Here is a 57,671-nt window from a genome sequence, read left to right as displayed (position 1 = left end):
TAGATCCTGAAAGTGTCAACAGGGTATGTGATCCATCCTGGGATTACATACATTATTATGATCATATTCAGCGGATATTTATTCAGGGTAATGAAGTGACAGTTTCATCCATTTCAGAAATTCCAACTAATCTATCCTGTGGTGAAGAATTCACCATTGACATTACACTGCAAAACTCCTCTCCTGATTTTTCAACGAATGAGACTTTTTACCTTAAGCTAAAAGACACATTCGGGTTACTTGATAGTGTTGCTATTAACGGCATAAAAGCACCCACTACTATTGGAGAGTATGTGGAAAAAGTTGTTTCAGTACCGGTCCATGTATCCCCAGATATCGATAGTGAAGGTACTATTAAGTACCAACTAGAAATCATCTTAGACATGGAAAATACAGGTGCTGATAAGAAAATCCAGGAATATCAGCTAAGAGAAACAATTCATGTGGACTTTGAGCCTGGGACTTTATCAATGGTTTCCATAGATTCGGCCACAAACCAAAAAATATCCTGGAGTGAAGTAGAAGGAGCCTCAGGGTATAAATATCGGTTAACACATAAATCAACCAGTGATATCTTAAAACAGGGCACCACACAAGTCACGTCAATTTCGCCTAATTTGAAATACCAGGGTAATATCCCGGTAGAAGTAGCCATCGTGGCCTATAATCAATCCTGTGGACTTAGTAATGTCACGAAAGAAACTTTCAATTTTGATCAACCTCTATTGACCAATGAGGACATTCCAGATGTTCCTCCAAACGAGGCTGAACCAGAATCCGGGCCGGACCCGAACGCACTTGTACCCCCAAAACTCTTAAAACCTACAAATGGAGCTTCGAATCTATGCATAGCATTCCCCAACCTTACTGTGGAGCCGCATCATGAGGACTTTCAGATAGCCTATATCTTTTATATGGGCACGAGTCCTGAAAACCTGCTTCGGGTCAATAAATTTCCAGAGAAAGACGCTACACTGTCTATCAGTTCGCAAAAAACTGATGAATTCGTAAATCAATATTTGCCTTTACAAGAAAACACAACCTATTTCTGGACCGTAGCTGCTACACATGACGGCACCTTTGAATACAATTCAGCAATAGATACCTGGGAGTGGAAGGATGGCCCTATCGTGGAAAATAAGGAAGTATTTTCGTTTAAGACAGGCACTATTGAGGGCACCACCAATCAGCCATTACCAACGCCTATGATTGTATACCCAGAAAATGGAGCCACTGATATCCCGATTTGTAAGTGGCCCAAATGGGAGGCTTCTGATTATTGTGAAGCTTATAAAGTGAGACATTTCTATGGTACTGACCCTGACAATCTCACTGAGTTGGATAATGTAGACTTTAATCGGACGATAGTGTCGAATGAATACAACACAACATATTACTATAAAATAGAACTGTACAATGGTTCTGAAACATCAAGTAGCGAAACAATCTCATTTACAACCAATGGAGGGTCTGTAAATAAACCCCAGATAATGTATCCATACGATAGCTCCCTTGTGGATGTAAACACCAGCCTTGTTATAGACCACAATGGGAATCTGGATCGCGATCGTTGTGGGCCGGTTTACTATACAGTTTTACTCAATGGGGATCCCGTTTGGCACAGTGAGTATGCAGTTGGTCATGAGGTAAAATTGCCCCGGCTTTTATATAATAAATCATACGAATTGGTAGTAAAAGCCTACGACGAAAACAATAATCAGGTATTTAGTGATGTCGTTACTTTCAGGACCAAAACTGCACCACCTCCACCTCCTGGAGACACTGGTGGAGGAGACGCTGGTGGAGGATCAAATGATGGAGACAGTGACAACTCACTTCCTGATTCAGGTTATTGCTGGTGGGAAGCAGTAGTACTAGAGCAGAAATACGACGTATCGACAAAAAAGCAATGGGTGAAATTTACAAACCCTAATAATTTCCGGGTTCATTACAAATATTACTTCCCTAAAGCCGACGGTACCTTCGATGTGGGCACCTGGGATTTGGACCCGGGAGAAACCAGCACCGAACATGGATTCGGGGTTGAAAATTGTTATCTCGTATTATATATGAAATATGATGACAGGGCTAGTTGTGCTTTCCCTGATGAAAAAGCTGTAGACTGGCGTGCTTGCGGTTTATAGTAGTTTGCTGTATTTGAATTTTAATAAACCCAACCTAAATCCAAAAAAAATGCATTCAACCGATCGACCATCTGTTCACGTCCTGTTAGCTGAGTCCATTAAGTCAACTCTCAAATATTCAACCTGAAAACATGGTTACCTTATATTAATCACCTCCCACAAATATCTTTATAGGTACAGTACCCGCATTTCTTAGTGTCTTCGGTTTGATCGAAAGGCACTTCAGGAGCATACATTTCGATAAGTAGTTCTACTAACACTGTTTCGAAATCTGGCTGATACCTGCGAAACTCCCCTACATTAGTCTTGTGTGACTTGTCGTAAAGCTTCCACTCAAAATCATCACTGAACAGATCCCTCGAATTGAAAAGCCCGGGCTCAATCGTTTCATAAGGCTCTTTAGAAAAATTCTTTTCAAACAAGTGACTGTAAAAGAATACCTGAAAGGCCGCCTTAGCGCGTCTTTTATCATTTCGGTCTACAAGCGACTCCACCGACTTAAAGTTCTTTTCGTCGCGACCCGTCTTGTAATCAATGACTCGCACCTTTCCCTGCTTGAGATCTATACGATCGATGATACCACGAATCCTTACCGCAACTTCTCGTCCTCCAGGACTGATTGGTACTGAAAGACTGTATCCGTCCCTGCTGGTGGCTTCCAGTCCTAAAATTTTGAAAGGAGCATAGGCACGGTCGTAATCCAGTATTTTGTAAATAAACTTTTTCAGCACATCTGCCGCTATGAGCGATCGACCTTCCAGTTTAAACTTCTTTTCTTTCTTTTTCGAAATCCCATAGTGCTTCACAAAGGCCTGATTCATGGCACCATCCACCCCTTCTTTGATCCAAAACATGTCCTGTGGCTGCACGATATCCGTCTTATTGCGTTCTTTAAACTGCTTGTATAGCAGCTCCATGGTATCATGCAGGATATTCCCAAAAACCATAGGGTCCATTTCTTCCTGGACCGCATCAGGCTCATAAAGCCGAGCTACATACTTAAAGTAAAATTTCAACCGACAATCCAGATAGGTATTGATGGCAGAAGGTGTAAAAGATGACGGGGATGCCCCTTTCCTACCCTGATACCCCTCCAGATACCGCTCCAACCCATCCAGCACCGCAGGCGTCTTCTCAATTGTAATAGCCTTTGGTGGCACGGTCTTAATTGGGCTGGCTAGTATGCGCTTCTCCAGAGTGTAATCGGACTCCACTTCCAACTGCTGAACCAACCGACTGATCTCACCATTTACATTAAACTCAGAAACTGTATTGTAGTAAAAGTGCACCCGTTTTGCTCGCTGCAGCAACCGGTAAAACAGATAAGCATAAATCGCATCGTGATGATCATGCACCGGCAAGTCAAACGCTTTTCGAATGTTGTAAGGAATGAATGATCCACTGCGCGGTGCTGCCGGCCAGCTGTCCTCATTCATGTTCAGAACGAAGACGTTTTCAAAATCCAGGTTACGGGTTTCAAGAATCCCCATGATTTGCAACCCCCCAAGTGGCTCTCCGGTAAATGGTATTTTGAGGGTACGCGCCAGCCTGCGAAACAACTTGATCAGGAAATCATAACTAAGCTCTTCTGCACGGTCACCCATCATTTTCTTTAGCTGGGCTATGTGCTCATAAAAACGACTAATAAACTCCTGTTCGAGATCATGCTCCTGATCTTTCCAATAATCGTACAGTTGCTTAAGCAAGCCCAGGAGATACTCAAAGGCATCATCCGGTTTGTGAAAAATATGCTTGAATATGGGGTGTTCCAGGTTTAAATCATCCGCGTAAAGCGTAATCAAATTCCGCTTTTTGATTTCAGCTATGAGGCTTTGAATGGCCTTTTCTTCCATCGCAAATACCAGCGGATGCTCTAGTAGCTCCACCAATGGCTTGTAGTAAAAAGAAACGCCATTGACGATGCTTTCCCTGCGCATGTGCTGAAGCATAAGCACGCTTTCCAGCAAACTAAAAACTGGCGTATCCTTCAGCGGATAACCCATCGTAATGTTGATCCGATCTATACTATCGGGAATTGCATGCAGCGTCGGAAAAAGCATGTGCTCCATCGGCAATACGATCACAGTCTTCTCAGGCTCAAAGCCTGGCTCATGCGCCAGTTTTTCCAGCTCTTCAGCCAGCGCCTTGGTCTGCCCTACTTCCAGTGAGACTCCTGTTGCCTTAAATTCCTTCGGTGATTTCAACCGATAGGGAAGCTCTTCGGGGAATGTACGTTGCAGCGTTTGTTCCTTAGCATATTCGCGCAAAAAGAAGCCTGCTTCTTGTTTTTCATTATCAAAATAATAGCGATCCACATCCCAGATCACTTTGGCATTTGTTTCAAATACGAAGTGCTTGATGATTTTCTCCTCGGCAAAGGTCAACGCGTTGAACCCTGCGAAATACAGTGGCTTTTTGGATACTTCAAGACTTGGGAGCTCCCGTGCCACCTCTCTGTATATGAGCCCACCGTAGGCCTCTCCACGAGCAATGAGCGCAGCCTGGAAGTCATCATATATCGGTTTGAGCAACTTCCAGGTCTCCAAAAATGCTTCCTGGCTTTTTGTGGTCTTAGGTAAGAATGTAGCCCAAAATTTCTGAATGATGGCTTTGTCTTCCTCATCCAAAAAGTAAAACTCTTCGTCCAGCTCTTTCTGTGTTTTGATGCTGGTAAACAGCTGCTCTGTGTTTACCAGATATTGATCGATCTCTTCGAAATCCCTCAGGATCATTTCTCCCCAAAAGAAAAACTGATCAAAGGACTCTTCCCGTTTTTGATGGATTTTATAGACTTCAAAAAGGGCAAATATTGCTTCCAGCTTCTCGATTTTCTGAAGAGGACTGAGCCGTGTTACAAAATCCTCCATACTGATCACCTCTGGCATCCAAAGTGGTTTAGTGATCTGCTGTGCAAGTGCCTTTCGGAAAAAGAGCCCCGCGCGACGGTTGGGAAAAACCACCGTCACATCCTGCAGCCGACCATCATGCTCCGAGAGGATTTGATCTGCCAGCTCAGCAATAAATGAATCAACAGTGTTTTCTGACCTGTCCATTAGCTTACCTTCATTACACTTACATCATTCAAATAGACGAGATAGCCACTCACCGATGGGAAGTTCATCTCCTGCAGCAGGCGCACGTACTCACGAACCTGATGCTCGTCCTTCTTGCGTTTAGTTCCCGTTTTAAAATCTATCACCACTGTTTCGCTTGCATTGCTATTGATCCGATCTATCCGTTTAAAATCACCTCCCGGTAGCAGTATGGGCACTTCTGTAGCCACCTCCCAAGTCTCATCAAACCAGGAAGCCACTTCTGGATCTTCTAATACTCGAGTCAGCTCCACACGCTCAGGCACATCGGCAAACTGCTCCAAATCGCTTTTGTATTTGATGCGGCTCAGCATGTCATGAATACGTGTGCCATGCTGGGTGGCTTCCACAAAAACGGTTTCACTGAGCTCAGCAGAACCTTTGATCTGCACACTTACTTTGCTACGCCATGAAGAGGCCTGATAGTGCTGCAGCCCATATTCCACGGTGCCGACATTACTCTGTTTTGCCTGTGGGATTTCGGCATTTTGGTAAATACCCTCGGATTCATCAAAGCCAGGCAGTCCCTTCAATTGGTTGTACACCAGGTCATAAGCATATTTGAGTTCCTGAGGCTTTTTTGGCTGATTGCCAAATCCTATAAGCACATCAACTGGACGCGTAAATGCGACATATAGCAAGTTTAGGTTATCCAAATAAGCCTTCAATCGCTCCTGATAATAGTCTGCAGCCCAATAGGTGTTCGCTAGATTTGACACATATTTCAGGGGAATAACCGGCAGTTCATTGAAGGGCTTAGCGGTACCGGCGCCTTTGCACCAGAGGATATTATCCTTCACACTGTCGTGATCAAAACTCCAGCTTAAAAACGGTAAAATCACCACTGGAAACTCTAATCCCTTCGCCTTGTGTATGGTGAGGATTTTAATGGCATTGTTATCATCGGATATCTGAATGGCTCTATCCTTTCGAACTTCTTCCCACCATTCCAAAAAAGACGGAATATCGCCTCTTTCATTTTTAGCATAATCCAAAACCGCATCCTGAAAGCCTTGCAAGTAGGTAAACTCCTCAGGGAGTTTGTTCAAGTCAAATAAACGAATCAGGTGCTCAACTAGCTCGTACAGTGGCAAAGATTTTAAAAACTCACGCTGCTTTTCAAACTCTTTTGGCACCTGTGATTCCCAGTTTTCCACTGATGTAAAGAGATCACTCTCGGGCTGCTCTGACTTCTTAATGTAGCGATGGTACTCATACAGCCATTCCGTGAGCACAATGGTGTTATTTTCATCATTGAGCCATTTGATCAATGAAACCAAAAAACGCACCAGGTGGCTAGAAGTCAGGTAAAGCGCCTCGCTACTCACTACCTCGTATCGTAGATCAGGGTCTGCCTTCGGACTGTTGCGATAGGCAATAAAAGCATCAGCAATCCGCTTTCCTTCACCGGTATATCGAGTGAGAATCGCTATGTCGCGAAGCTCATAACCTTTTCGCTGTAAGTTTTCCACTTGAGCAATTGTACGGGCCACCGCTTCTTCCGTCCAGCTGTCTGCCTCCACATCATCCGCGATAAATTCCACTCTGATAGCACCATGTCCTTCTGCTTTATGTTCGGGAATTTTCTGAGCTACATCATCAAAGGTGGCAAACACATTCTGAACAAGAGATGAGACCTCAGAGCGGATTCCCTCATCAGCAATTTCATCACTCTGACTGATGAAGTATTCCGCAGCGTTCTTACTCGCGCTTTCAAAAAAAGCATTATTGAAATGAATGATATTAGGATCGCTGCGCCAGTTGACATCCAGGGTAGTAGCAAAAACATGATGCTCACCAATATCTTGAGGGATGCGGTTTTGCAGCAGCTCCCAATCGCCACCCCGAAAACGATAAATGGACTGCTTTACATCTCCCACTACCATACTAAAATCACCCGCATCAGCGGTATTCTTTACCAGAGGCATAAAGTTCTCCCACTGGAAGGCCGAAGTATCCTGAAACTCATCGATCAGGTAATGACTATACGTAGAGCCTACTTTTTCATAGATGTATGGTGTATCGCTATCGTTTATGATCTGATGCAGGAAATCAGGCAGGTCTGCGATCAACATCACATCATTTTCATCCCGATATTTCTGCACATACTTATTAACCTGTGCGAGTATCCCGAACGTAAAAAAGTACCGCTGCACTTCGATCACCGAATTGTAATGAAGGCTTTTCCGGTCTATAAAATCAATCAGTGCATCATATTTAGGTAATATGAATGACTCCAGGGCCTCTACCAGTCGAGCATCTTTTTGATTGGCCTTCGTTAGCCATTTGCTGATATCATTTCGAGCCGCACGTCTGGCGTCTGATATGTCAAAATCGAGCTTTTCGAGCTTAAAAAACAGTCCCAGAGGACCACCGGCACCTCTGGAAAAATCACCAACCGATAAGCCCGTGTTGTCCAGGTAGTTGAGCACTTCTCTGCACATCCGCACCACCATCTTTTCGAAAGTGTAGCGCTCAGTATTTAGCTCCTTGCGCATTCGAGTGAAAAACTGCTTATCACCGCTAAGCTTGAGCACTTCATCAGCATGCTCCTTGAAGTCATCTTTCAGGATTTCCTTCGACAGGCTTTTTACATCCTCTCTAAAATCCCAGGATTTGCCCTCTTCCACTTTTTGCTCTGCAAAGTCGGTAAGCCATTTTCTCAATAGTTTTTGTTCCGGCTCCCCAATCTCCAACATCATTTGATCGATCACCAGATCAAGGGCCTTATTGATGTCCAGATCTATGGTAAAAGTGCCCTGCAACCCCATTTCGCGAGCAAACGAACGGATAACCTTATGAAAAAAACTGTCTATGGTAACGATACTAAACCGACCATACTGATGCAGAACATCACTTAGTGTGTCTTTAGCGCGGTGCTTCAATAGCGGCCGAGTGATCCCCAGGTTCTCCATCAGATAATCTTCCATGGGGTGCTGCTCGTCACTCGCTATCACTTTCAAAATGGAGACGATACGGCTTTTCATTTCTTCGGTGGCCTTATTCGTAAAGGTCACGCCAAGGATATTACGAAAGGCATTTGGCCTACTCAGCGCAAGCAGCAAAAAAGACCTTGCCAGGGTATAAGTTTTACCGGAACCGGCCCCCGAACGGTAGATGTGAAATGATTCTGACATGCGGTGGCTAAGTTAGCAAATGGGTAGTGATATCCATTTGAAATCAGAGCGCAGAAAATAATCTGAAAAAGTCCAAAAGTTTTAATGTTACGCTTTTGTTAATAAATTAACATTTAGTTAATATTGTCATATCAATACGATAATCCAGAAATAAACATTAATAAATATGCGTAGATATATCACTTTACTCGGCCTGGTTTTTACTGCTACACTTGCATTTGCTAGTTCAGACCCTAACTACGTAGTAATGCCCAAGGCACTTAATATGGAAGCAGTAGCTCGCACGATTTCGTATCCTGCTAGCTCCAACACTGCCGGCATTGAGGGAAAAGTGTTATTATATGTAGAAATTGACGCTAAAGGTGAGGTTACCAAAACGACTACTCTGAGTGCTCCATGCTCTAAACTGAAAACAGAGGCTGAAAATGCTGCGAAGAAATTGAAGTTTGAACCAGCACGAAATAGTGCAGGTGAGGCTGTAGCAAGTGGAGTACGCATCCCATTCGAATTTGAACTCACTATAGAGTAAGGTATCACCATCGCAATAAAATAGAAAGGGAGCCATTTGGCTCCCTTTTTTTATTTACGCTTAATAATTAACTCTAGCGAATCAAGGCGTCAAAACATTGTCTGACTTCTTCAAAGTTGAACTTTGCCAGCTCTCGCTCAATCTTTTCGCCTATTTGCTCATTGGCCAGGTTTCCTAAACTGCCCAAATGAGCGTGCTTTACCTCCCTGTTTGGCTCATAAGTACCTTCTTCTACCCGCTTACCTACCTCACGATAGGCATCCCTAAATGGCATCCCTTGCAACACGAGTTCATTTACGAGTTCCACGGTAAACAAGTAATCGTACCGAGGATCATTGATGATATTCGGGTTGACTTTCAGCTTACCGATGGCAAAATCTGCGATATCCAGGCATTGCTTAAGGGTTTGGATGCCCGGAAACAAATGCTCTTTAAGCTGCTGCAAATCGCGGTGATAGCCACTAGGCAGATTACTCAACAGTAGGTGTAGTTCGTTGGGGAGGCTCATCAGCTGATTGCATCGCCCACGAACCAATTCAAAAACATCCGGGTTCTTTTTATGAGGCATTATGCTGGATCCTGTGGTGAGTTCATCGGGGAAGGATATAAACCCAAAGTTTTGTCCTGCATACATGCACACATCCATGGAAAACTTGGCCAGCGTAGTAGCAATAGAAGCCAATGCGTTTGCAAGCGCAACCTCACTCTTACCACGAGTCATTTGAGCGTAAACCACATTGTAGTTTGGCTCATCAAAGCCTAGCAAACGGGTGGTGCGCTCACGATCCAGCGGAAACGAAGAACCATACCCTGCTGCACTACCGAGCGGGTTTTTATTGATCATCTCATAGGCTGCTCGCAAGGCAATCAGATCATCAGACAAGCTCTCTGCGTAGGCACCAAGCCACAAGCCTATAGAAGACGGCATTGCCACCTGCATATGCGTATATCCAGGTATCAACACATCTTTATACATTTCACTTTGGCGTAGCAACGTACTGGTGAAGGACTCAATCATTCCTGCGATTTCCTCTATCTCGCTTCTGAAGTACATTTTTAGGTCTACCAGCACCTGATCATTCCGAGAACGACCGCTGTGTATTTTCTTACCTACTTCGCCGAGTTTTTGAGTAAGCAAAAACTCTACCTGAGAGTGGATATCTTCCATACCCTCATCGATGGTAAGCTCCCCTTTCAGCGCCAGCAAGTAAAGGCTTTTTAGTTCCTCACTCAATTCTTTGAGTTCACTCTTCTCCAGCAAGCCTATTTCCTGTAGCATTTGGATATGAGCTAGGGAGCCCAAAATATCATAAGGAGCCAGTAGTAAATCCAGTTCCTGGTCATTACCTATCGTAAAGGCCTCAATTTTCTTATTTACGTCCGTAGACTTCTGCCAAAGTTTCATTTGGATGATTTAATGGTTGGGTTCAATTCGATTTGAACAATTTATTGAGCAGCATAAGGTACCCCATGATCCCTTCGCGTATTTCTTCCACAAAGATATACTCGTCTGGAGTATGGGAGCGATCAGATAGTCCAGGCCCAATTTTTACGGTAGGAAATGGCATCAATGCCTGATCTGACATGGTAGGTGATCCAAAAAGCTTGATGTCTAAAGCATTGGCTGCCTTGACAATTTCATGATCATCAGGCATCCTGGATGGTTGCAATCGGGTGGAACGCTCCTTCACTTCACTTTTAACATGTGATCGAATGATTTCAAGGGTCTCTTCATTGCTGTAGACATCCGTAGTACGAACATCCACTACGAAATGACAGCTATCGGGTACCACATTGTGCTGTGTACCTCCTTCGATCACCGTAACTGACATTTTGATAGGACCGAGCGTTGTGGACTCTTTTGGAAACTTGAAAGACCGGAACCACTCAATATCCGAGATGGCGTTATAAATAGCGTTTTCACCCTCATTTCGTGCTGCATGCCCAGCCTGTCCCGGTGCATAGCAGTCCAGCACCATCAGTCCCTTTTCATGCACAGCCATGTCCATTTCTGTAGGCTCACCCACTATACCAAAGCTCACCTCACCTATCTCTCGAAGGATGCTTCGCACTCCCCCGGCACCTGATATCTCCTCTTCTGCCGTTGCTGCCAGTAGCAAATTATATTTCAAATCTTTCTGATTGTGAAAATACAAAAAGGTCATGATCAAGGACACCAATGCCCCTCCTGCATCATTGCTTCCCAGGCCATACAGCTTGCCGTCTTTTTGAATTGGCTCAAAAGGATCGTTGGTATACCCTGCGTTGGGTTTTACCGAATCATGATGCGAATTCAATAAAATTGTTGGTTTACTCGCATCGTAGGCAAGATTCCTCGCCCAGATGTTATTTCCTTTTCTGTGAGTAACTACCTCATGTGATTTCAGGTACGACTCGATGATTTCAGCCGTATCGTCTTCCTCTCGGCTAATGCTCGGAGTAGCTATTAGCTGTGAAAGCAATTCTATGGCCTGCTGATGCAGTTGATCTGTGTTATACTTGAAGGAAGCTGCCATTGGTTGTATGGATTTGGTCATATTTACAAATACGCACACTCCCCGCGCCTCCTTTCAATGCCTTGAATGCGTTTTCTAATTTAGGAATCATTCCGCTATGAATCGCTCCTGAAGCTTTCAATTCCTCAAAAAATGAATATTTAAAAGGTGTAATTAATGAAGTAGGATCATTCACATCTCGCATTACACCATCCAATTCAAAAGTAAGCACTAAATGCACATCGAAGCGATCAGCCAATGCGGCAGCCAAAGTACCGGCCATTGTATCGGCATTGGTATTAAGTATATGTCCTGCACCATCATGCGTAAGCGGAGCAATCACGGGAGTGACTTTAGAAGCCATCATATCGGTAATAAACTCCACGTTGACTTCCTGCGGGTCTCCTACCCATCCGTAATCCACACCGTTTTTCACAGGCCTTTTCGTAGACCTAATGATGTTACCATCTGCTCCGGTAAGACCTATGGCATTCACTCCCAGGTGTTGCAACTGAGCGATCATCTGTTTATTAACCAACCCACCATAGACCATCGTAACCAGATCTACCGTAGCATCATCCGTCACACGTCGGCCTTCAACCATATTGGCTTTGAGCCCGAGTTTTTCACCTATTTCGGTGGCTACTCTACCCCCGCCGTGTACTAATATCTTTAGCCCCTCCAAAGCCACAAAGCCATCCAAAAAGGCTTGTTTCATTTCGGGGTTCTCTATAACAGCCCCTCCTATTTTTATGATATGAAGTGGTTGTTTACTCATAAATTTCCCAAAATTTCTTTTAATACAATTTGCGCACTGTAAACGCGGTTTCCAGCCTGAGGGATTACAATGGAGCTTTCACTATCTAAAACATCATCGGCGATCACTACATTTCTTCTTACCGGCAGGCAGTGCATCACCTTGGCCTGATTGGTAACAGCAAGTTTCTCTTGATTCACTACCCAGTCGCGAGCTTCTCCTACTGCACCATAGTTTTTGTATGACGACCAGTTTTTAACATAAATAAAGTCAGCCCCCTCAAATGCTTCCTTCTGATCGTACAATACCGGCGCAGATCCTGTAAACGCCTCTGATAACTCAAATCCTTTTGGCTGTACGATGGAAAAATCCACATCTGCATGCTGAATCCACTCTGAAAAAGAATTGGAAACCGCCTGAGGAAGGGCTTTTACATGTGGAGCCCAGGTCAATACTACTTTTGGACGTGCGGTCTGCTGATACTCCGCAATCGTGATCAGGTCTGCAAGCGACTGAAGCGGATGCAAGGTGGCAGACTCCAGACTCACCACTGGCACTCCAGAATGTTTGATAAACGCATTGAGGATGACCTCCTGATAATCTGCTTCTCGATCTTCGAGCCCTGGAAATGACCGAACCCCCAGGATGTCACAGTACTGCCCCATAACAGCTGCAGCTTCACGGATGTGCTCCGCTTTGCCTCCATCCATCAATACGCCATCTTCCATCTCTATCTGCCAGGAATCCTGGGTGACATTCATCACCATCACGTTCATTCCAAGGTTGGCCGCTGCCTTCTGAGAACTCATTCGTGTCCGCAGGCTGCTATTAAAAAAAAGTAGCCCAAGTGTTCGGTTTAAACCCAATTGCTTATGCGCATATGGGTTTTTCTTTAGCTCAAGTGCTTTTTGAACCAACTCTTTTGGGTTGGCTACATCTTTTACCGAGGTGAATTGCTTCATCTACTTTATGTTTTTGATTTTTTCGTAAGACACCATTAGTCCTTTGATCAGCGCAGAACTCAGCCCTTGATGTTCCATTTCATTCAAGCCGGCGATGGTACATCCCTCTGGTGTGGTTACTTTGTCTATTTCTACCTCCGGATGTTGCTGGTTTTCCAGAATAAGCGATGCTGCCCCCTTGGCGGTCTGGACCGCTATTAGTTGTGCTTCCTCAGAGTGAAACCCCATTTGCACACCACCCTGAGTAGCCGCACGCAAATACCGCATAAAAAAGGCAATCCCACTGGCTCCAAGCACTGTGGCAGCTTGCATCATTTTCTCTTCTATCAGTAGGGTTTGACCCAATGCGTTAAAAATTTGCTGTACGGCAATTCCATGCTCCGCATGATCCGGGGCGCAAATGCACGTCATAGACTCGCCAATGGCAATGGCCGTGTTTGGCATGGCACGAACCACTGCACAGTCTATTTTTAGAAGCTCTTTTATCTCTGCGATAGAAACACCGGTGATCACTGAAACCAACAAATGGTCGGCCGTCAACACCGGATTGATCTCATCGATCAGCGCTGGCAGCTGCTTGGGCTGCACACATACCATTACAATTTTAGAAGCTTTCACCGCTTCCAAATTGTCACTGGTCAGCACAAATCCATCTTTGGCCAGATGGGCGATCTGCTCAGTATGCCTTCTGGTAAGAAAAATATTCTTAGCTTCTGTAAGATTTTCTTCTACTATACCCTGAGCTATGGCAATACCCAAATTTCCGGCCCCAAGTACAGCTATTTTCTTTCCTTTCAAATCCATAGTCTAAAAATTACTCGCTTTTAAGTGCAATCCTGTAGTCTCATCCAGGCCAAACATCAGGTTCATGTTTTGTACCGCCTGTCCTGATGCGCCCTTCAGCAAATTGTCAATAATGGAGATTGCTAGCAGCTTTTTGCCTTCTTTCTTCAAATACACCACTGCTTTGTTAGTATTGACTACCATTTTCAGGTCCGGATTTTTTCTAGTCACATGCGTAAATGGAGCCTTTGCATAGTACTTCTCATAGATCTCAAATGCTTCCGCTTCGCTTACTTCCGTATCGAAATAAGATGTCGTGATGATCCCTCGCGTAAAATCGCCTCGAAAAGGCATAAAGTTTACTGTAGGTTTATTTCCACCCAGTTGCTCAAGACTCTCGCCTATCTCTCCTAAATGCTGGTGCGTGAAGGCTTTGTAAACACTCATGTTGTTGTTTCTCCACGAAAAATGAGAAGTAGGCGAAAGCGACTGCCCCGCACCGGTAGACCCGGTAATTCCGGTCGTGTGAATTTCAGACTGGAAAAGTCCCGCATCGGCCGCAGGTAGCAAGCCAAACTGGATGCAGGTAGCAAAGCAGCCCGGATTAGCCACTTTTTGGGCTCCTTTCACCAGTTTACCGTTCATTTCTGGCAAACCATAAACGAATTCATTACCAGGTGCCTTGAGTCGAAAATCATGACTCAGGTCAATGATTTTAAGGTTGGGTGGAAAAGTAGTTTGCTCTACATACGTTTTGGATTCACCGTGCCCTTTGCACAAAAACAAAACATCCAGCACCTCCAAATCCAGCTCAGCATCAAATGCCAACTCTGTATCTCCAAAAAGATCGGTATGTGTTTCATATACTTTTTTACCCGACTGGCTACCACTCTGAGCGCATACCAGCTCAGTATTGGGATGGTGCAGCAAAATGCGTATCAGCTCTCCTGCAGTATACCCTGCTGCTCCGTATATACCTACTTTAAGTTTATCCATCGGTTTGGTGTACTTTATGGTAAATCATATTTTGGTTGCCAAATATCTTGGAGAAGCCTTTCACATCCTCTCCACTCCAGGAGTTATTCATTTCCCCATATTTGCCAAAAGTAGACTGCATGAGGTCATGAGCAGATTCTACACCTATGATGTAAAAACGATACGGTGCCAACTGGATTTTCACAGTACCTGATACATACTCCTGCGTGGACTCATAAAACTGTTCGATATCTCGCATTATCGGATCGAGGTAATGACCTTCATGCAGTAGGTTGCCGTAGGTTATGGAAAGCTGATCCTTGATGGTAAGCTGATTTTTAGTGAGCACATGCTTCTCAAGCGTGTGATGTGCCTTGATGAGTATCACTGGAGCCGCAGCTTCAAACCCAACACGTCCCTTGATACCAATGATCGTATCTCCCACGTGTATGTCTCTTCCGATTGCATAAGCCGATGCGACTGCATTTAAAGCTTCTATACAAGCTACAGGAGCCATTTTTTCTCCATTAAATGCTACTGGCTCGCCTTTTTCAAAAGTAACCGATACTTCTTTCGGCTGCTCTTGCTTTAGCTGACTTGGAAAAGCTTCTTCTGCCAGGTATTCGTTAGAGGTGAGGGTTTCTTTTCCTCCCACGGAGGTGCCCCACAGCCCCTGATTTACTGAATAGAGTGCTTTTTCCCAGTTGCCACTCACTCCATGATCGATCAGGTATTGTATCTCCTCTTCACGAGACAGCTTGTTGTCTCGTATCGGAGTGATGATGCCTTTTTCCGGGCACAGAATATTGAAAATCATATCGAAACGTACCTGATCATTGCCTGCCCCTGTACTTCCGTGAGCGATCGCATCCGCTCCGATTTTGATGGCGTGGTTAGCAATAGCCGTAGCCTGAAATACACGCTCAGCACTCACAGACAGAGGGTAAGTGTTATTCTTCAGCACATTACCAGCTATTAGGTACTTGATGGATTTTTGATAAAACTCCTCCGTAGCGTCAATATTGAGGTGACTTACACCACCCAGCGCTTTGGATTTTTCTTCCAGTTCTTTCAATTCATCTGCATCAAACCCTCCGGTATTTACTGAGACAGTATGAACCTCATAGCCCAGTTCTTTCAGATAAATCGTACAGTAGGTAGTATCCAGCCCACCGCTAAAAGCTAAGACAACCTTTTGCTGTTTACTCATTTGATTTTTACTTTTTGCTTCCAAACCATTAATTTCTCTTGCACTTTTTTGCTCTTGTTTTTCCATTGGCGCTTTTTCTCCTCAGGATCATAGAGCATGCCTGTACAGAGGCACATTTGGTGATTTTTTCGGGTCAAAATGTCGTAGTTTACACAGCTGCTACAGCCTTTCCAAAAAGACTCATCATCGGTAAGTTCTGAAAACGCCACGGGACGATAGCCCAGGTCAGAGTTGATTTTCATTACAGCCATACTGGTAGTCAAACCAAACAGCTTGGCGTTGGGGTATTTTTCTCTCGACAGTTTAAATGCTCGTTTTTTGATAGCCTGAGCCAGACCATTGTTGCGATAGTCGGGATGTACGATAAGTCCGGAGTTGGCCACATAGCGATCATGCCCCCAGGTTTCTATATAACAAAACCCTGCGAGGTTCCCAGTTTTGGTAAGAGCGATCACAGCCTTTCCATCCGTCATTTTGGCTTTGACATATTCGGGGGATCTGAGCGCTATACCTGTACCGCGCTTTTCAGCACTGTCGGCAATTAGCTCGCAGACTTCTTCTGCAAGATGCATATGTGATGCACCAGCAACTGATACAATGAATTTGTCCATTTTGGTTTTGGGAAAATAATGAGAAAGAATAACTGTAAAACAAGTCGAAAGGAGGTCACCACGTAGGTGTCCTATAATAACATATCAGGCTTACCGCCTGGGGAACCTAGGCCTGAAGCTGAAGGATGGAGATATGTTATGAAAAGTGTTCAACTCTTTGATTATTCGTTACTGCAAAACTAAAAACTATTTTTTCCCCAACACAAAGTAGAAAGGAATAATTTAAAATTAATTCACCAAATTATTTACTGCTTGACTTTAATCCTACCTGAAATACCTCCAGAAACTACATATTTCATTATGTCTGTATTGTTTCCGCTGAGCGTAATTAGTTTGGATTTATCTACGATAAACACATTACCGGAGAAGTTGTACGAGTGAGGTAGGTAAACAGTTACCATTCCGGGCAGTCCTATTTCGGCCAGGTCCTTTTGGGTAATAAAACCAGGCTTGTAAATCACCCCATTTTCATCAAACGGCACTAATACAGGGGTATCAAATTTTTTCTTGTCTCCTACGAAGGCTGTTACCAGGTCGTTGATGCTTGTGTATATAAAATTCACCAGTGGGATCTTCTTTAGCAGGTCACTAAAGAGATCAAAGAAAGGCTTGGCAAAAATCGTATTGGCCAGGTAACCAACTAGTGCGGTCACAAAAAACACGGTAAGTATCCCTAGCCCTGGAATCTGAATAGGCAGCAAACTATCCGTCCACTGTACCATCTCGATGATAATGTAGATGGTTAGCCCTACAGGTACTACCAGCAATAAGCCACGAAGAAAATATGAAAACAAGGATTGGAAATTCATAGCAATAGTCTTTCCAACAAAACTAACTGATCTCTGTCAGGTTTTGTGTGCTTTTCTAGAGGGGTGTAGAGATACAAAAAAAGCTTCGCCGTTTCCGACGAAGCTTTTTTATTCACATATCTATTGAGATTTAAAGCGCAATACCGATAAAAGATTTGAAGGCCAAGCCCATCAAACCAGTGATCAGCATGGTAATCCCCAGACCTTTCAGTCCGTCAGGTACGCTTGAGTATTTCAGTTTTTCGCGAATAGCCGCCAAAGCAATGATGGCTAAAAACCAACCAAATCCAGAGCCAAAACCATAAGCTGTAGCCTGTGCGATGGTGTAGTCTCGCTGAACCATGAAAAGAGACGCTCCCAGAATAGCGCAGTTTACAGCGATCAATGGCAAGAAAATACCTAGAGAGCCATAAAGTGCGGGAGAGAATTTTTCGATAATCATCTCTACCAACTGTACCATAGAGGCAATAACAGCAATAAACATGATAAACTGAAGGAAAGTAAGGTCTATGGTGGCAAAATCAGCTCCTAACCATGCCAATGCTCCTTCTTTCAAAACGTACTCCTGCAATAACCAGTTTACGGGTACAGTAATCGTCAGTACGAAGATTACGGCCATCCCCAAACCGAATGCTGTAGACACTTTCTTAGAAACCGCAAGGAATGAACACATGCCCAGGAAGTAGGCAAAGATCATGTTGTCGATGAAAGTGGCTTTTAATGCTATATTAAAAATATCCATGTCGTTTCTTCTTAAATCGTTAGTGTTCTACGTAACCTGTTTTGGAGCGCTGTACCCAGATAAGGATTCCAAGCACCATAAACGCACCAATAGAATCCACCATCAAACCATTTGTAGGAAAGTTTTCCCATCCCAGAGCTGCAAACACCTTGAAATCGAATATGGATCCAGATCCAAACAACTCACGGAAAAAAGCGACTACCAAAATGATCCATGCATAGCCAAATCCACTACCCAGACCATCGAGGATCGAATCGTAAGGTTTGTTGCCCATGGCAAACGCCTCGAGTCTACCCATCACGATACAGTTGGTTATGATTAGTCCTACGAACGCTCCCAGTACTTTGTACATATCAAAGTAGTATGCCTTCAGAATCTCACTCACAAGCGTTACAAGAGTTGCAATCACCGCCAATTGCACGATGATTCGAACACGTCCCGGAATGAGGTTTCTTAAGAGCGAGATGATGAGGTTAGCAAATACAATTACAGCTATTACCGCAATTGACATCACCAACGTAGGCTCCATTTTGATCGTGATAGCAAGTGCCGAACAGATACCCAAAACCTGAACGGTGATCGGGTTATCCTCATTCAGAGGGTCCGACATGATTTTTCTACGTCTTTTCGACAGAAGTGGCTCCGCCGGAGCTTTCTGTACTTCTGTTGCTTCTGCTGCTTCAGTACTCATTATATCTTTATTTGAGTGCGAGTTTGTTATCAGATTTTACTTTGTTGATGTAAGCAAGGTAAGCACCAAGATAGTTTTCAAACATCTCGTTTACACCTTTGCCTGTAAGGGTAGCTCCTGACATACCGTCTACCTGATGCTCCGTGAGGCCAGGATTGCCCTCTCCTTTCACCATTGAGACAGACACCAACTCATTTTGATCATTGAAAATTTCTTTCCCTACATAGCGACCCTGAATCACATCTGTAGTAATTCTAGCTCCCAAACCAGGAGTTTCCTGCTTGTGGTCAAAAGCAACACCACGAATGGTATTTAGGTCTTTGTCCAGTGCCAGGTAACCAGAAATCCAATCCCAAAGACCAGCTCCGAACATTGGGAAGATGTAAGCATCCACTTTTCCACCTTCGCCCTTGAATTTGTATACGGGATAAACCCTCTCCTCTGGGTCAAAACGATAGTTCTTCTGAATATTCACTTTTTCAGCCACGATCGGATTGCCTTTCTCATCTGTCTCTACCAGGTTTCCTTCAATGTCTACCACGATAGACTCTACTTTTTCATCATAGAGCGCAAGTAGCGCATTGGGATCTTCATAGGAAGAGATGTCCATCACCGCACCTAGAATTTTCTTCTTGGTGTCCAGTTCGATCTGCTTTTGCTGAGCTGGCTTTAGTCCTACTGAAGCCAGTGACAGTAAACCACCCAACACTACGGTCAGGGCGATTGAAAATAGGATGATATAAGTATTAGACCGTTGCACGTTTCAATCTTCGTTTTTTGTTAGCATCTACTACATAGTAATCAATCAATGGAGCGAATACGTTCATAAACAGTACCGCTAGCATGATTCCTTCAGGATAAGCAGGGTTTACTACACGTATCAGTACAGTAAGTACACCAATCAGAAATCCGTAGATCCACTTGCCTACCTCTGTTTGTGCTGCTGAAACTGGATCTGTAGCCATGTATACAGCTCCGAATGCCAGACCTCCAGCTACCAGGTGGTAGTGTGCAGGGAAATCCATGTAAGAATTGCCTCCCACAGCATTGAAAAGAAGTCCCATTGCATAAGCACCTCCGAATACACTGAAAATGATTTTCCAGCTACCAACACCCGTACCAATCAGGATGGCTGCACCTATCAAACACATGAGTGTAGACGTCTCTCCTATAGAACCAGGGATGATTCCGATAAACATGTTCCAAAAGCTGAACATCTCTGCTGACCAGTGTCCGGCCAAATCGGCCATCATATTAGTGCCATTGGATGCTGCAGTAGCACCGTAAGCCAACACAGTGGCTCCACTGTAACCATCTACGGGCATTTTATCACCAAAATAAGTCCAAACTTCTCCAGAAATATCTGATGGATAAGCAAAGTATAAGAATGCACGTGCAGTTAAAGCTACGTTGAGAATATTCATCCCCGTACCACCAAAGGCTTCTTTGCCGATTACTACCGCAAAAATAGTGGCTAAGGCTACCTGCCAAAGCGGAATGGTAGGAGGAACAATCAATGCGATCAGCATACCTGTAACCAGGTAACCTTCACTGATAGGGTGATTTCGAATGACACAGAAGATAAATTCTGTAAGGAGCCCTACTGCATACGAAACAATTAGAATCGGCACCACTGCGTAAGCACCTATCCACAGTTTGTCTAGCAATGTTGCTTCTTCTCCAATAGAAATAAAATGCTGGTGGCCTACGTTCCACACGCCAAAAAGCAAGGCAGGGATCATCGCAATCACCACGGTAATCATGATACGCTTCAAATCAACCGCATCTTTGATTTGCGCTCCTTTGTTTCCTGTAATCAGATCGGGCGCGAATACGATTGTGCGGTGTCCTTCGTATAGGGTGTAGAATTTCTCCCACTTACCACCCTTCTCGAAATTAGGCTTTAGGTTATCAAATAATTTTTGTAATGCCTTCATGGTATGCTTTAGCTATTTTTAATCAAGTCTAATCCTTCTCTCAAAATCTTCTGCAACTCGTGCTTCGATGGATCGATAAATTCACAAAGTGCTACGTCTTCTTCTACTAGTTCGAAGATTCCAAGCCCTTCCATATCATCGTAATCCTCAGCCAAAATCGCTTTAAACAAATAGGTAGGCAAAATGTCCATTGGCAAAACTTTCTCGAATGCCCCAGACACTACAAACGAACGCTCTTCACCGTGCGTATTGGTATCTACTTTAAACTCTTTCTTACCATTTAGGAAAGACAGTAAACCTATGGCTTTGTGAAAGCTCAACTTGCTCGTGGTTGGTTTCAACCAGCCCAAAAACTCTTCCTCATCACCTTCAGGAATTACGGTTACTTGATTGTGATAAAACCCGAGATACCCAGCTTTCCCTACATTTTCTCCTGTCAGTACGTTTCCAGAAATAAATCGAAGGTTACCCGTTGGCACATTATCGAACAACTTTTCGAGCTGCGCTCCAGCATAAGTCTTCACATAAGCCGGCTCACTCACTTCACTACCCGTGATCGCCACTAATTTGGAGGCATCATATTTTCCTTCTAGGAATAGTTGGCCTATCTGAGCAACTCCGTAAGGTGCTACTGTCCAAACTACATCTCCTTTGTTTATAGGATCTATATGATGGATTTGAACCCCTACGTTTCCAGCTGGGTGAGGTCCTGAAATCTTGTTAAGCTCTACTCCCTGAGCCTGAGCAAATACCTGAGCTACTTCAGCATTAGCATCTATGTTGAGATGTACTTTACCAGAAGTAAACTTCTTCAACACATCGATACCAGCCTGAAAAAATTGCTCTTTGTCTCCGAGTTGATAGGCTACATCCGGTGCTAGCGGATGTGTATCAAAAGCCGAAATAAAAATAGCCTTAGGTGTCACCTCAGGATCTGCTACCACGCCAAATGGTCTTTGTATGACGTTAGGCCATACGCCACCTTTTTGCATATGATCAGCAGCTTCTTCTTTTGAGAGCCCTGCTAGATCTGAGCTTGAGTAAGACTTATACGCTTCATATGCTACTTCTTTGTCTGCGAGTAGCTTTATCTCGAGCAGCTTGCGCTTCTCTCCCCTCTTGATTTCTACTACCTCGCCACTTACAGGTGCACAGTAGCGGATGTTTTCCGTCATCTTGTCATACAAGATAGGAGTACCAGCTTTTACGGTGTCCCCTTCTTTGACCAAAAGTTTAGGTCGGGACATGTCTGCGAAATCTGTAGGCTTTAGCGCGTAGGTTTCAGAGTGGAAAGTTCCTGAGATTTTCTTCTCCGGTTTCCCGGCAAGGTTGATATCAAAACCTTTCTTTAACTTTATCGTTTTCGACATTTTGTATAGTTGCGATCTACTTGAAAATCGAAGCAAAAATACAAAAAAAATGTTCAAATGAAATGTTTGCTGAGATCATTCAAAAAGAGATCTTCAAGCACCTGAAAGTGATCAGATTTCAGCTAGATTTTCCTCCTGAGCCATCAAAAAATTGGCAACGTTTTCCATCAGCCACCTGGGTGTAGAAGTTGCACCACAAATTCCCACTGAATCTTCAGGCTTAAACCAGTCCAGGTTGATCTCGTCTTCGTTTTCCACAAAGTAGCTACGAGGATTATTACTCAGGCACACATTATATAATGCCCGGCCATTGGAGCTTTTTTTACCAGCTACAAACAAGATAACATCATGTGTACTGGAAAACTGGATCATTTTAGGCTCGCGGTTCGACACCTGACGGCAGATGCTGTCGTTTGCCTGGAAATCTTCTACCGAAAGTGACCCCTTATTGGCTTTGATACGCTCTTCGATAAGCTCCTTCATCTTGTAAAAGCCCTTGGTACTTTTGGTGGTCTGGCTATATAGCGTCACAGGCCGCGAAAAGTCAATTTGCTCCAAATCTTCCTCGGTAGTGATTATAATGGCTTCATCATTGGTCTGGCCCGTAAGACCGATAACCTCCGCATGACCTGGTTTTCCATAAATCACTATTTGACCGTCTACGGATTGTGCCTTATCATAGGCGTGCTTGATGCGGTTTTGTAGCTTGAGCACTACAGGACAAGAAGCATCAATCAGCTCAATATTATTTTTCAAGGCTGTTTCATAAGTTTCTGGCGGCTCTCCATGTGCACGGATGAGCACCTTACAGTCTCGAAGCTGCTCTAGCTGCTCTCTATCAATGGTACGCAGCCCTTTCTGATAAAGCCTATCTACCTCCATGGCATTATGAACGATATCTCCCAGACAATACAATTCCTGTCCATCGCTCATTTCGTCCTCAGCCATTTGGATGGCAAACTCCACACCAAAACAATACCCTGAATGCTGATCTATATCAACTTGCATAGATTTTTTTCTTCGCTAATTCTACAATTTTACCCACCTGTTCATCAAAGGACAAATCTGAGGTATCAATTTCCACAGCACCTAATGCTTTTGTAAGGGGTGACTCCTCTCTGGTGGAATCTATCTGATCTCTTTGCTTTAAATTCTCCTCGATTACGTTTAGTTCCTCCCGGATGCCTTTTTGCTCAAGCTCTCTTTGCCTGCGCAACGCTCTCACACGGGAATTGGCCGTCATAAATACTTTGAGCTCTGCATCCGGAAAAACGACTGTACCAATGTCTCGTCCATCCATGACAATGCCCCGGTCTTGCCCGATGGCTTGCTGCTGCTCCACCAGTGCCTCACGCACAGATTTTACCGCACTCACCTGACTCACCTGATCGTTTACTGCCATCGTTCGGAGCTCATCACGCACCACTTTCTCATTCAGGATAAGGTCCTGCCCTTCAAAGGAAATGTCTAATGCGGCTAATGCTTTGGCTACCTCCTGCGGTTTTTCCAAATCGACCCCTTGCTGTAAAAAATAAAGTGTGGCCGCACGGTACATGGCGCCACTATCTATGTAGGTGTACCCCAGGTTACGAGCCACTGCTTTGGCGGTAGAGCTTTTTCCGGTACCTGAATACCCGTCTATAGCTATGATGATTTTTTGCATCAGCAATCTTTAATAGGACAAGGGATGGGTTTACCTTTTTTGATTTGCCGCTTTTTGTCGATAGAACTCGATGGCCCTTTGCGACAAGCGCTAAACGTCACAGCCAGCGACAGCAAAACGAGCAAACCTATCCCTCTCCACTTATGCATTATAGGCTGGTTGTTTCTACACCACCATCTATTTTTTTCACGAGCCCCTGAAGCACCTTACCAGGACCACACTCTACAAATGTGCGTGCCCCATCCATGATCATGGATTGTACACTCTGCGTCCATCTTACTGGTGCGGTAAGCTGAGACACCAGATTGGTTTTGATGTCAGAAATCACTGTATGTCCTTTTGCATCCACATTCTGATACACCGGACATTTAGGCTCATTGAAATTTGTTTCCTGAATGGCCGCAGCTAATTCTTCTCTTGCAGGCTCCATTAGTGGCGAGTGAAATGCCCCACCTACTGGCAACACCAATGCTCTTTTGGCACCAGCTGCTTTGAGCTTTTCGCAGGCTACTTCTACACCTTTTACACTGCCTGAAATTACAAGCTGACCAGGGCAGTTGTAATTGGCCGCTACTACTACTTCATCTATTTCACGGCATATTTCTTCTACTGTCTCATCGGGCAGGGCCAGCACTGCAGCCATAGTAGACTCTTGCAGTTCACAAGCTTTTTGCATCGCCATAGCTCGCTTAAACACGAGTGACAATCCATCTTCGAAGCTTAGCGTGCCATTAGCTACAAGCGCAGAAAACTCCCCCAAGGAGTGACCAGCGACCATGTCAGGTTTAAAATCATCTGACACCAAAGCAGTAACCACGCTATGTAAAAAGATAGCTGGCTGGGTCACTTTGGTTTGTTTTAGCTCTTCGGCAGATCCTTCAAACATGATTTTTGAAAGGTCAAAGCCTAGGATATCATTTGCCTGCTCGAAATAGTTCTTAGCTGTTGCGTTGTTATCGTATAGATCTTTTCCCATACCTGGAAACTGGGCTCCCTGTCCGGGGAAAACAAATGCCTTCATACGGTTTGGTTTGTGTTGAATGGTTGAATTTTGGAGTGCAAATCTACGAAATCAGGGAGAATCCAGAAACCTTTCTTTTTCTGACTCATCTGGGAGTCTACAGGTATCTCGTTTACCAAACCAACGGTATCGCTTTTTTGCTATGTAGCGGTAAACAGCGTCACGCAAGGCTCTTGGTATAAGCTTAAAAACATATAGTAAAGGCCATAGCCCTGAGAGGTTACGGGCAATTTCGAGGGCCGCATCGCTACGATTATACACCCTATCTTCTTTTACCAGCACTACACTTTCCAACTCGGTAGGCTGAGGTGATCCTGCCTCTTTGAGCAACTGCTCTGCTTCAGGAGATTGGAGTGAGGCAAATTGAAAGCGCTTTTGCTTGTCTCGGCGAATCACAAAATCCACCGAGCTATTGCAAAGATTGCAAACTCCATCGAAGAGTATTACCGCACTCATTTGAGGATTTTCACCCATCCGTTCAGTATCCATTGCGAATCTTTGGGATCAAGAACATCCACTTCTACCTCTGCAGAATAGAAATAAGTCCCCGCTGGCAGCTTTTCGCCAAACTTGTTGGTCCCGTCCCAATTGATGTAAATTCCATTCGGGTTTTCAAAGGAGTCGTATACATACAATTCCTTACCACTACGATCGAAAACCTTGAACTTTACAGCGCGAATAAACCTGGGGCAGTTGGAGTTGTCGAATGGAGAAATATTTAATCCATCATTATTGAGTGGGGCGAACACATCATTCTTACCGTCACCATTAGGGGTAAATGCATTCGGGAATTTGTAAACCGGACAGTTGTCATTACAAACCGAAGCAGTACGCGAACTTTCATTTCCTGATCGGTCTACTGAAGCTATCTGATAGCAACCTTTGAGACTTGTAAGGTCTTCATGGTTAAACGAAGTTGTAACGGGCTCACCCACCAGTACATAGTCTTCTTCCAATCCAGTTTCGGAGTAATACACCCGGTAGAAAACAATATCGTCATCACAATCGGGAGCCATATCTTCATCCCAACTCAGTTTTTGCGTAAAGATATTAGACTCACAAGGTCTGCTGGCTACCAATGCCTCACAGTCCAGGTCGTTACTAAACACTACTTCAGGTGGTGCACACGGCGGAATCGTATCATTTGGCTGGCCACAGCTGATCTGAGATCTATTCTCTAGTGGTTCGGGCAATAGTCTTGAACCATAGGTACCTTGTGTTTTAACGAAATAACAATATTCAATCTCTTCATCAAGTTCTACTCCATTAAACGCACCATTATCCAGGTATACATATCCTTTCTGAGTAACATCTACAGAATCGATCAATACCAATTCATCCATGTCACCCTCCAACACCTGGTCTCTATAGATATAATGGTATGGGTACCGCTGAGCAGTGTTGGACCAGGGTACTTCGGCAGACCACTTGAGTTCTATGGATCTCAATAATGGTGACAGATCCAGCCGTACATTACTCGCCGTAGCAGACGAATCGGCCAATACCCCATTTGCATCCCGGTAACTCACATAGTAATTATAGCTCTGAGCGAATGTATTGAGTCCCGTATCTGTAAAGTCGGTATCGCTAATGCCTTCGGCAACTTTCACGTAAGACGCTGAATTTTGAGCGCCCTCTCCCCTATAAACATCATAAGTATAAGCAGGCGGATGGATGGATTGATCGGCCTGATATGGTGGCGTCCATTGCACCAAAATCGTACCATTCACCTCCCCAGTAACTTCTACATCCACATTGGTGATCACAGGGGCATCGATAAGAATGCTATCGCACACCTCTGTAGACACGTAACTTTCTCCCCCACCCGGACTCGGAAATACTGCCACAAGTCGATAACAATACTTGGCTCCGGGAGCCAATCCTCTTCCTTTGTTATTATCCAGGTATTCAGTAATCACCTCGTTATTTCCTCCAGATGCCTGCTGAACCATGTCTATCTCTTCAATTAGTCGATAACCAGCGTTTGGCGGCATGCCCACTACACAGTCATCAACTTCTATATCAAAGTCTCCTACTCGCCTCCATATTTGCATACGCGTAGCATTGGGACATGCGTATTCATTCCAGTTGAGCTGGATACCCCTACCGGGTTGCACCGTGGAGCTCAGACCATCTGGCGCAGGCCCTACTACTGTTATTTCAAATGTTTCAAAGTTCACCAACCGAGGACCTATTTCCGGATTATCCGTCACTTTGAATTGCACTTCATAAGGTCGGGCGCGCACATGCCCGCAAGTAGTTTCCCACTCAAACAACAGAGAGCCGGGTGTCTCCTGAAACTCCGCCGGGTCTGGCGAGTAATAGGCCGGAGAACTTTCAAACTCAAACGGCCCACCGAAACCTTCTAACATCACGGGGTGTCCATCAGGGTCGGAGCCCAAAATAGTAGCCTCTACTTTTTCACCAGCCTCTACACAGACATCTTCGGGCACTTCCAGTTCTGGCCGTTCATTGTCTGTTTCTTCTACAATGATTTGCATATCACGCGTAACATATCCCAGGCGGATCCATTCTCCTGTGATCGGCACAAACCGCCATTCTTCCACTACGAAGGCTACGTTGTATTCCGCAAAGTCGTCTTGATTGAGTACGTCTCCAGGCGAGTCCCATATCAGATCGCCAGATACCGGATCTATGGTAAGAGTGGGTTGCCCATTCTGTGCCTGGTTTCCCGTACTATAGCTGGTATAAAACGCCGGATCATTCATGTCGCGGTAGTTGTTCACCACCATGTTATTGCCCTGCTTTGGTATTGTAAAGCGGTAAGAAAGGCTGTCTCCATCCGAATCAAAAGCACCTGGATTGTGAATAAACTGTGCTCCAACAGCAGCAAAGTCTATGGGTGGCACGGTAAGTTCGGGGGTGTTGTTGAGGCCAAAAAATGGATCAATCACAATCATGGACTCCACATAGAAGGTGGTGTTTACTGAATTGTCCATATTGATGATTCCTTCATTACGAAACTCTTCTTCGTAACTCACTATATACGTGTTTGGGGCCTGATAGGTATGCACCAGCTTGAAGGTTACCTTTTCCAGGTCATTACCAACAGGGGTTTTCTCAATCTGGAAGTCTCGTTCTACAGAAGTGCCATCACCAAATCGAAAAATTCCACCTCCAAACTCTATGATGGAGCCTGAGTCTCTATAGCCGGTGAAGGTAAATTCAAAAGTACGGGTGACATTGTTGATCCTGCGCGCGGTGATTTCCCCTGCCCTGATGTGGGTAGCATGTACCACGGTGATACTGAGCAACGCAGCTACAACATAGCTAACAACGATATATCGGACTCGCATATATTTTTAAACTTACTAAAATCGGTTTACAACTCTCCAACGATTAACGCCTTTCTACCTACACTGGTTATTTTAAATCATCACATAATAAAACGTGTAGCTATCAAGAGTATTTCCATTACTAATTGAATCAATCCATAAAGCATAACAAGGTTACCAGCTTAATCACTTATTTCCAATAGCCCGGCTAGCTTCTAGCTAATGTTTGAGATGACTCACCATCCACACAAATAAAACGCACAAAAGTTCAAACATCTAAGAAAAACACCCTGTTTGAGCTGTAAAATTACCTAAGGGACTAAAGCGAAAAGAATCATTCCAAAAGACCTTATTTAGACCCATTCAAAATAAAGGATCGAATTGTGTGATACAAGTTCGGGAACTACCTTTGGACCCGCACAAAAAAATGAAATTAGCAAAAATATGAGTTGGTTTTCTACAACAATTGCCAGAAAGTTTGCCATGGCACTTTCGGCGCTCTTTCTCATCTTCTTCTTGCTTCAACACCTCACGATAAACATGCTATCCGTGTTTAGCGAAGAAGCATTCAATGAAGCTTCGCATTTCATGGGCACCAACCCAATCGTACAGTTCTTACTCCAACCAGTGCTAATCTTTGCAGTGGTTTTTCACTTTGTGATGGGGTTTGTACTTGAGGCGAAAAACCGGGCAGCACGTCCGATCAAGTATGCAAAGAAAGATGGAAGCAATGCCTCCTGGATGTCACAAAACATGCTGATCAGTGGCCTGGTAATCCTGGCATTTCTGGCACTACACTTTATCGACTTCTGGATTCCGGAAATGAGCTACAAGTATGTACAGTTTCTACCCGAAGATGCAGATAGATATTATGGTGAACTTGTTCACAAGTTTGAGAATCCTCTAAGAGTAGGTGCTTACGTCATCGCATTCGTTCTGTTGGCGCTTCACCTACTACACGGCTTTCAGTCGGCCTTCCAATCTGTTGGATTCAACAACAAATTCACCCCAGCAATTAAGAAGTTTTGTACGGCCTATGCGGTGATCGTGCCTGCTGGCTTTATCTTAATCGCTATTTACCATTTCATCAATCATTAATTTAAGTCATGAAGATAGGTTCTAATTTTCCAGCACAAACTCCTGATGGCCCATTAGCCGAAAAATGGACCAACCATAAGAACAGTATCAATCTGGTAAACCCTGCTAACAAACGACTTATTGATGTGATTGTAGTCGGGACAGGTCTTGCCGGTGGATCCGCAGCAGCTACTCTGGCTGAGCTGGGATACAACGTAAAAGCTTTTTGTTTTCAGGATTCTCCAAGAAGAGCGCACTCTATTGCCGCTCAGGGAGGTATCAATGCTGCCAAAAACTACCAGGGTGATGGTGACTCTACTTACCGACTGTTTTACGACACGGTAAAGGGTGGAGACTACCGCTCCAGAGAGGCAAACGTTTATCGCCTGGCAGAAGTATCGGCCAATATCATTGATCAGTGTGTGGCACAGGGCGTTCCCTTTGCCAGAGATTATGGTGGACTGCTAGACAACCGTTCATTTGGTGGAGTACTCGTATCGCGTACCTTCTACGCCAAGGGCCAAACGGGTCAGCAGCTATTGCTCGGCGCATATTCTGCGATGAATCGCCAAATCGGTCGTGGTAAAATCAAAATGTACAATCGCCATGAAATGATGGATCTGGTACTGGTAGATGGCAAAGCCCGAGGTATCATTGCCAGAAACCTGGTGACCGGCGAAATAGAACGTCACTCGGCTCATGCTGTAGTGATCGCTTCTGGTGGATATGGCAACGTATTCTTCCTATCTACCAACGCTATGGGTAGCAACGTGTCAGCATCCTGGAAAATCCATAAAAAAGGTGCCTGGTTTGCCAACCCTTGCTATACGCAGATCCACCCTACCTGTATTCCGGTATCAGGCGACCATCAGTCGAAGCTTACGCTAATGTCTGAGTCGCTCAGGAATGACGGGCGTATCTGGGTGCCGAAAAAGAAAGAGGACGTAGAAGCCATCCGTGCCGGCAAACTCCGCCCTACAGAAATAGCTGAAGAAGATAGAGATTACTATCTGGAGCGTAGGTATCCAGCTTTTGGAAACCTCGTACCACGTGATGTAGCCTCCCGCGCCGCAAAAGAGAGATGTGATGCAGGCTATGGCGTAAACGCCACAGGTGAAGCGGTATATCTGGATTTTGCCTCTGCCATAGAGCGATATGGCAAAGAGCAAGCACACGTGAGAGGCCTGGACGAAAACGATAAGCAACTCGTAAACAAGCTGGGTAAAGAGGTAGTAAAATCTAAATATGGAAACCTCTTCCAGATGTACGAAAAGATTGTAGACGAAAACCCATATGAAACCCCGATGATGATCTACCCTGCGGTACACTATACCATGGGTGGTGTGTGGGTAGACTATGACCTGATGTCTACCATTCCTGGGTGTTTCGTGACTGGTGAGGCAAACTTCTCCGATCACGGAGCTAACCGCCTGGGAGCATCTGCACTGATGCAGGGACTCGCAGATGGCTATTTCGTATTGCCATACACCATAGGCAATTACCTGTCTAACGACATCCGAACTGGCAAGATCCCTACGGATACTCCAGAGTTTGATGAAGCTGAAAAAGCTGTGAGAGATCAGATAGACAGGCTAATGAATAACAAAGGCTCTAAGCCAGTAGACTACTTCCACAAGCGACTTGGCAAGGTAATGTGGGACAAAGTAGGCATGGCCCGAAATGAAAAAGGCCTAAAAGAAGCAATCGAAGAGATCAAAGAAATTCGTGAGGATTTCTGGAAAAACGTCTCGATCCCCGGATCAGCTGATGAGTTTAACGAAGAGTTGGCCAAAGCTGGTAGAGTTGCTGATTTTCTGGAATTGGGAGAGCTATTTGCCAAAGATGCGCTACACCGCGAAGAATCGTGCGGTGGACACTTCCGTGAAGAATACCAAACAGAGGAAGGTGAAGCACTTCGTAGACCTGAGTTTCAATATGTAGCCGCCTGGGAATACAAAGGTGAGCCTGCTGAAGCGGAGCTTCACAAAGAAGAACTCAACTACGAAAACATTGAAGTAAAAGAAAGAAGTTATAAGTAAGAGCCGGAAGGTTCGTCAATAAATTACCCTAATATGGATCTAAAACTAAAAATTTGGCGTCAGCAAAATGCTAATGATAAAGGGAAGTTGGTGGATTACGACATCAAAAACGTATCTCCTGACATGTCATTCCTTGAAATGCTGGATGTACTAAATAATGAATTGATCGAAAAAGGCGAAACTCCCGTGTCTTTTGACCATGACTGCCGCGAAGGTATCTGCGGAAGCTGCTCGTTGCAAATCAATGGTAAGCCTCACGGGCCTGATGGAGCCATCACCACCTGCCAACTTCACATGCGCAGGTTCAAAGATGGAGACACCATCCACATTGAGCCATTTCGAGCCAAAGCTTTCCCTGTGATCAAAGACCTGATCGTAGATCGCAGCTCGTTTGATCGTATACAGCACGCTGGTGGATACATCTCTGTAAATACCTCAGGTAATACACAAGATGCCAACGCCATCCCTGTAAACAAAGACGATGCGGACAAGGCGTTTGATGCTGCTACCTGTATTGGGTGTGGGGCATGTGTAGCGGCATGTAAAAATGCATCAGCCATGTTGTTTGTTTCTGCCAAGGTGTCTCAGTATGCCCTCCTACCTCAAGGACGTGTGGAAGCCACCCGACGCGCACAAAACATGGTAGCTCAAATGGATGATGAAGGGTTTGGAGCATGTACCAACACTGGAGCCTGCTCAGCAGAATGCCCTAAGGAAATAAGTCTGACAAACATTGCGAGACTAAACAGAGAATACCTCTCTAGCAGTCTCAAATAAGTACGATGATCAACCATCACTCAAAGCCGATCCTTTCCGATCGGCTTTTTTTGTTTTAAAAGACTGCCCAAGCCTTAAAAATCATACTCCAACAACAATGAAAGGCTTTATTCAGTCGTTTTTCAATTCGGCTTGCTTATTGTTATCTTGCGCTTAAAATCAGCGACCTGTTGAAAAAATTCCTAATCGTTTTAGCCTTCCTATTGCTCGCAGGTGCGGGTTATTTCACCTATGACAAATGGATGAAAGACGCAGATCTTTCGCTGTGGTCTTTTATGCCGGCCAATACCGCCCTGGTCTACGAATCTTCAGCACCTTTACAAGCCTTTGCTGAAATACAGGAAACTGATATCTGGAAAAATCTGGAGTTCATTTCTGATTTCAAACGCCTCCAAACGCAGCTAGATCTGTTAGACTCATTGGCAGGCAAAGGAAATTTTACCTCCTTTTTCAATCAAAATCAGGCACTGATTGGTCTCAACGTCACCTCTAGTCAAAGCTTCGACTTCCTGTACGTAGTAGAAATCCAAAACCTGTCCCAGCAAACCTATATCAGCAAAGCCCAGGCCTATTTTGGAGATAAAGGATACAAACGCAAAACCCGGGAGTACGAAGGATTTACCATCACAGAGCTCATCGGCCCTTTAGGAGGCGAGGTATTCACTTATATCTTTTATAAAAATTACTTCATTGGCAGTTTTTCAGCATTTTTGGTAGAAGATGCGATCCGAACAGTAGCGGGAGATCCCTCTCAAAATTTTTATGCACGCACTGCCGAACTACATCCTTTAACCAAACTCGAAAAAGATCAGGGGAACCTCTATCTAAACCTCGAAAGAATCGAAAGCATCGTCGGTATGTTTTTGAAGCAGCCACTTAAGCTCAACCCCGGTAAGTCTGCATTTTTGGACTTAAAAGTCTCTAACGACTATCTCAACCTCAATGGGTTTAGCTTCACGTCAAGCTCCACTCACTTCCTCAAAAACTTTAGCAATAGTGCTGGGGCTCGTTTTGATATGGCTGAAATCATTCCCAACGAAACCTCCTGGCTTCAGCACTTTGGGAGCAGAAATACCGAACAGCTAGGACAGTCACTAAATGCTTACCTCTCAGCCAATGAACCTGATGCTATGAAGCTAAAGCAACAAATCAAATCAGCAAATGATTTTGATGTCGACTACACTTACCAGCTAGTAGATGAAGAAATCTGCCTGGTGCATTTAGAATCTGGCGCTACGGGCGCCACGCACAAATTGCTCCTCCTGGAAATCAGCGATATGGGAGAAGCGCTGAGCTTTTTCAACTCAGCTGGTGAACGTGATATGCTAAAAACCGGCGATACGCTGTATAGTGAACCCTACGGAGCCTATGAGATTCGGAAGCTCCCTTTTAGCGACTACCCAAAAGCATTGCTGGGTACTATGGGTGAAGGCTTTGAGCATTGCTATTACCTTCAGTATCGCAACTACCTCGTATTTTGCAACAACCTGCAGCAGCTCAAAAACTTTACCATCAGCATAGCCAATGAAGCTACCTGGACCAAGTCCATCCGAATCAATCGCTTTTTGGAACAAACCAACCGCGAAGCTAACTACAGCCTCATGGTAAATATCCCCAGGGCCTGGTCTGCCCTTACGGCTCAAATGAAACCTTCCTGGAAAGCTTTTTTCGAAGAACATCAACTATCCTTCAAAAACCTGGAATTTGCCGCGGTGCAGTTTAGTGCTGTTGACAATAAGTTTTACACCAACACCACCATCTACCAACCCGAACTACCCAAGCGCACCATACCTGAGCGCATCACCACCAAAGAGTCGATCGTACTGCCAGACTACATCATCACCAAACCCTGGCTGGTCACCAACCATGACACCAGGCAGCGTGAAACCTTGCTGCAAGACACGTCCGGCACTGTTTACCTGATCGATGCGGAATTCAATGTACTCTGGGACAAAAAAATAAATGGCTCTATCACCTCCGACATTCGGCAAATAGATTATTACAACAACGGGAAGCTGCAATACCTCTTTACCACTCAAAACCAAGTACACATTATCGACAGGACAGGAACCTATATTCCGGAATTCCCAAGGGGCTTACCCAAAAATCAAGGACTATCGGACTTGCAGCTCATTGATTATGACAAGAGCAAAAAATACCGATTTGGCATAGCCAATAAGGATGGTAAAATCTACCTGACAGACAAAAACGTAAAACCTCTCAAAGGATGGGACCCACTCGATATTGGTGGCAATGCGTTGGTTTCGGCTCCAATTCACAGACGTATTGGGCGAAAAGACATCCTAATCACGGCTACTCGTAGTGGGCAGGTCACACTCCTCAACAGACGTGGTGATGACTACAAAGGCTTTCCGGTAAAACTTGAAAGCACGCTAACCAAACCATTCTTTATCAAAACGGGTAATAGCTTTGAAGAGTCGAGCCTGGTGCTGCTTACCACCAATGGTGAACTCGTGGAAATATCCTTTACTGGCCAGCTCCTGCGAAGAGAACAGCTCTACAAGCCCGTAGCACGTACAATGTTCCGAATCGTGCCGGATGTAACGGGCGACACTTACCTGATTCTGAGACGTACCGAGAGCAGCTACGAGATGCTAGACACGGAGGGCAATGTGCTCTTTAAGAAAGACTATTTCACAGACCGGCCACTGTACACGCAGTACTATCAATTAGGTGCTGGCAAGGAGTTTATCGTCTTTACCGACCCGGGAGGCACGTATCTGTACCTATATGATCGCAATGGAAACCTGCTAACTGGAAGACCACTCACTTCCAGCCAGCCTATCTCCATCATGCAATACGAAAACGAGCTGCATATCTACAAAGTGGTAGATCGCAATTTGGAGCTCGTCACCGTGGCTTTTTAAACGGCCACCGTCTTCCACTTGCCTCTGCGAAACAAGAATATGCTTACCACCGCCTGTAGCGAATGGCTAAAGGCAATGGTAAAAAACACTCCATTGGCTTGCCAGTCGAGCGTTACAGCCAGCCAATAAGCCAGTGGGATTTGGATGATCCAAAACACAAAGAAGTTGATAATCAAAGGTGTTTTGGTATCTCCAGCACCATTGAAAGCCTGACTGATCACCATTCCATACGCGAAGAAGACATAGCCGACGCAAATGATTTTGAGTGCTGAAGCTCCAATATCCTGGACCAGATCTCCCTGACTAAACAAACCAATGATAGGGTCTGCCGCAATAAAGAAAATCACCGAAACCACACCCAAAAAGAGCATATTGTAAAATGCTGTACGCCATACAGACGTCTCCGCACGATCGGGCGCCTTAGCACCCAGGTTTTGACCTACCAGTGTAGCGGCTGCATTGGACATGCCCCACGATGGTAAAATGGTAAACACGATCACCCTGAAAGCAATGGTATAGCCAGCCAAAGCCTCACTACCAAAATAGGACATCACCCGTACCAGAAATATCCAGCTGGCCGACTCAATCAAAAATTGCCCCATACCACCCATAGAGATTTTCAAAAGCTCCACCAGTGTCTTAAGACGAATCACCACATTGGACCACCCAATGCGAATAATACCACGGCCCTTTATAAGGAAGTAAAACTGGTACAGCACGCCTATCGAACGCCCGGTAGTAGTGGCGATAGCCGCCCCTTCGATGCCCATTGCTGGTATAGGACCATACCCAAAAATCAACAACGGGTCCAAAATCAGGTTGAGACCATTGGCCAGCCAAAGCGAGCGCATGGCAATGGAGGCATCACCCGCTCCGCGAAAAATCGCGTTGTTGAGGAATAACAGAAAGATGCTAAGATTACCGGCAAACATGATTTGCGTAAACCCCTTTCCCTCTGCAATGAGGTCTGGCTCCCCGCCCATTAGCCGTAGGATATCTTCTGCAAATACAAACCCTACTACTCCGAGCAGAGCCCCTACGATGACCGCCAAAAAGATGCTTTGAAAACCAGCATCACCTGCGCGGTGGTATTTCTTCTCACCCACACGCCGGGCGATGATGGCCGTAGTAGCCATGCTCAGCCCCACTGCCACAGAGTAGATGATCATTAGTATAGACTCGGTGAGCCCTACCGTAGCCACGGCATTTACACTGACTTTAGAAACAAAATACACGTCTGCCACAGCAAACAATGACTCCATGATCATTTCCCCAATCATGGGAATGGATAGAAGAAAAATAGCCCGGTTGATGCTACCGGTAGTAAACTCCTTCTCAGAACCCTTCAGCGCGACCACAAATAGATTGGCCAGGCGCTGTATATAGCGAATAAGGCTTTTCATACAATAAAAAATTTTACTAAGTAGATTGAAACTAGATACAATAAGGTGGACTGCCGTGGATGGTTAGCAGTTCACAAATACGGAAGGAGTAGTTGTCAGCTTCATAATAGTACAAATAAACCCATTTTAGGAGATAAAAAGCAAATCGCTCCGTTAGAAATTCTCCATCCAATTCTCTTTTCTCTAAGGTTAACATTTTCTAAACCTTAGCTTGAACCTACTCATACCTTTACTATCAATCAGGTGAAATCTTTCATTTTTCGAGCAAAAAGGGGCTTTTCATTCTGAAAAATAGCGCTGAGACTCGCCAGTTTATTAACTTTAAATTCATATTTTCACTTCGAATACTTATTTTGCTAATCATCACGGCCTTACTCTATGAATAAAGACTATAGTGTTTTGTTAGAAAATCTGCTTGGTAGAAGATATGACGAAGCACTACGAGAATCTATCGTATCGGATGCCTTCCATGAATCTGAATATTCGGAGGTATTGAAATATGCACTGGAAGCCATGGAGGAGATTGACCCTTCCTACGCTTACAAGACCTATCATATCGCCAAGCGGATTCAAGAACGATTAGAAAAATCCTTTGATGCCACAGGTGTGGGCGTAGATTTTCGCTATCAAGGTCCTATTCAGACCGAAACCCACATTGTACTTTATGGAGGCGTAGAGCTCATCATACTGGCCCGCACGCTAGACAAAAAGCCATGGATAAAAGTAGAAAACATCGCCACCCATGTGATGCAGACGCTGAGTGGCGCAGGTGTATTCACCAAGGTAGATTACAGCACCAAAGAACGCATCATCCTGCAGTCGTCCAAGCCTAGCTGTGAAGTAAAAATCCTTCCTGCGATCTGGCTGGACAATCCGGATTTCATCAGTACCAAGCGTGAAATAGATCGGGGTATATGCGAATATAACCTTGATAAAAAGACCCGAAGAAAATACCTTCCTTTTCTCAACATAGCACGGGTAAATGCTAAGGACCAGCGATGCAACGGTGGTTTGAAAAAGATGATTCGCCTGCTCAGCACCCTTCAGCGTGATGCGAATGATCCTATCAACCTTTCGAATTACGAAATTAGCTCTGTGCTGTATGCCATTCCTGACAAACAGCTCAAATTCAACCCGGAATATTCGCTAAGTCTACTGGGTGTGGTAGGTGCGCAGCTCAATCGTGTGTTGGCTGATCGTTCTTATAGGGAAACCCTAATCTCTCCTAGTGAAAAAGAACGGGTATTTGGAACCCGGCCTCATGCTCCTCTGGAATTAGAAAAGCTCAAGGCCGAGTTTGATGCACTTGTTTCAGACCTCAACGAAGAGCTCAAACAAGAAAAAAAGACTGTCTACAGCGACATCACCTATTAGTCTTTCAGCCCGGCTCGCCGGAGAAGTGCGTCTGGCTTGGGCTCTTGCCCTCTAAACGCTTTGTACAAATCCATCGGATGCTGTGTACCTCCCTGGCTCAAAACAGTAGCTTTGAAACGCTGGGCTGTTTCTTTGTCAAATACGCCCTTTTCCTGAAAAACCGAAAAAGCGTCTGCATCCAGTACCTCAGCCCATTTGTAGCTATAGTACCCTGAGGCATAGCCTCCACCGAAGATGTGTCCAAACTGGACGCTCATATTGGTGCCAGGCACAGCCGGAAAGAGGTCTGTGGGAGCAAATGCTTCCTGCTCTACCTTACTCACATCATCTATAGTACCTGCCCGCTCGGGAGTAATGTGGTGCCAGTTGAGGTCTAGCAGCCCAAAGCTCAGCTGACGCACTGTGGCATATGCTTCATGATAAATAGCACTTTTCTTCAATCGCTCCACGTATTCGGCAGGAATCAACTCTCCTGTTTCATAGTGTTTTGCAAACAAATCGAGGCATTCTTTCTCATAGCACCAGTTTTCGAGGATCTGCGAAGGGAGCTCTACAAAATCCCAATACACATGCGTACCCGACAGGCTCGCATAATGGGTGTCAGCCAACATACCGTGAAGGGCATGTCCAAATTCATGAAAAAGCGTTTTCACTTCGTCAAATTTTAGAAGTGAAGGAGTATCTGCCGAAGAAGGTGTGAAATTACAAACGATGCTTACATGAGGAATTACCTTTACTCCTCCGAACCTGCGCTGGTCCCGGTAGGAAGTCATCCAGGCACCTCCACGTTTCCCATCTCTAGGGAAAAAGTCTGCGAAGAATATGGCTGTGGTCTGACCATCCGCATCCAATACTTCGTAGGCCTGTACATCTTCATGGTAGACCGGAATCTCATCATTCTTTCGAAAGCTGATATCAAACAGTTTTTCTGCAGTCTGAAAAACTCCGTCGATACAGTTTTCCAACTTAAAGTAGGGCTTGGTGAGCTCATCATCCAGGTCATACTTCTTCTTTCTAAGCTTTTCTGAGTAGTAGGCCCAGTCCCAGCGCTGCAAGTCATGGTCTGCACCTAATTCTTGCATAAATGCTTTGATCTCCTCTACTTCCTCCTTGGCCTTAGGCATAGCTCGCTCAAGTAGATCTTGTAAAAAATCCTGCACTTTATCTGGAGTTTCGGCCATCCGCTCTTCCAAAACATACTCGGCGTAGGTGCTGTACCCTAACAACGCTGCTTTTTCGGCTCTCAGCGCAGCAAGCTTTTTCACAATCTCCTGGTTGTCCCGGTCATTGCCTTTAAAAGCCTTACGCATGTATGCTTTAAACAGCTCCTCTCTCAGCTCGCGCTTGTCGGCGTATTCCATAAACGGTATATAGCTGGGCGCTTGCAACGTAAATGCCCATTTCCCTTCATGGCCCTTTTGCTTTGCGGTCTCCGCAGCTCGACTCACCACATCTTTTGGCAGGCCTGCCAGGTCTTTTTCTTCATCGATTACCAGCAGGTAATCATTGGTCTCAGCCAGCAGGTTTTCACCAAACTGCAGCGACAATTTAGAGAGCTCAATAGCAACTTCCTTGTATCGCTCTTTTCGTTTGCCATCCAGATCCGCACCACTTCTCACAAAGCCCTTGTAGGTCTTTTCCAGTAGCATTTTTTGTTCGTCAGTGAGGTCAAACTCCTCTTTTCGGCTGTAGACATCTTTGATCCGCTGCCAGAGTTTTTCATTTTGCTTGATCTCATTGTCAAATTCTGAAAGCAGCGGTGAGGCATCACGCGCCACAGCCTGTAGTTCATCGTTGGTCTCCGCAGAGTTGAGGTTAAACAACACACTGGTGACACGCTCCAGCAGGTCTCCACCTGCCTCCATAGCTTCTATAGTGTTTTTAAAAGTAGGTGCTTCGTCACTGTCGGCAATTGCCTGTATTTCCGCTCGAGCTTTGGAGATACCCTCCTTCAGCGCTGGCATGTAATGTTCGTTTTTTATGCGATCAAAAGGAGGCACCTCGAAAGGCGTATTGTAGGGTTCCAAAAACGGATTATTCATAACTATTTTACTCTTTTTTAGGGTTCCAAAGTTAAAGGGAATAACGCTTACCTTTGCCGGATAAACACGATAAGTATGAGTAAGCAACTGCTTTGGATTTGTCTTTGTTTTAGTACGCTGGTAGCCCATAGTCAGGACTCGGTATACACCGACCTGAAATCTCCCTATGCTGCCCTCTATACCCATCTGTACTACCTCTCCCCAGAACACTACAGTGAGGAGCTGGCAGCCCTGCCTTTTCAGCGTGAGGGCGTAGACCCGGCTACCGCAAAAGAGCGTGCCGTACAGCTGAAACAAATATGGGATGGAGAAGGCATTTTCATCCAAATGGAAGAGGTACCCCGAGACATCAACTACAGAGATACAGTTAGAAACCGGGCGCACTATGTAATGGACTCCAGCCATCCGAAAATCTATCTGGAAAAGGTAGGCGATCAATGGAAATACAGCATTTCTTCCATAGACCTGATAGAAGAACTCCACGAACAAACCTTTCCTTTCGGCACCGACAAGCTGCTGGACCTGCTCCCTAAAATGGGGACACGCAAAATCATGGGGCTCTACATGTATCAGTACCTGGGTGTGCTGATTCTTGCGCTTTTGAGCGTGCTGGTGCACAAGGTGCTGAGCTACTTTTTTGAGCAATTGCTCACACGCCTTTTGCTTCGGGCCGGATATGAAAAACTGGCGGACCACTTCATGCTGCCTGTAGCCAGACCTATCAGCATCTTTGCGGTGATCTTACTCCTACGGGTATTTTTACCGGTGCTACAGCTACCACCTTCTACAGCACATTGGGTGATGCTAGCGCTCAAAGCCCTGCTTCCGCTGTTTGGCACCATTGTCTTTTACCGCCTGGTAGATATCCTGGCCATGTACCTGGAAAACCTGGCCAAAAACACCGAAAGCACACTGGATGACCAACTTGTACCGCTGCTGCGCAAAACGCTAAAAACCTTCGTAGTAGGGATAGGTACCCTTTTCATCCTTGAAAATCTGGACATCCCCATCATCCCGCTACTCACCGGACTATCCATAGGAGGTCTGGCCTTTGCACTGGCTGCACAGGATACCATCAAAAACTTTTTTGGGTCGCTGATGATCTTCATCGACCGGCCATTTCAGATCGGCGACTGGATCACTAGTGGTGAAATCGATGGATCTGTGGAGGAAGTAGGCTTTCGCTCGTCACGCGTGCGGACCTTTCGCAACTCGCTCATGTACGTTCCGAATGGTCGGCTGGCAGATAGTACCATCGACAATCACGGCATGCGCCAGTACCGGCGGTTTTTCACACAAATAGCCGTGACCTATGACACTCCCCCGGAGCTCATTGAAACATTTGTAAAAGGCCTCCGCCAAATTGTGGAAACCCACCCCGATACACGCAAAGACTATTACAACGTCTTTTTCAATGAGATGGCCTCCTCTTCACTAAACATCATGTTTTATATATTCTTTGAAGTGCCCGACTGGACCGCCGAGCTCAAAGCCCGACATGAAGTACTGATGGAGATCTTAAAGCTAGGCAAAGAACTGGGTGTCAACTTCGCTTTCCCTACGCAGACGCTGCACATGGAAAACTTCCCCGGGCAGGAGTCGCTCTCACCAAAATACATGAGTGAGACAGACATGAACAACAAACTTACCGCCTACTTCCAAACCAATAAATCATAAATTTCAGACCCATATGAAGACCTACACACTCATCAAAAACGGCAAAGCATCCGAAGCCTTCGAACTACAAGAAAAGCCCACACCCTCACCTGCTGCAGGAGAGGTACTCATCGAATCTGAAGGTTTTGGGCTCAATTTTGCTGACGTGATGGCCCGGCTGGGGATGTATCGGGACTGCCCGCCACTGCCCGCTGTGATCGGCTATGAAAATGTCGGGCACGTAAAGGCTTTGGGAGAAGGAGTTACCGGATTGGAAATCGGTGATCGCGTGCTGGCTTTTACACGGTTTGGAGGGTATGCAGATCATGTGATCTCACCGGCTATAGCCGTGGCTAAAATCTCGGAAAGCCTAAGCATAGGTGAAGCCACCGCACTCGCTACACAGTACATTACCGCCTACTATGCCGCAGAAGAATGCGCTTCGCTTCATGCGGGCGACCATGCACTCATCCACGCTGCAGCTGGCGGAGTAGGCACAGCGCTAGTGCAGCTACTCAAACGCAAAGGGTGTGTGCTCTTTGGCACCGCAGGGTCAGAAGAAAAGCTCCAGTACTTGCGCGACCTTGGGGTGGATCACCCGATCAATTACCGCGAAGAAGACTATCAGCAAAAAATAGAAAACCTCGGTTTTGGGCGAAAGCTAGACGCTACGTTTAACCCCATTGGTGGAGACTATGTGAAGAAAGACTATGCCCTCCTCAATGCTGGAGGACGTGTGATAATTTATGGCGCTTCGAAAATGACAGACGCTAAAGGCAACATCGTAAAGATGCTGAAGCTGCTTTTCGGTTTTGGCTGGTGGAGCCCCATCAAATTTGTATCGTCCAGCACCTCCATGCTGGGTATCAACATGCTCCGTATAGCCGATCATAAACCAGAAACCTTTCAGCGTTGCCTCAAAGCTGTGATCGACATGGCCGAGAAAGGAGAGATAAAGCCTACTGTGGGTAAAGAATTTGCCCATGAAGAGCTGGCAGAGGCTCACGAATTTCTTGCTGGACGCCAATCCATCGGCAAGGTGGCAGTGAAATGGTAAGCTGATACAGACGGATTAAAAAAAGCCCTCGTTCAATCCCAGTATGGATTGAGCGAGGGCTTTTTAGTTTTGTGGCAACCTCCTTAAAACTGGTATGAAACTGAAACTCTTGCCAACCTGGGAAGGATAGGCGTGCCGAGTACAGGTCTGCCCGATGCCTGATAACTTTCAATCTGCTCACGGGTAAGGCTTTCGCGATACAAAGACGCTCCCAGATAGGTAGAAAAATTGGTATAGGCTAAAGTGTTGGTCAGGTTGTCTATATCCAGATTGATGGTCATTTGGCCCAAAGCCAAACTCGCACTGGCATCAAAGGTGATAAACTGCGGAGCATACTCCACGGCATGCACATTGAAAGCACGCTTGCCCACATAATTGGCCCCGGCTCCCAGCGTTAGTGCCCCTAACTCATATTCCGCATCGAAATTCACAAACAAGTCAGGTAAATCTGCGATGGTTTTGTCTTTTAGCGTAAGCTGATACCGATCAAACAGCTCCTGATCTACAGTCACTCCCTGAGCACTTTGATAAGTGATGGAGTCTATATCATAGTACTTGAACGTATTCCATACCGGCAACTGATAGGTGCCGTTTACACGAAGCTTCAACTGATCCACGGGTTTCCAAATCACTTCGGTTTCTAAGCCATAGGTAGTGGACTCGTTGAAAGTGGTGGGCGTAAAGAACGTCTCCAGCGTAGAGGTGGTACCCAATGTGGAATAAGGAACATTTTTCAGGTTGTTGTAAAACACAGTGGAAAACAATGAAAACGTCTGTCCATTCACTTTTACACCTAGTTCGGCCTGGCGCACTTCTTCCAGCAAATCATCAAAAGAGTTCACCCCGGCAGTTTGGGGGTTGATGGCCACATTATCAAAATTGTAAACGTAGTAATCTACATCTGGTGCTTTCACCCCTCTACTTGCACGGGCAAAGCCCGCCAGCTGCTCACTAAACTTGTAGTTGAATCCCAGAGATCCAGACCAGTACAGATAGCTGTGGTCAAACTCATACTGCTGACCATTGGCATATTTCGTAGCCCCATCAAAGAAGGTAAATGGATCATTGTCCAGGCCATTCGCCAACACGGCATTAGGGAAATATGGAGGGTTTTGTGCCGACACTGGCTGAGCCGGATTAAAAGCTGGATTGGCCTGGCGGTCATCAGGGTTGTATAGTGGCGTGATGCCCGTTTCCAAAGCATTGCCGAATCCTTCCTTATGGCCAAAGTGTTTGATGTACTCCAGCCGTACTCCACCATCAATTGTAAATTGTTCGGATACTCTCCACTCTTCATTTACATACCCGGCAATAATAGCGGTATTGAGCTCACTACCCGGCAGCATAATGGGGTTCGTCAGGAAAAAACCATGTTCGTTGGTCACCTGATAGTACTGCGGACCGGAGACAGCTGAGCCATCCGCATATTCCCAACCAATATAAGGATTTGGGATACGCATCCCTACCAGCTGGTTATGGGGCTCCAACAATGCGCTGAGAAAATTGAAATTGTAGGCAAAATTGGATCGGTTATATGACGAAAAATTTCCTAGCGTAAAGCGATGATTCTCGGACTCGTGAATCAGTGAAACCTGATTGATGGCGTCCACCATAGACACGTTGAAATCCATGGCCGAAAGTGTAATAAAATTATTAGTCACATCCTCAATGACAATACTGTTGCCAGTACTTACGTCATAAAAATCCATGCCATAAGCAGCATAATCTGGAGAAGCTCCGGGTACTTCGGTAAACTGATTGATGCGTTGGCTAAGTAAACTGGCTTTCATCTTTTCGGAGATAGACCAGCCATTACCCAGCGTGTAGTCTATGTTTATGCCGAGCATCATCGACTCAGAAGCCGCCCGATCTGCGGAATTGAACGATCGCAAAGTTGGATTGCTACCCGTCGAATAATCATTGACATCCGCCGTTAACGAGGGGAAAATCGCAGAATAACGCTCGTCAAAAGACTCAAACTTCCCTCCTTCACCTACACTTTTGGTAGGTACGTTGCCATAGGTGGTATTTTTGTCGTTGAGGTATTTACCGTAAAACTTCACGATCAGCTCTTCTCCTACATAAGCCAGGTTGGCCTTTAGTTGACCTCCAGCATTGGCTACCCCATCGATTTCCCTGGGGCCGTTATCATGTCGGTAAAAGCCGCCGGCATACCAGCGCCAGTTTCGGTTCAAAGGCCCACCCATGCCCACATCTGCTCTGGACATCCATCGACCATTGTCATACAAGCCATAGGTCATGCTCGTTTCTCCACCAAAATCTACCCCTCCTGTCTTGGAGATAAAATTAAATATGCCACCTGGGGAATTGGCTGCTGTGACCGATGAACTCCCTCCTCTGATGGCCTCCAGCCTTCCCACGGTATGATCTACCCGATGAAAATAATCCGGCGCGGCGCTGTTAGATATAGTACTGATTACCGGTAGTCCATCCTCTTGCAGTGACACATAGCGAAAACCAGACCCAGACGCCTGGCCCAGCAAGTTCGTAGTTCCGGTTGTCAAGCCACGCACGATGATGCGGCTGTTGATATTTCCACTACTGTGGTCTACATATACACCGGGTACTGAAGATAGAAGCTCACCGGTACCTTGTGGCTTTCGTTTCCGTATTTCCGTAGAGTTCACCGTAGTGATAGCTACACTGGATTCCAGTTTAGACAAAGGATTAAAAGTTCCTGTCTTGATCACCTGAGTAAGTTCTAAGAGGTCATCGGTAAGCACTATGTAGAGATCTACATCTTGATCTGCTACTGTAAAAGGTACCAGCTCGGTCCTAAAGCCCACACTACTCACCTGAAAGGTATACTGCCCTTCATTCAGGTAGGGTACAAAAAACTCACCCTCAATATCTGTAGTAGTACCAGCTATAGGCCCATCGGGCAAAAGCAAAGTGGCAAAAGGAATGGGTTCTCCAGCCCCGTCTACCACCTTACCGGTGACATTGGATTGGGCATAAGAAAACATAGTGAAACACAGGCATACAAAAAGTAGCCCGAATTTGGGTTGGGTTCGGCGATTCATGGGAAATTAAAGTCTGCTAACTAAAGGTTTGGTTAAAAAAAAGTCCACTTGAATTGGCTTGTTGGTTGGCTCGGTTTAAAAAATTCTTATAGCTGACTCGAATGCAAAAGTGTATCAAAAAGAGCTATTCACCTACACTTATTTAAATTTTCATAAAAAAAACATTCATTTTTTAATAATTCATCCCAAATACAACCTCAAACCTTATCAATTCTATACCACCCTATCCTGTTTCAAATTTTCAGCACCCCTATCAACTAAACTTTTAGTTAAAATAATTTGCATTCATCAACTAAACTTTTAGTTTTGAACTAAGAATTTAGTTTTACCGGATAAAAACTAACCGAATGAAAGAACTTACCAAAGCTGAAGAAGAGATCATGCAGGTACTATGGCAGCTAGAGTCGGCCTTTGTAAAGGAGGTAATCGCAGAGCTACCAGAGCCCAAACCCGCATACAACACTGTGAGTACCATTGTGCGTATTCTGGAGCAAAAGGGCTTTGTCGGGCACGAGTCGCATGGCAAATCCTACAAATACCATCCGCTTATCACCAAGTCTGCTTATACCAAAACCTTTATGAAAGGATTTGTATCCAAATACTTCAGTGGCTCCTACCAGCAGATGGTTTCCTTTTTCACCAAAGAAGACAACCTGAGTATCAATGAGCTGGAGCAGCTGCTCGACGAACTAAAACAGCAGAAGCCATGAATTACTTCATAGAACTTGCCATCATTCACAGCATACTGGTAGCTGCCTATTGCCTACTACTCCGCCAGGAGCGGCAGTATGGCAAGATGAGACTGTACCTGCTAGGCACCACAGCACTTGCGCTGATCATACCTGCTCTCCGGCTGCCGGCCTTTTGGCAACTGTTTGAAACCAATCCCCTGCCTACGGCTACCCAAACTTACACCATGGCGCCCGCAGTGATCGCTGCCCAGTCAAACTCGAGTTTAGACCTGGCCAGCCTGGCACTGTATACCTACTGGATCGTCACGGTGCTGCTACTCATGCGAATTGGCTATAGCATCCTTCGTCTTTTCCTACTCAAAAGTCAGAGCAGTGCCGAAAGGGTCAACAACCTCACCGTACGTAAGGCACATGGCGTGAAAGGAAGTTTTACGTTTTTCCAATGGATTTTTATAGACCCCAATATTTCCGAAAAGGACGAATCATACCAACTCATACTCCAACACGAGCAAGCGCATGCTCGCCTGGGACACACTTACGACATCCTGCTGCTGGAAGTATTCAGAGCGGTATGCTGGTGGCTACCCGGGGCGTGGTTTGCACGAAATGAAATGAAGAAAATACATGAGTATCAGGCCGACGCATATGCCCTGAAAAGCTGCCCGCTCGACCAATACTCCAACGTACTGATCAGTGCTACTTTAAAAGCACATGGGATGAGCATGGCCAGCTCATTTCATGATGGTTTAATCTTAAAACGACTAAAAGCAATGAAACTGCAAATGAAAACAATCAAACCCTGGAAGCTAGGTACACTGGCGGTACTCAGCACGCTCCTGTCCATAGCGTTTGCCTGCAATGAAGAATTGGACGCAGAGCTCAAAGATATGGGCTCCAAAAGCAACATGATCTCCTTTGATCAACTCCCCGCCGATATGCAGAAAGATGTAGCGGCACTGCGAGATGACCTGGTATTCGTGGAAGTTACGGTAGAAACAACTGATGACAAAGCGCTCGACTCCAAATTAAGTGAGGTAGCAGCTTTGCAGGACATAGACCCTGAGTCTATCCACTCCATGCGGGTAGACAAGTCCAGCGCAAACGCCGGACAGATCTATCTGGCCCTGGTAAAAGATGGCAAAAACCTGGACTACATCGCTCAAAAATCCAAATCGGACGAAGAAGTCTTTACCGTGGTGGAGGAACAGCCCGAGTTTCCCGGAGGCATGACCGCCTACTATGAATTCCTGAGTGAGCAAATGACCTATCCGACTGCAGCCAAAGAAAAGGGCATCACAGGTCGGGTATATGTACAATTTATCGTGATGCCTGACGGCAGCCTGAGCGATGTAAAGGTCGTCAAAGGCGTGGACCCTCTGCTGGACGAAGAAGCAATCCGAGTGGTAAAAGCATCTCCAAACTTCATACCGGGTAAGCAACGAGGCAAAGCGGTAAAAGTACGCATGGTGCTACCGATCATTTTCGCTCTGGGTGATGGTGCTGTAGCCAACCAAGAGGACACGCCCCAACCAGAAAAACCCAATATGAAAGTAGATGCCGAACATACCGATGGCAAGTGGATAGGCACGGTGTATGGGGAAGACAACCAGCCCCTCGCTGGCGTCAACATCATCGAGCAAGGCACTACCAATGGCACGGTTTCAGATCGTGACGGGTCCTTTTCCTTAGAAGTCTCCAAAGGGGCGAGTCACCTGGTGCTCAGCCATGTGAGCTATCATACCGCTCGGGTGGTGGCGAAATAACATCACTGGAATACAGCTATAATTGGGGTGGCTCACTTAGGTGAGCTGCTCCTTTGGTTTGTAGCTGGGTGTTCATGGCTCATATTTTCACAAAGTTGTCGCTACCTTTTCTATTGTTTCTAGTTCGTCAGTCTTTCTGCCAAGTTCCTCCTCAATATCATAATCATCTTGAAGCCCAAGCCAGAATTTCGGAGTTGTTCCGAAGTACCTACTCAGCCTTAAAACTGTGTCAGCAGTTACGCGTCTGTTCTTTTTCAGTATTTCGCTCACTCTTGTTTGGGGAATATGCAGATCCTTTGATAATCGATAAGCAGAAATTCCCATAGGTCGCAAAAATTCCTCTGATAAAACTTCGCCTGGATGTATGTTCGGTAGCTTTTCCATATGCTATATTATTCTAGTGACAGTCAACAATTTCAACATTATTAGCATTTCCTTCTTCCCATTGGAAAATAATCCGCCATTGGTCGTTAATTCGGATACTGTAGAAGTCTTTTAGATATAGGCTTTTCAGTTCTCCTCCCAGCCGTTCTCGATATACTTAGGGGTAGGGGAAAAATCACCGGATCCAATATCTAAATCACCTGATTCAGGAATTCGAAACTCTCCCCAGTTACAAGTTTTACTGTTTCCAGATGAGTAACTTGTCCAAGCTCCAATATATGCGTTGTTCATATAGGAATCTGAGAAACCTCCAATTGCATCATATTTAATTTGGCCATCAGTTGTTAAATAGAACTGAGTTCGAAGTTGACCGCTGAAAAAGCCTGTCCATTTTTGATTTCTGTTTTCAAAGAATTGATATGAACAAACAACAGTACCCCTATGAGTTACCTTGTTCATGTCCACCAAATAGTCTGCACCTTCGAAAATTTGTCCACGTTCCGTTATTTGGGCTGAATCGATTTTTATTTTTCCTAGAAATGAACATCTATTACCTTTTACTTCTGAATATCCTCTCACATAGTATATTAAAGGGTTAAGATGGTCTTTAACCACCTCATCAATTTGAATGTAAATCCTCTGGTAATTATCACCAATAAATCCACGAAAATCAGGTCGCTCGGTTGTAAAGAAATCCGTTTCATCAATGTCAGTTGTTCCACCGGATGTCCATATGTTGGATAGGTCATATTCTTTGATTTTGTTCAATCCGTTCTGTTGTCCACTAACAATTCCGGAGATAAAAATCATGCAAGCTAATATGAATGTTCTCATGATGAGGCTTTTGTCTAACGATCTACTATCGGTTAGTGTACCCAATGATGGCAGGTATAGCTAAAATAGCTGAAGTGCGCCACAAGCACAACAGTTTCCAAGTGGCACTGCGTTCTGAAAGTGAAAAACCCTGCGAGCTGAAGTCAGTAGAAAGCACTGACCTTTCTCAGCGACTGATTCATGGTGAAGCTCGCCCTGAAGCCAGTAAAGAGGCAGTTAGGCGCATTCATTCTAGCGATTGTTGGTATTCGTTTTAATTTTCTTTACTTTTTTGTTTAAATAGCGTAAGTTTTTGACCTGTCAAACTATAATGGTGTTTCATTCGTTGTTACGATGAATGCTAAAGCAATGGAAACTACAATAGACAATCCTATTAAGAGAGTTGATTCAGAGGCGTTGGATAATGCTTATAAAGTAATTCTTGAGTCGCTTAAAGAGGTTGCTCGAAAGAACGAACTTTCTGATGAAGAGATCAATTACCTCTCTGATTTAATTAGAGAATCATACTTAAGACGTAAGTCTACCCTATTTGTTAGAAGCTACTCTGATGAATTAAGTAACTATTTAAAGCATGCGTTTAGGTTTGCTCTCAATCAAGAATCTGATGAAAGTCAGATTAGTGATTACACCAAACTTTTTTATTACAAAAGCAAAAAGCATTCAATAGCAAGTGACAAATAAGCCTACCCCTAAGAAGAAACAAGAAGAGAGTGAAGAATCGACCACTCCAGCGGTTCCGGTTCCAGGTAAAGTAAATCAGATTTTACAGGAATTGGAGATAATGTCACTTCACAAAGGTTCAAGAGGTAATATTGATTTGTCGGAGTTCGATAAAGATCAGAAGGACAAACTTCTAGATTTGATGGCTAAAAATGAAGACAATGCTATCAAGTTCCACACGGAAAGAACAAACGCAATTAAGGAAATTGAGTTAGCAAGAATTGCAAGTTCTGGCACTAACAATAAAACATTGAGGTATGTACTTGTTGGTAGTCTTTTTCTTGTAGTTGGCTTGACAGTTTTAATCTTGCTATTCAAAGAGAATTATTTCATTCCTTGGTTAACCTTTCTTACTGGTTTTGTTGGGGGTACTGGTGCTCCAAGAGCTATTAACTCACTGAGAAAGTCAGATAAATCTGAAAATCCGATTCAGTCTGAATCTGGAGAATAATGAATACCAACATCCAAATATAGTAGCACTCATACCCTATATCTGGCTTGCCCCTCTAAGCTATTTTCATTCTCCATCAAACCATTTCTTGCCACATGAACACAAACCGGTAAGCCAATTGTAGGTGCTTAGGGTAGCATCCCCCAGAAATATGGCTAGCCCCATGAATAGAACTAAAAAAACAAAAGATTCGCGATACTCCAAAAAAAACACTAGCGCATAAAAAAAGCCTGTTTGCGTTCCAAACAGGCTTTTCAATTCCCAACCAAGAATCCTTTTTATTTCCCAACCACGGATTCTTAAGGCTAAAGTAGCAACTCCCCCAGCACGAATGACCGTTACTCGGTGAGTGCCCCTATTCACTCGTTGAGTGGAGCTGCTTTTCCGCTATTGTTTTTTGGCAACAGCCGAAAGCCCCAGGTATACCAGCAGGCAAAGCACATAGCAGATCAGCCCCCAGATGGTGGTAATCGACGACACCTTCAGCCCACCAGCTAGCATGGCCGGTGACACAGAGCCCATCTCCTGAATGGCCTCAAAGGCACTGTATAGCCCAATCATCTGCCCCAGTACGCCCAGCACGAGCGCCAAAAGGCCTATGGATTTTACATACGATAGCCGCAGGAGTCCTTTGGCAGCTTCCTCACCGCCTCCAAAAATGGCAAAAGCATTGACCGTAGCCACAATCAAAGCAATTAAAAATGTAAGCGTAATCAGGCCCATAAAGAGCGGGCCACCCATGACAAATAATTCAAACATCATCGTGTAAATTAAAGTGAAACAAATAACTGTCCCAAAGGTGGCTGGAGCACCCTCCGCAGGCAAGGTAGAAACCGGCGGCAAACCTGCAGTTCGTCGATATTCGCTGTTTAGTTCGCTGAAAATGCCCAAATTCGAAGTAAACATTAGCAAATCATGCGCATTGCTCCTCATGTGATTTTTTGGACTCTGGTGACGTTTTTTCTCACCATCGCCTTTGGCCAATCCAATGGCCGGTATATAGAAGCTTTCTATTTTGTGGCGCTGCTGCTACCCGTAGCTTTGGCCACGTCTTATTTGTTCAACTATTTTCTGGTACCGCGCTACCTGCTCCCGCGCAACTATTGGAAATTTGGCCTGTACTTGCTCTACCTGATCATCCTGTCGTTATACCTGGAATTGGTCGTCCTTATCGTGGCACTCATCATTTTGGCCAATTATCATTTTACAGCTTTGAACCCCGCCTCTACCAATGTGGTGCTGCTCACCATTACGCTGTACTGCATCGTATTTGCGCAAGCGTTTATCCTGCTGATCCGGCGCTACCGTCAGCAGCAGGCCACACTGGATTCCCTGCACGAAGAACAGCAAAAAAACCAACAGCAAACTCTCGTGGTATGGTCGGACCGAAAGCAGGTGCTACTCACACTTACGGCGATTGTGTACATCGAAAGCCTCGCAGATTATGTGAAAATCCATCTGAATAGCGGAAATACGGTGATCACACGCGAAAAGATCAGCAAACTGGCCGAGCAGCTTCCCACGCAGTTTTTACGGATCCATCGCTCCTACCTGGTCAATACAGACCATGTAGCCGCTTTTGACCGGGAGTCTGTAAAAATAGCTGAGCAAAATTTACCTATCTCACGCACCTACAAGGCGCAGGTGATGGCAGCACTCACTGCTCCTTCAGAATAGCCGTTGGCTTTCGCCCAAAGCGCTTTTCGAACAGGGTAGAAAAATAAGAGGCTTGTTTGAAACCCAAAGCGGAAGCCAGCTCTGCGGTGCTTACGTACACTTTGTTTTCAGCCAGTTCGATGGCTTTGTTGAGCTTTATTTCCTGAATAAATCGATTGGGCGTGAGTCCGGTATGTGCCTTGAGGTATCTGTACAGCTGGCGCTCACTCATGGCGGCTGCATCTGCCAGCCGCAGTACGTTGAAGTGGCTGTCATCCAGGTTGGCCAGCACCTCTTCGCGTAGCCTGGAGAGCATGCGGTCTTCATAAGAGACGTGTTCGTCGGCATCTTCCTGATGGGCCACTCTGCTCAGGTAGTTTTCATACAGGTTTTGTACGCGGATGATGAGCTCCTCAGGGTCAAAAGGTTTCATCAAAAAGTCATCGATACCTATCCTCAAGGCCTCCTTTCGCATTTCGGTATCGGACAGAGCCGAAAGGTGCACAAAAGGTATGTGCTTCCATTTGGCATGTGCTTTTACCTCCTTCAAAAACGAAATACCATCCATCTCCGGCATCATCACATCGGATATAATGAAGCGCACGGACTTTTCTTTCAATACCTCTAGCCCCTGTAGTCCATTGCCCGCTTCCAGTACCTCAAACTGATCCGCCAGGAGTCGGCCGATATAGCTGCGCATGTCAGAGTTGTCTTCTACTAGCAGTAGCGTAGGGTTGTCAGCAGTAGACGGCAAGCGCACTTCTTCGTTTGGCGCTATGGTGGTTTGGTCCGGTGCTGCTTTCACCTGGCTGGTCACACGGCTGGCCGGCAGAGCTAGCCTAAAAGTGCTCCCCTTTCCTACCTCACTGGTGACCGACAGTTCTCCTTCGTGCATCAGGGCAATCTCTCGCGAGAGAGCCAGACCAATGCCTGTGCCTCCACTGGCCTCCACATTGGGGTCCGACGACTGGTAAAACCGCTCAAAGATATAGGGCAGGTCTTCCTTGCGGATGCCATGGCCACTGTCTTGCACTGCCACGATCACCTCCTCCTCAAAGCGCCTTACCGACACCTGCACATCTCCTCCTGCCGGGGTAAATTTCAGTGCATTGCTGATCAGGTTGATGAGGAGCTTGGTCAGCTTATCACGATCGGCCTGCAAGGCCACCTCATCGCAGATATCCACATGCAGACTCACGCCCAGCTGCACCGCACGAGATTCAAAACCCTCTACCAGATGCACGACCAGTGCTTTTAGGTCGACTACTTCTTCTCTGAGTGCCATTTTGCCAGCCTCCAGCTTGGAGAGGTCCAGTATTTCATTGACCAGCCCCGTCAGGCTGTTGGTATTGCGATCTACCAGTTTTAGGTCCTCCCGCACTTCGCCAGGCAGGTCATAGTTGCTCAGCACCCGGCGTATAGGCCCGGCAATGAGCGTCAGCGGTGTGCGCAGCTCATGGGCCACGTTTACAAACCACCGGCTCTTGGTGGCGTTTACATTTTCCACCTGATCAACATGCCGCTGAATTTCATCGTTTTTGACTCGCAGAAGCGCCTCTGACCGCTTGCGCAAAACATATCCTCTATAGACCAAAAAAACGATCGCCAGCAGCAGCACAGCCATCATTCCCATTATGAAAAGATTGCGCTCCTGCCGCTCTACCTGATAAGTAGCCTGCTGCAACTGCTGGTTTTTCTCGGCTAACTCACGCTCACTTTTTTCCGTTTGGTACTGCGCATTGATCGTCTCTATGAGCTTAGTATTTTCCAGGTTATAGAGAGAGTCGCTCTCCGCATGAAGGGTCTTGGCCACGTGGTAGGCGTCTTTGTACCTGCCGGTAGCATAGTAGATCTGCTCCAGCTTATCATAGGCATTGGTCCTTAATTGTTCGTTTTTGATCTTTTGTCCTATCTCCAAAGCTTTCAGAGCATACTTTTCGGAGGCATTGTAGTTAGGCCCAAACCTCAAGTGATGCGCTGCCAGGCATTGATAGTAAAAACCTGAGTCTTTTAGATTGACGGTTTCTGCGCCCATTTTCAGGGTATACTCCAAAGACTTTGCTTCGTTTCCTTGAAATCTGTGCGCTATCGCTACACCATGAAGGATGCTCCTAAGCCTTCTTGAATAGCCTATAGATCGCGCCAACTCTTCAGCCTGAAGGTAATACTCAAAGCTTTTCTCGAAATTACCTTCTTCGCTATAAAGCCCTCCTAAATTATCAAAAACCGCCGCTTTCAGCTTCCAATGCTCCAATTCTTCCGCCAACTGCAAGCACTCTTCGTATAGTTTGATGGCATTTTCGTGGTTGCCCAGATAGTCGTGGTTATTGGCCATGCGGCGAAGGACTTCTACATAGCGAATGGAATCTCCCGCTGCTTGAAAATCTCTCATGGATTGCTGTAGCAGTTCCACCGCCCCTGCCCGGTCGCCAGTGTTCATTTTACACTCAGCACGCAGCCAGCGAAAACGCCCCAGCAGCTGCTGGTCAGCTATTTTTTTGGTAAGGGGAAAACTGGCCGTCAGCAGCTCTTCGAGTAGTGGATAGTCGTAGCGATAATAGGCCTGATCTGCCATCGTGAGCAGGGTATCGAGCGTTTCTTCAGCACTTTGTGCACCTCGCTCATAGGCGGCAAGCCACTCATCCGTGGAGGTGGCCTCCTCCTGGGCCCACAGCATACATGGAGTGCACAGCACGCAGGTCAGTATGCAAACAGCAATAAGGTTTTTCAATAGCATGTACATTAATAAGGCAGTGTAAACGAAAGATAATCAGGACTCACTACTCAAGGCCTGATCCTATCAAAAAAATTAAACGAGCCCTCCGAAAATACCAGATTTTAGGGATACAGTTCCCCAAAAATATCAGAAAAATACAATTTAGTCGATCACCTTTTTGATCAGTCTCCCCTGCTCTAAAAACTTCAACACTTCGTCGGATCGGTTTTCTTTGAGCATGGTACGAAACGCCTGGGCCTGGTCCAAAAAGTCATCGAGGGCTTCCAACACTTTGTCTTTGTTTTCCATGAATATGGGCGCCCACATCTCCGGCGAGCTCTTGGCCAGCCGCACGGTGGAGGCAAACCCAGAGCCAGCCAGCTCCAGGATGATGTCGCCATCTTTTTCTTTCTCCAGCACGGCATTGCTCAGCGCAAAAGAGGTGATATGGCTCAGATGAGAGATGTATGCCAGGTGACGATCGTGCGCATGGGCTTCCATGCTTTCCAGCTGCATCCCGATTTTTTCGGATGCCATACGAAAAGATGAGGTAAGGGCAGCATCTGTTTCGTTTTCGTTGCAGAGGATCATCAGCTTGCCATCAAAAAGCGTATCAAAAGCAGCATCCGGGCCACTGTATTCCGTGCCAGCTATGGGATGGGCCGCCAAAAACTGTGATCGGTTGGGGTGGGTGGCTACTGCATCGCAGATGGTGCCCTTGGTAGACCCAAAGTCAATCACGCCCTGCCCGGGTTTTAGCTGATCCAAAATCCCTGGTAGCAGCTTCACAATAGCATCTACAGGGATGGATAAGATGATCCAGTCTGCCCACGCTATGCCCGCCTCCATGGTATCAAACTTCTGATCGATAATGCCCAGAGCTATGGATTTGTCCAGGTTTTTCGGATTTCGGCTATAGCCACCCGCAGCGGTCAGCAGGCCGTGTTTGCGCATAGCCAGAGAAAAAGAGCCGCCTATCAGCCCTGTACCTATAAATAATACCTTCATGCGATTCTACTCATTACTTCCTGCAGCACTTCTTCGGTGGAGCACAGCGAAATGCGAATATAAGCCTTACCCTGCGTACCAAAAATAAAGCCTGGTGTGACAAAAACATCGTGTTCGTAGAGCAGCCGGTCGCTCAGCTCCTCTCCCGTACCGGAGGGAACTTTGCCCCACACAAACATGCCTGCCTGATCCGTCTCATAGGTACAACCCAGCGCTTCCATAATGGCACAGGCCAGCCCCCTGCGCTTGCGATACACCGCATTGAGCTGAGCAAACCATTCCTCCGAAAGCTGAAGAGCCTGCACGGCAGCTTGCTGAATGGGCTTAAACATGCCCGAGTCCATGTTGCTCTTGATCTGCAATACGGGTGCTACCAGCTCCGGCTTACCCATGAGCCAGCCTACGCGCCAGCCAGCCATGTTGAAGGCTTTGGACAGTGAGTTGAGCTCTATGCAAACCTCCTCAGCCCCTGCCACAGAAAAAATACTCTGTGGAGTATCGTTGAGCACCAGGCTGTAGGGATTGTCATGGCAGAGCAGCAGTCCACGCGCTCGCGCAAAAGCTACTAGTCGCTCCATACACCCTGAAGATGCTACCGTGCCCGTAGGCATGTGCGGATAGTTGATCCACATGATTTTTACTTTGCTGGTATCCAGCCGGTCTAGCCACTCCCAGTCGGGCTCCCAGTTTTGATTTTCCTGTAAGGGATAATACACCGGCTCACCACCCACCATTTTGGTGACTGAGGTATAGGTGGGATACCCCAAAGAGGGCACCAGCACCTGATCTCCGGGATTGAGGTAGGCCAGCGAAATGTGCGTAATCCCTTCCTTGGAGCCCATGAGCGGAAGCACCTGTAGTGCCGAAGTGTCTACATGATAGTAGCGCTGGCAGAAGCCATGCACCGCGGCATGCAGTGCTGCGATTCCCTGATACGGCTGATAACCATGCGCATCGGCAGCATCTACGCCAGACTTTAGCGTAGCGATCACCTGCTGGGGAGGCTGCTGGTCAGGACTCCCAATGCCCAGGTTGATCACAGGCTTACCTGCCGCTATTAGCTGGCGTATTTCTTTGAGTTTCTTCGAAAAGTAGTATTCAGAAAAGTGCTTTAACCGCTCTGCGCGCTCTATTGTCATCGTAAAAATCCAATTTGAGCACTAAGAGAACGAATCATCGCGTTTTTGCCAAGTTTATCCTAAAAATCAGCGAATAATTCATGACCATGGCTGTATCACTACCTGCCATACCACCTATCTACGCCTCCATGGCCATCTTTCTCGCTCCATGACGATTAGTTCACCGCCATGGCCCACCTGGCACCCGCCATGGCTACCATGGTTAGTAAAATACTAACATGAATAGCGCACAATGAGGCATGGAAGTGAGAAAATAGACCATGGAGCACATATTACTACCATGGTTAGTAAATAATGAGCCATGGAGGGGATAAAGTCAGGCATGGAAGCTGGTTGGTCGGCATGGGGCGAAAAAGAAGGACGGGAATGGTGAAATAACGCCCATGTTGGCCTTGTGACCAACAGGTGGATGTAGATCATTGGCAAATCGAAGAACAATATCACAGGTAGTCCTGGATTGGATAGCTGTAGGTGACAACACCTACAGCGGCAGGAAGACTTAGTTTGCGTAACTGCAGGTGATAACATCCAAAGCCATGACATGAAAGAAAGGAGTGTCACCTTGAGCCCGCCTGCTCGCTACACCGATAGGCGAGCTTGCTACGCCGGAGGCGAGCCTACCGGAGTTACGAAGGCATGGTCGAAAGGAGTGTCACCTTGAGAAGTAACAGTTTTGCAAACCGCACAAAATGAGATGACGTTTAATACTAGAGCTGCGCAATATGTC

The 57,671-nt window shown here is 45.6% G+C and carries 45 protein-coding genes (1 of these 45 running past the window's edge); 14 read left to right on the top strand and 31 right to left on the bottom strand.

Going from position 1 to position 57,671, the window contains the following annotated elements:
- Window positions 1-2,144 carry the end of a CARDB domain-containing protein gene (locus C7460_RS20450; RefSeq protein WP_115870004.1) on the top strand. Its footprint begins 2,761 nt before the window's first position, so only the last 2,144 of its 4,905 coding nucleotides appear in the window; its start codon lies off the left edge, out of view; its stop codon occupies window positions 2,142-2,144.
- 149 nt (window positions 2,145-2,293) lie between these two features.
- On the opposite strand, the gene C7460_RS20445 is transcribed toward C7460_RS20450, so the two are convergent.
- Together C7460_RS20445 and C7460_RS20440 are read right to left on the bottom strand one after the other, a co-directional pair.
- Window positions 2,294-5,197 (bottom strand): PD-(D/E)XK nuclease family protein, encoded by a 2,904-nt coding sequence (locus C7460_RS20445; protein WP_115870003.1) that lies wholly within the window; start codon window positions 5,195-5,197, stop codon window positions 2,294-2,296.
- On the bottom strand, window positions 5,197-8,373 hold the full coding sequence (locus C7460_RS20440; RefSeq protein ID WP_115870002.1) for a UvrD-helicase domain-containing protein: 3,177 nt from the start codon (window positions 8,371-8,373) through the stop codon (window positions 5,197-5,199). Before C7460_RS20440 ends, C7460_RS20445 begins: the two co-directional genes overlap by 1 nt.
- Window positions 8,374-8,539: 166 nt before the next feature.
- On the opposite strand from C7460_RS20440, the gene C7460_RS20435 reads away from it, so the two are divergent.
- A complete protein-coding gene (locus tag C7460_RS20435; protein ID WP_115870001.1) occupies window positions 8,540-8,902 on the top strand; it encodes an energy transducer TonB in 363 nt (120 codons plus the stop codon).
- A gap of 73 nt (window positions 8,903-8,975) precedes the next feature.
- Here the strand turns inward: C7460_RS20435 and argH are convergent, their stop codons facing one another.
- The 19 genes from argH to C7460_RS20340 form a co-directional block, all read right to left on the bottom strand.
- Window positions 8,976-10,307 carry an argininosuccinate lyase gene (argH, locus tag C7460_RS20430; RefSeq protein ID WP_115870000.1) on the bottom strand — a complete coding sequence of 444 codons (1,332 nt, stop codon included), beginning with the start codon at window positions 10,305-10,307 and terminating at the stop codon, window positions 8,976-8,978.
- Between the two features lie 22 nt (window positions 10,308-10,329).
- Window positions 10,330-11,418 carry a M20 family metallo-hydrolase gene (locus C7460_RS20425; protein ID WP_115869999.1) on the bottom strand — a complete coding sequence of 363 codons (1,089 nt, stop codon included), beginning with the start codon at window positions 11,416-11,418 and terminating at the stop codon, window positions 10,330-10,332.
- The gene (argB, locus tag C7460_RS20420; RefSeq protein WP_115869998.1) at window positions 11,396-12,175 is read right to left on the bottom strand and encodes an acetylglutamate kinase; all 780 of its coding nucleotides are present in this window, start codon (window positions 12,173-12,175) and stop codon (window positions 11,396-11,398) included. Before argB ends, C7460_RS20425 begins: the two co-directional genes overlap by 23 nt.
- Window positions 12,172-13,116: a Rossmann-fold NAD(P)-binding domain-containing protein gene (locus C7460_RS20415; RefSeq protein ID WP_115869997.1), complete on the bottom strand. Its 945-nt coding sequence runs from the start codon at window positions 13,114-13,116 to the stop codon at window positions 12,172-12,174. The genes argB and C7460_RS20415 overlap by 4 nt, the downstream gene beginning before the upstream one ends.
- Window positions 13,117-13,920: a pyrroline-5-carboxylate reductase gene (gene proC, locus C7460_RS20410; RefSeq protein ID WP_115869996.1), complete on the bottom strand. Its 804-nt coding sequence runs from the start codon at window positions 13,918-13,920 to the stop codon at window positions 13,117-13,119.
- Window positions 13,921-13,923: 3 nt separating this feature from the next.
- Window positions 13,924-14,895 (bottom strand): N-acetyl-gamma-glutamyl-phosphate reductase, encoded by a 972-nt coding sequence (gene argC / locus C7460_RS20405; protein ID WP_115869995.1) that lies wholly within the window; start codon window positions 14,893-14,895, stop codon window positions 13,924-13,926.
- Window positions 14,888-16,084 (bottom strand): argininosuccinate synthase, encoded by a 1,197-nt coding sequence (gene argG, locus C7460_RS20400; protein ID WP_115869994.1) that lies wholly within the window; start codon window positions 16,082-16,084, stop codon window positions 14,888-14,890. The genes argC and argG overlap by 8 nt, the downstream gene beginning before the upstream one ends.
- Window positions 16,081-16,695: a GNAT family N-acetyltransferase gene (locus C7460_RS20395; RefSeq protein WP_115869993.1), complete on the bottom strand. Its 615-nt coding sequence runs from the start codon at window positions 16,693-16,695 to the stop codon at window positions 16,081-16,083. Before C7460_RS20395 ends, argG begins: the two co-directional genes overlap by 4 nt.
- A gap of 245 nt (window positions 16,696-16,940) precedes the next feature.
- On the bottom strand, window positions 16,941-17,504 hold the full coding sequence (locus tag C7460_RS20390) for a DUF502 domain-containing protein (protein ID WP_115869992.1): 564 nt from the start codon (window positions 17,502-17,504) through the stop codon (window positions 16,941-16,943).
- Window positions 17,505-17,634: 130 nt separating this feature from the next.
- Window positions 17,635-18,246, bottom strand: coding sequence for an NADH:ubiquinone reductase (Na(+)-transporting) subunit E (nqrE, locus tag C7460_RS20385; protein WP_115869991.1), 612 nt, complete (start codon window positions 18,244-18,246; stop codon window positions 17,635-17,637).
- Window positions 18,247-18,265: 19 nt separating this feature from the next.
- Entirely contained in the window at window positions 18,266-18,937 is a 672-nt protein-coding gene (locus tag C7460_RS20380) for an NADH:ubiquinone reductase (Na(+)-transporting) subunit D (protein ID WP_115869990.1), read from the bottom strand.
- Between the two features lie 7 nt (window positions 18,938-18,944).
- Window positions 18,945-19,697, bottom strand: coding sequence for an NADH:ubiquinone reductase (Na(+)-transporting) subunit C (nqrC, locus tag C7460_RS20375; protein WP_115869989.1), 753 nt, complete (start codon window positions 19,695-19,697; stop codon window positions 18,945-18,947).
- Window positions 19,684-20,874 carry an NADH:ubiquinone reductase (Na(+)-transporting) subunit B gene (locus C7460_RS20370; protein WP_115869988.1) on the bottom strand — a complete coding sequence of 397 codons (1,191 nt, stop codon included), beginning with the start codon at window positions 20,872-20,874 and terminating at the stop codon, window positions 19,684-19,686. The genes nqrC and C7460_RS20370 overlap by 14 nt, the downstream gene beginning before the upstream one ends.
- Window positions 20,875-20,882: 8 nt before the next feature.
- Window positions 20,883-22,244, bottom strand: coding sequence for a Na(+)-translocating NADH-quinone reductase subunit A (locus tag C7460_RS20365; protein WP_115869987.1), 1,362 nt, complete (start codon window positions 22,242-22,244; stop codon window positions 20,883-20,885).
- 111 nt (window positions 22,245-22,355) lie between these two features.
- Entirely contained in the window at window positions 22,356-23,252 is an 897-nt protein-coding gene (locus C7460_RS20360) for a 4-hydroxy-3-methylbut-2-enyl diphosphate reductase (protein ID WP_115869986.1), read from the bottom strand.
- Window positions 23,242-23,907, bottom strand: coding sequence for a (d)CMP kinase (cmk, locus tag C7460_RS20355; protein ID WP_115869985.1), 666 nt, complete (start codon window positions 23,905-23,907; stop codon window positions 23,242-23,244). The genes C7460_RS20360 and cmk overlap by 11 nt, the downstream gene beginning before the upstream one ends.
- Before the next feature lie 148 nt (window positions 23,908-24,055).
- A complete protein-coding gene (fabD, locus tag C7460_RS20350) occupies window positions 24,056-24,928 on the bottom strand; it encodes an ACP S-malonyltransferase (RefSeq protein ID WP_115869984.1) in 873 nt (290 codons plus the stop codon).
- Window positions 24,929-24,979: 51 nt separating this feature from the next.
- The gene (locus C7460_RS20345; RefSeq protein WP_115870021.1) at window positions 24,980-25,384 is read right to left on the bottom strand and encodes a thiol-disulfide oxidoreductase DCC family protein; all 405 of its coding nucleotides are present in this window, start codon (window positions 25,382-25,384) and stop codon (window positions 24,980-24,982) included.
- A complete protein-coding gene (locus tag C7460_RS20340) occupies window positions 25,381-28,245 on the bottom strand; it encodes a T9SS type B sorting domain-containing protein (protein ID WP_115869983.1) in 2,865 nt (954 codons plus the stop codon). The genes C7460_RS20345 and C7460_RS20340 overlap by 4 nt, the downstream gene beginning before the upstream one ends.
- 423 nt (window positions 28,246-28,668) lie before the next feature.
- Between C7460_RS20340 and C7460_RS20335 the strand changes: the two genes are divergently transcribed.
- The 4 genes from C7460_RS20335 to C7460_RS20320 all read left to right on the top strand — a co-directional run bounded on the left by C7460_RS20335 (window position 28,669) and on the right by C7460_RS20320 (window position 35,005).
- Window positions 28,669-29,322 carry a succinate dehydrogenase cytochrome b subunit gene (locus tag C7460_RS20335; protein ID WP_115869982.1) on the top strand — a complete coding sequence of 218 codons (654 nt, stop codon included), beginning with the start codon at window positions 28,669-28,671 and terminating at the stop codon, window positions 29,320-29,322.
- Between the two features lie 8 nt (window positions 29,323-29,330).
- Window positions 29,331-31,340, top strand: a complete 2,010-nt coding sequence (locus C7460_RS20330; protein WP_115869981.1) for a fumarate reductase/succinate dehydrogenase flavoprotein subunit — start codon at window positions 29,331-29,333, stop codon at window positions 31,338-31,340.
- A 33-nt stretch (window positions 31,341-31,373) separates the two neighbouring features.
- On the top strand, window positions 31,374-32,117 hold the full coding sequence (locus tag C7460_RS20325; RefSeq protein WP_115869980.1) for a succinate dehydrogenase/fumarate reductase iron-sulfur subunit: 744 nt from the start codon (window positions 31,374-31,376) through the stop codon (window positions 32,115-32,117).
- 170 nt (window positions 32,118-32,287) lie between these two features.
- A complete protein-coding gene (locus C7460_RS20320; protein WP_147303035.1) occupies window positions 32,288-35,005 on the top strand; it encodes a hypothetical protein in 2,718 nt (905 codons plus the stop codon).
- Here the strand turns inward: C7460_RS20320 and C7460_RS20315 are convergent.
- Window positions 35,002-36,408, bottom strand: a complete 1,407-nt coding sequence (locus tag C7460_RS20315) for an MATE family efflux transporter (protein ID WP_115869978.1) — start codon at window positions 36,406-36,408, stop codon at window positions 35,002-35,004. The genes C7460_RS20320 and C7460_RS20315 overlap by 4 nt on opposite strands.
- A gap of 378 nt (window positions 36,409-36,786) precedes the next feature.
- On the opposite strand from C7460_RS20315, the gene C7460_RS20310 reads away from it, so the two are divergent.
- Window positions 36,787-37,782 carry a hypothetical protein gene (locus C7460_RS20310; RefSeq protein WP_115869977.1) on the top strand — a complete coding sequence of 332 codons (996 nt, stop codon included), beginning with the start codon at window positions 36,787-36,789 and terminating at the stop codon, window positions 37,780-37,782.
- Here the strand turns inward: C7460_RS20310 and C7460_RS20305 are convergent.
- Window positions 37,779-39,824, bottom strand: a complete 2,046-nt coding sequence (locus tag C7460_RS20305) for a M3 family metallopeptidase (protein ID WP_115869976.1) — start codon at window positions 39,822-39,824, stop codon at window positions 37,779-37,781. The two genes, C7460_RS20310 and C7460_RS20305, sit on opposite strands and share 4 nt — an antisense overlap.
- Before the next feature lie 75 nt (window positions 39,825-39,899).
- Between C7460_RS20305 and C7460_RS20300 the strand changes: the two genes are divergently transcribed.
- A complete protein-coding gene (locus C7460_RS20300; protein ID WP_115869975.1) occupies window positions 39,900-41,501 on the top strand; it encodes a mechanosensitive ion channel family protein in 1,602 nt (533 codons plus the stop codon).
- Between the two features lie 13 nt (window positions 41,502-41,514).
- The gene (locus tag C7460_RS20295) at window positions 41,515-42,537 is read left to right on the top strand and encodes a zinc-binding dehydrogenase (RefSeq protein WP_115869974.1); all 1,023 of its coding nucleotides are present in this window, start codon (window positions 41,515-41,517) and stop codon (window positions 42,535-42,537) included.
- Between the two features lie 83 nt (window positions 42,538-42,620).
- Here C7460_RS20295 and C7460_RS20290 read toward each other — a convergent pair whose 3' ends face one another.
- Window positions 42,621-45,581, bottom strand: coding sequence for a TonB-dependent receptor (locus C7460_RS20290; RefSeq protein WP_115869973.1), 2,961 nt, complete (start codon window positions 45,579-45,581; stop codon window positions 42,621-42,623).
- 347 nt (window positions 45,582-45,928) lie between these two features.
- Between C7460_RS20290 and C7460_RS20285 the strand changes: the two genes are divergently transcribed.
- Together C7460_RS20285 and C7460_RS20280 are read left to right on the top strand one after the other, a co-directional pair.
- Window positions 45,929-46,291 carry a BlaI/MecI/CopY family transcriptional regulator gene (locus C7460_RS20285; RefSeq protein WP_115869972.1) on the top strand — a complete coding sequence of 121 codons (363 nt, stop codon included), beginning with the start codon at window positions 45,929-45,931 and terminating at the stop codon, window positions 46,289-46,291.
- On the top strand, window positions 46,288-48,036 hold the full coding sequence (locus C7460_RS20280; protein WP_115869971.1) for a M56 family metallopeptidase: 1,749 nt from the start codon (window positions 46,288-46,290) through the stop codon (window positions 48,034-48,036). The genes C7460_RS20285 and C7460_RS20280 overlap by 4 nt, the downstream gene beginning before the upstream one ends.
- An 87-nt stretch (window positions 48,037-48,123) precedes the next feature.
- Here C7460_RS20280 and C7460_RS20275 read toward each other — a convergent pair whose 3' ends face one another.
- The 3 genes from C7460_RS20275 to C7460_RS20265 are packed head-to-tail and all read right to left on the bottom strand — an operon-like array spanning window position 48,124 to window position 49,254.
- A complete protein-coding gene (locus C7460_RS20275) occupies window positions 48,124-48,420 on the bottom strand; it encodes a HigA family addiction module antitoxin (RefSeq protein WP_115869970.1) in 297 nt (98 codons plus the stop codon).
- A gap of 13 nt (window positions 48,421-48,433) precedes the next feature.
- Window positions 48,434-48,550, bottom strand: a complete 117-nt coding sequence (locus tag C7460_RS20270) for a type II toxin-antitoxin system RelE/ParE family toxin (protein WP_394340439.1) — start codon at window positions 48,548-48,550, stop codon at window positions 48,434-48,436.
- Window positions 48,547-49,254, bottom strand: coding sequence for a hypothetical protein (locus tag C7460_RS20265; RefSeq protein ID WP_147303034.1), 708 nt, complete (start codon window positions 49,252-49,254; stop codon window positions 48,547-48,549). The genes C7460_RS20270 and C7460_RS20265 overlap by 4 nt, the downstream gene beginning before the upstream one ends.
- Window positions 49,255-49,602: 348 nt before the next feature.
- On the opposite strand from C7460_RS20265, the gene C7460_RS20255 reads away from it, so the two are divergent.
- Both C7460_RS20255 and C7460_RS20250 read left to right on the top strand, forming a co-directional pair.
- Window positions 49,603-49,935 (top strand): hypothetical protein, encoded by a 333-nt coding sequence (locus C7460_RS20255; protein ID WP_147303033.1) that lies wholly within the window; start codon window positions 49,603-49,605, stop codon window positions 49,933-49,935.
- Entirely contained in the window at window positions 49,925-50,425 is a 501-nt protein-coding gene (locus C7460_RS20250; RefSeq protein ID WP_115869966.1) for a hypothetical protein, read from the top strand. The genes C7460_RS20255 and C7460_RS20250 overlap by 11 nt, the downstream gene beginning before the upstream one ends.
- Before the next feature lie 387 nt (window positions 50,426-50,812).
- On the opposite strand, the gene C7460_RS20240 is transcribed toward C7460_RS20250, so the two are convergent.
- The gene (locus tag C7460_RS20240) at window positions 50,813-51,187 is read right to left on the bottom strand and encodes a MotA/TolQ/ExbB proton channel family protein (RefSeq protein ID WP_170148118.1); all 375 of its coding nucleotides are present in this window, start codon (window positions 51,185-51,187) and stop codon (window positions 50,813-50,815) included.
- A gap of 153 nt (window positions 51,188-51,340) precedes the next feature.
- Between C7460_RS20240 and C7460_RS20235 the strand changes: the two genes are divergently transcribed.
- Window positions 51,341-52,102, top strand: coding sequence for a LytR/AlgR family response regulator transcription factor (locus C7460_RS20235; protein WP_115869963.1), 762 nt, complete (start codon window positions 51,341-51,343; stop codon window positions 52,100-52,102).
- Here the strand turns inward: C7460_RS20235 and C7460_RS20230 are convergent.
- From C7460_RS20230 to C7460_RS20220, 3 genes are all read right to left on the bottom strand, one after another.
- On the bottom strand, window positions 52,083-54,812 hold the full coding sequence (locus C7460_RS20230; RefSeq protein ID WP_221409592.1) for an ATP-binding protein: 2,730 nt from the start codon (window positions 54,810-54,812) through the stop codon (window positions 52,083-52,085). The two genes, C7460_RS20235 and C7460_RS20230, sit on opposite strands and share 20 nt — an antisense overlap.
- A gap of 147 nt (window positions 54,813-54,959) precedes the next feature.
- On the bottom strand, window positions 54,960-55,805 hold the full coding sequence (locus C7460_RS20225; RefSeq protein WP_115869961.1) for a prephenate dehydrogenase: 846 nt from the start codon (window positions 55,803-55,805) through the stop codon (window positions 54,960-54,962).
- Window positions 55,802-56,944: a pyridoxal phosphate-dependent aminotransferase gene (locus C7460_RS20220; protein WP_115869960.1), complete on the bottom strand. Its 1,143-nt coding sequence runs from the start codon at window positions 56,942-56,944 to the stop codon at window positions 55,802-55,804. Before C7460_RS20220 ends, C7460_RS20225 begins: the two co-directional genes overlap by 4 nt.
- Window positions 56,945-57,671: the final 727 nt, after the last annotated feature.

Source organism: Marinoscillum furvescens DSM 4134, from assembly GCF_003386095.1.
Classification (GTDB): domain Bacteria; phylum Bacteroidota; class Bacteroidia; order Cytophagales; family Cyclobacteriaceae; genus Marinoscillum; species Marinoscillum furvescens.
This window is presented reverse-complemented; position numbering and strand designations above follow the sequence as displayed.

Bases quoted from the DNA above. Each gene is read 5' to 3' on its own strand.
- C7460_RS20295 (WP_115869974.1), top strand. From the start codon at position 41,515: ATGAAGACCTACACACTCATCAAAAACGGCAAAGCATCCGAAGCCTTC.
- C7460_RS20365 (WP_115869987.1), bottom strand. From the start codon at position 22,244: ATGTCGAAAACGATAAAGTTAAAGAAAGGTTTTGATATCAACCTTGCC.
- C7460_RS20380 (WP_115869990.1), bottom strand. From the start codon at position 18,937: ATGAGTACTGAAGCAGCAGAAGCAACAGAAGTACAGAAAGCTCCGGCG.
- C7460_RS20370 (WP_115869988.1), bottom strand. From the start codon at position 20,874: ATGAAGGCATTACAAAAATTATTTGATAACCTAAAGCCTAATTTCGAG.
- C7460_RS20285 (WP_115869972.1), top strand. From the start codon at position 45,929: ATGAAAGAACTTACCAAAGCTGAAGAAGAGATCATGCAGGTACTATGG.
- C7460_RS20315 (WP_115869978.1), bottom strand. From the start codon at position 36,408: ATGAAAAGCCTTATTCGCTATATACAGCGCCTGGCCAATCTATTTGTG.
- C7460_RS20360 (WP_115869986.1), bottom strand. From the start codon at position 23,252: ATGCAAGTTGATATAGATCAGCATTCAGGGTATTGTTTTGGTGTGGAG.
- C7460_RS20240 (WP_170148118.1), bottom strand. From the start codon at position 51,187: ATGATGTTTGAATTATTTGTCATGGGTGGCCCGCTCTTTATGGGCCTG.
- C7460_RS20280 (WP_115869971.1), top strand. From the start codon at position 46,288: ATGAATTACTTCATAGAACTTGCCATCATTCACAGCATACTGGTAGCT.
- C7460_RS20330 (WP_115869981.1), top strand. From the start codon at position 29,331: ATGAAGATAGGTTCTAATTTTCCAGCACAAACTCCTGATGGCCCATTA.
- C7460_RS20310 (WP_115869977.1), top strand. From the start codon at position 36,787: ATGAATAAAGACTATAGTGTTTTGTTAGAAAATCTGCTTGGTAGAAGA.
- C7460_RS20325 (WP_115869980.1), top strand. From the start codon at position 31,374: ATGGATCTAAAACTAAAAATTTGGCGTCAGCAAAATGCTAATGATAAA.
- argB (WP_115869998.1), bottom strand. From the start codon at position 12,175: ATGAGTAAACAACCACTTCATATCATAAAAATAGGAGGGGCTGTTATA.
- C7460_RS20390 (WP_115869992.1), bottom strand. From the start codon at position 17,504: ATGAATTTCCAATCCTTGTTTTCATATTTTCTTCGTGGCTTATTGCTG.
- C7460_RS20265 (WP_147303034.1), bottom strand. From the start codon at position 49,254: ATGAGAACATTCATATTAGCTTGCATGATTTTTATCTCCGGAATTGTT.
- C7460_RS20275 (WP_115869970.1), bottom strand. From the start codon at position 48,420: ATGGAAAAGCTACCGAACATACATCCAGGCGAAGTTTTATCAGAGGAA.
- C7460_RS20255 (WP_147303033.1), top strand. From the start codon at position 49,603: ATGGAAACTACAATAGACAATCCTATTAAGAGAGTTGATTCAGAGGCG.
- C7460_RS20395 (WP_115869993.1), bottom strand. From the start codon at position 16,695: ATGGACAAATTCATTGTATCAGTTGCTGGTGCATCACATATGCATCTT.
- C7460_RS20220 (WP_115869960.1), bottom strand. From the start codon at position 56,944: ATGACAATAGAGCGCGCAGAGCGGTTAAAGCACTTTTCTGAATACTAC.
- C7460_RS20415 (WP_115869997.1), bottom strand. From the start codon at position 13,116: ATGAAGCAATTCACCTCGGTAAAAGATGTAGCCAACCCAAAAGAGTTG.
- C7460_RS20425 (WP_115869999.1), bottom strand. From the start codon at position 11,418: ATGGCAGCTTCCTTCAAGTATAACACAGATCAACTGCATCAGCAGGCC.
- fabD (WP_115869984.1), bottom strand. From the start codon at position 24,928: ATGAAGGCATTTGTTTTCCCCGGACAGGGAGCCCAGTTTCCAGGTATG.
- C7460_RS20300 (WP_115869975.1), top strand. From the start codon at position 39,900: ATGAGTAAGCAACTGCTTTGGATTTGTCTTTGTTTTAGTACGCTGGTA.
- argC (WP_115869995.1), bottom strand. From the start codon at position 14,895: ATGGATAAACTTAAAGTAGGTATATACGGAGCAGCAGGGTATACTGCA.
- argG (WP_115869994.1), bottom strand. From the start codon at position 16,084: ATGAGTAAACAGCAAAAGGTTGTCTTAGCTTTTAGCGGTGGGCTGGAT.
- C7460_RS20335 (WP_115869982.1), top strand. From the start codon at position 28,669: ATGAGTTGGTTTTCTACAACAATTGCCAGAAAGTTTGCCATGGCACTT.
- C7460_RS20435 (WP_115870001.1), top strand. From the start codon at position 8,540: ATGCGTAGATATATCACTTTACTCGGCCTGGTTTTTACTGCTACACTT.
- argH (WP_115870000.1), bottom strand. From the start codon at position 10,307: ATGAAACTTTGGCAGAAGTCTACGGACGTAAATAAGAAAATTGAGGCC.
- proC (WP_115869996.1), bottom strand. From the start codon at position 13,920: ATGGATTTGAAAGGAAAGAAAATAGCTGTACTTGGGGCCGGAAATTTG.
- cmk (WP_115869985.1), bottom strand. From the start codon at position 23,907: ATGCAAAAAATCATCATAGCTATAGACGGGTATTCAGGTACCGGAAAA.
- C7460_RS20235 (WP_115869963.1), top strand. From the start codon at position 51,341: ATGCGCATTGCTCCTCATGTGATTTTTTGGACTCTGGTGACGTTTTTT.
- C7460_RS20305 (WP_115869976.1), bottom strand. From the start codon at position 39,824: ATGAATAATCCGTTTTTGGAACCCTACAATACGCCTTTCGAGGTGCCT.
- C7460_RS20445 (WP_115870003.1), bottom strand. From the start codon at position 5,197: ATGGACAGGTCAGAAAACACTGTTGATTCATTTATTGCTGAGCTGGCA.
- C7460_RS20225 (WP_115869961.1), bottom strand. From the start codon at position 55,805: ATGAAGGTATTATTTATAGGTACAGGGCTGATAGGCGGCTCTTTTTCT.
- C7460_RS20440 (WP_115870002.1), bottom strand. From the start codon at position 8,373: ATGTCAGAATCATTTCACATCTACCGTTCGGGGGCCGGTTCCGGTAAA.
- C7460_RS20340 (WP_115869983.1), bottom strand. From the start codon at position 28,245: ATGCGAGTCCGATATATCGTTGTTAGCTATGTTGTAGCTGCGTTGCTC.
- nqrE (WP_115869991.1), bottom strand. From the start codon at position 18,246: ATGGATATTTTTAATATAGCATTAAAAGCCACTTTCATCGACAACATG.
- C7460_RS20290 (WP_115869973.1), bottom strand. From the start codon at position 45,581: ATGAATCGCCGAACCCAACCCAAATTCGGGCTACTTTTTGTATGCCTG.
- C7460_RS20345 (WP_115870021.1), bottom strand. From the start codon at position 25,384: ATGAGTGCGGTAATACTCTTCGATGGAGTTTGCAATCTTTGCAATAGC.